We start from the raw sequence: 57,267 nt of genomic DNA on the forward strand, positions 1-57,267 counted from the left end.
GATGTAGGAGCGGCCTTGTGCCGCGATGCGCCGCGCGGGCGGCGCTCGATCTCATAGGCGCCAGAGAATCTTCGGCGGACACCTCTGAAACACAACACAACCCCAAGGCAGGCACCTCCCAGCCCTCACACCACCCACCAACCCTATCCCAACCTTGCCAACCCACCCTCCCGTTGCGCACTATATTGCGCACCCTAGCGCGCACAATAATCGGAAACCCCCATGAACACCCCAAACCGCAGCCTGACCGCCACGCTGTTCCCCATCGGTCTGCTGCTGATCGCCATGGCCTCCATCCAGTCCGGGGCATCACTGGCCAAGAGCATGTTCCCCATCGTCGGCGCCCAGGGCACCACTGCCCTGCGCCTTATCTTCGCCAGCGTCATCATGCTTCTGCTACTACGCCCCTGGCGCGCACGCCTGGACGCCAGCACCCTGCGCAGTGTGATCATCTACGGCATGGCCCTGGGCGGCATGAACTTCCTCTTCTATATGTCTTTGCGCAGTGTGCCACTGGGTATCGCCGTCGCCCTCGAGTTCACTGGCCCACTGGCCGTGGCGCTATGGGCCTCGCGACGGGCGCTGGACTTCCTGTGGATCGCCCTGGCGGTCGCCGGCCTGCTGCTGCTGATTCCTGTCGGCCAGACCGGTGGCGGGCTGGACCCGGTCGGTGCCGCCTATGCCCTGGGGGCAGGCGTGTGCTGGGCGCTGTACATCCTCTATGGACAGAAAGCCGGTGCCGAGAACGGCATCCAGACCGCAGCCCTGGGCGTTGTGATCGCCGCGCTGTTCGTCGCCCCCATCGGTATCGTCCACGCCGGCAGTGCCCTGCTGACACCCGCGCTCCTGCCAGTGGCCCTGGGCGTGGCCATTCTGTCGACAGCCCTCCCCTACAGCCTGGAAATGGTCGCCCTGACCCGCATGCCCGCCCGTACCTTCGGCACGCTGATGAGCATCGAACCGGCCTTTGGCGCGTTGTCCGGCCTACTCTTCCTGGGTGAGAAACTCACCCTTTGGCAATGGCTGGCGATTCTTGCCATCATCACCGCGTCGGTGGGGGCGACACTTTCCATGAAACGGGACACAGCACCGCCCGTTGCCGCCGACTGATTTGAGAAATATTTGCATTTAGCTGACCTGCAACCTTGTACCACCCGGCCTGGCTGATTAAGCTGTCACCCAATCATCATCTTGACGCTATCTACTGGGCGGCACATGGACGCCGGGGATCATCAGGGAAGAGGCAAAGCGCAAACGACAGGTCCGTTAAAGCAGTCGGGCCGATAAGGACAGGAATGAAACGTATTTTGCTCATTCTGGGCATCCTGGCCATCGCGGGATGCGCCGCGACAGCCAACACCGAGGTGAAACGGGGGAAGAAGGGCCTGCACATCAACTGCTCGGGGCTCTCCTCGTCGTGGGACAAGTGTTATAGCAAAGCCGCCAGCGCCTGCAGCAGCAAGGGCTACAAGGTCATCGCCCGCTCCGGCGACACCGACGAAGAGCCTGGCGACTATGTATTCGGTATCAACCCCGCCGGTTACACCAGCCGCAGCATGATCGTGATCTGCAAATAACGAAAAGGGCAGCCAAGGGCTGCCCTTTCGCTTTCAGGCCCGCCTGTTTCAGATCGGCGCAGTACGCTGCTCCAACCATGCCAACGCGTCCCCAGCCAGCAACGGGGCCAGCCGTTCGCGCACCGTCTGGTGATAGCGATTCAACCAGGCAATGTCCTCGCTACCGAGCTTCTCGACGAGCAGGCAGCGCGTATCGATCGGGCACAGGGTCAGCGTTTCGAACTCAAGGAACTCACCGAACTCGCTGCTACCCGCCTGGCGGTTGACCACCAGGTTCTCGATGCGCACGCCCCATTCGCCCGACCGGTAGGTCCCCGGCTCGATCGAACTGATCATGCCCGGCTGCATCGCTGTCTGCGGCGCCGGCGCAGCTTGGTAGGCAATCACTTGCGGGCCTTCGTGCACATTCATGAAGTAGCCGACACCATGACCGGTGCCATGACCGTAATCGACCTGATCCGCCCAGATCGGCGCTCGCGCGATGGCATCCAGCAACGGCGAAAGAATGCCTCGCGGGAATCGCGCGCGCGACAACGCGATCATGCCCTTGAGCACCCGCGAGCAGTCGGCCTTCTGTGCCTGGCTAGGCTCACCGATCGGCACCATACGGGTAATGTCCGTAGTGCCCCCCAGGTACTGTCCCCCGGAGTCGATCAACAATAGGCCATTACCCTCGATCACGGCATGGGACTCGTCCGTAGCTCGGTAATGTGGCATCGCGCCATTAGCGTTGTACGCGGCAATGGTCGAAAAGCTCAACGACACATAACCAGGACGACGGGCCCGGGCCGCGCTCAGTTGCTCGTCGATGGTCAGCTCGGTGATCCGCTCCTGCCCCTGGTTCGCCTCGAACCAGGCGAAGAACTCGCACAGCGCCGCGCCATCCTGCTCCATGGCCTGGCGAATATGGACGAGGTCCCCCTCCCCCTTGCGCGACTTGCTCAGGGTAGTCGGGTTGATGCTCTCGACCAGCCGCACCTGCTCGTGCAGGTTGTCCAGCAGGCCACGGGTGACCCGCGCCGGATCTACCAGCAGACTCGCCGCAGCCGGAATCGCGGCCAGCGCGTCATTGACCCCAACGTAGTCGCGAACCTCGATACCATCGGCCGCCAGTACCTGGCGCAGGTGGCTATCGACCTTGTCACGCCCGACAAACAGGAACGCCTTGTCCTGGCTGACCAGGGCGAAGGAAACGAACACGGGGTTGTAGGAGACATCGCTACCCCGCAGGTTGAACAGCCAGGCGATGTCGTCGAGGGTGGCGATGAAATGCCAGTCGGCGCCCTTCTCCCGCAGTGTGCTGCGCAACTCGGCGAGCTTTTGCGCACGGTTGACCGTGGCATGGGGTGGCAGGTGCTGGTACACCGGATTGCCCGGCAGCGAGGGGCGTCCCCCCCACACCTGGTCCAGCAAGTCGAGATCCGTGCGCAATGTCGCGCCACGCGCCTGCAGACGCTCGCCCAGTTGCCGCGCCGAGGCCAGGGCCATGACCGCGCCGTCCACCGCGACGGTGCCGGACACTTGCGCACCCAGCCACTCCAGCGCCCCGGGCTCCCCGGGGCGCAGTTTCATCAACTCGATGCCGCTGCCGGCCAGTTCCTTGTCCGCCTGTTCCCAGTAACGACTGTCAGCCCACAGCCCGGCAAAGTCCGCCGTCACCACCAGCGTCCCCACCGAACCAAGGAACCCGGACAGCCACTGCCGACCTTGCCAATAGCCCGGCAGGTACTCGGACAGGTGCGGGTCGGCCGAAGGCACCAGCAGGGCATCCACGCCCTCCCGGGTCATGACCTCGCGCACGCGGGCAAGACGCGCCGGGACGGATTCGTGAAGGGGGGACTGACTGTTCATGCGCACTCCTGCGGATAGGTGTCGACGGGTCCAGGGCGTTGATAATGGAACAGCCGGCTGGCGCCCGCAATCTCCACGACCGTAACAAGGCATGCATTGCCCCAACTGCCCTGACGACCGTCGATCCATCCTCCTGAACTAAACCGGCTGCGGGCCTTCACAACCCTTACATACCGTGCGTACGCGAGGCCGAGCATGCCCCACTCACGCGAACCGAAAAGCGCCGTCGTGCTGCTCGACACCCGCGAGCACACACCCGAGCATGAACGCGCAGTCCACCTGAAGATCGCCGATCACCTGGCGCGTCTGCTGGATGTCGAGCGGGTCGAGCCTTCGCCCACGCAATCCGATGCGACCGGCTACTACTATGTACCGACCCAGACCCTGGTCGATCAGGAGCGTCACGCAGCGCTGGGCATTCACGACGAACAGGATCTGTTCGGTGGCATGGTCAGCCATCCGCACATGGCCACCAAAGCCATCTCCCACCCGCTGCCGGCCGACGCCAGCTTTCCGCCCGGCTGGACCGATGCCTTTGCCCAGCATGCCAGCGACGCCCTGCTGCGCGGCTATACCGTGTTCTCCAGGGCCGACGCCCGCCGCGCCGCCGAACTGCTGCTGCGCGATGGGCCGGTAAGGATCAAGCCGGTACTGGCCTGCGCCGGCCGGGGCCAGGAGGTGATCATCGACAGGCTGGCCCTGGAGCCGCTGCTGGAGGCGATGGATGAACAACAACTGAGCTTGTGGGGATTGGTACTGGAAGAAGACCTCGACGAGGTCGAGACCTTCAGCGTAGGGCAGGTACGCGTGGCCGGGCTAACCTTGAGCTATCACGGCACCCAGCACCTCACCCGCGATCATGCGGGCACCGAGGTGTATGGTGGCTCCGACCTGGTGATCGTGCGCGGCGACTACCAGCAACTGCTGCAACTGCCGCTCGAGGACCACCTGCGCCTGGCCATCAACCAGGCCATGACCTACGAAGAGGCCGCCGAACGCTACTTCCCGGGCTTCATCGCCTCACGTCGCAACTACGACATAGCCCGCGGCCAGGACCATCACGGCCATCTGCGCAGCGGCGTGCTTGAACAGTCCTGGCGCCTGGGCGGTGCCAGCCCCGCCGAGGTCCTTGCGCTGCAGGCCTTCGCCGCCGATCCGGCGCTGCAACGGCTACGCGCCTCGACTCACGAGGTATTCGGCGACACGCAACTGCCCGCCGACGCCACCCTGTTCTATCAGGGCCATGACAGTGAACTTGGACAACTCAGCAAATATGCACGGATACGCGACCATGACAATCGAGAGTGAAACCGTGGAACTGCACGTCGAGGGTGACAGCATCGTCGGCACCCTGGTCAGCCCGGGCAGCCGCATGCCGGGGATCCTCTTCGTCCATGGCTGGGGCGGCAGCCAGCAACGCGACCTGGCCCGTGCCCGGCAGATCACCGGGCTCGGCTGCGTGTGCATGACCTTCGACCTGCGCGGACATGAAAAGACCGAGAGCCAGCGCCTGACCGTCACCCGCGAGCAGAACCTGGCCGACCTGCTGGCCGCCTACGACCGGTTGGCCAGCCACCCGTCGGTCGATCCCGGCGCCATCGCCGTGATCGGCAGCAGCTATGGCGGCTACCTGGCGACCCTGCTCACCCGTCACCGGCCAGTCAAATGGCTGGCGTTGAGGGTACCGGCCCTCTATTGGGACGATGAATGGGAGGCGCCCAAGCAGGCCCTCGACCGCCAGCGGCTCAACGCCTACCGCCTGCGTGACCTCGGGCCGGCCGACAACCGCGCCTTGGCCGCCTGCGCCGAATTCGCCGGCGACGTGCTGCTGGTGGAATCCGAACAGGACGACTATGTGCCGCACAGCACGCTGATGAGCTACCGTTCGGCCTTCGTCGGCGCCCACTCGATGACCCACCGCCTGGTCGACGGCGCCGACCACGCGCTGTCCAGCGAGGAAAGCCAGAAAGCCTACAGCGCCATACTCACGGCGTGGATCAGCGAGATGGTCATCGGCGCGCGCCTGGACCGCTACCCGCACTACGCGCCCTGGTATGCCTGAGTGCTACCCAGCTGACAATGCAGGCCGCCATCGGCGCCACGCACCAGGCTGCGCAGCGTCTGGTACGCGGCGAAGTTCACCCCGCGGGCCTGGTGCTCGCCCAGCAGGTCGAGGAACGGCTCCTCGATGAAGCAGCCGGCGGCGGCGACCCAGGCCTGGCGCGATTGCCAGCGCAGGTGCTGGAGCACCCGACGACCGTCGTCGCTGACCTGGATGCTGACGCTCAGCAGACCATCGCAGCGTTGCGCGAGGTGCTCGCTGCGCACCACCAGGGCCTCGGCCAGGGCGTCCTGGCGCAACGGTGGCACGTCGTACTCGATCATCTGGGTGAACCACAGGGAATGGGTGTTGGCCGCCATGACGCATCTCCTCGTTTCGGGCTCTTGCAGCAGATGGTCGTGGAGGGTAAAACCTCCAGCTAACTCAAGGTCAAGGATTTTATTGCCGATGAAGCCCCCTTCCGCCCAGGAGCGCCTGCTCAGCGTCGGCCAGCTGGCCGCGCGCAGCGGCGTGGCCGTGACCGCCCTGCACTTCTACGAGACCAAGGGACTGATCCACAGCACTCGCAACGCCGGCAACCAGCGCCGCTATCCACGGGCCATGCTGCGCCGGGTGGCGGTGATCAAGATGGCCCAGCGCCTGGGCATCGCCCTGGCCGACATCGCCAGCGCCCTGGAGGCCCTGCCCTGCGATCACACCCCTACCGCCGACGACTGGCAGCGCCTCTCGGCGCGCTGGCGCGACGACCTGAGCCGGCGCATCGACGAGCTGGTGATGCTGCGCGATCAGCTCGACGGCTGCATCGGCTGTGGCTGCATGTCGTTGAAGGAATGCCCGCTGCGCAACCATCACGACCGCCTCGCCGATGAAGGCCCGGGGCCGCACCCAACCACCAGCGAAACTCAGCCGCTGATGACCGCGAAACGCCGACGGTAATCGCTGGGGGTCATCCCGGTCAGGCGCTGGAACACCTTGCGAAAGGCGCTGGGGTCCTGATAGCCGACGCCCCAGGCGATCTGGTCGACGCTGCGCCGGGTGAACTCCAGCAAGCGGCAGGCCCGGCCGACCCGCACCTGCTGCGCGTATTCGGTGGGGCGCAGGCCGGTGGCGGCGCGAAAGCGACGCAGGAAGGTGCGCGGCTCGAGGCCCGCGCAACCGGCCATGTCGGCCAGGCTGGCATCCCGGGCCTCCTCTGCCTGCAACCAGTGCTGCACCTTCAGCACCGCCTCGTCACCATGGTCCAGGCGCGGCTGGAACAGGGCGCCGGGCAACGGCGCCGGCGAGGGCTCGACCGCAAGATAGCGGGCCGTCTCGCGGGCCAGGGTGTGGCCGAGGAAGCGCTCGATCAGGTGCAGGCCGAGGTCGGTCCAGGCCATCAGCCCGGCGGAGGTGACGATGTCGCCGTCGTCGAGCAGCGGCTGGCTGCCCTGTACCCGCACCCTGGGAAAGCGTTCGGTAAGGGCCTGGGCATAGTTCCAGTGGGTGCAGGCCGCCCGACCATCCAGCAGGCCGCTGCCGGCCATCAGGAACACACCGATGCACACCGAGGCCAGCACGGTGCCCTGGCCGTGCACCTGGCAGAGCGCGGCGCGATGGGCCTGCAACACCTCGGCCGAAGGGGTCGCCGCCAGGCTCGGCGGAATCATCAGCGCCCGCAGCGCATGGCCGTTCGCCGGCAGGCTGTCATGCACCACCTGCAACTGACCCGCTCCATCGAGCTGCCAATGGGTCACTCGCAGTACTGGCAGATCATGGGCGCCCAGCTGCGCGGCGACCCGGTTGGCCACCGCGAACAGGTCGGTCAAGCCGTGCACCGCCGCGCTCTGCGCGCCGGGATAGATCAGCACGCCGATTTCCAGGCTGTCAGTTTTTGCCGTCATTGTGTCGCTCGCGCCTATCCTCGATCGGGTCGCCCAAGCCTATAACTATCGGCAGTTCATCACTACTGCCGCAGGAGGCACCATGAGCAAGCGCGCCCTGATCATCATCGATATCCAGAACGACTACTTCCCCGGTGGCAAATGGACCCTGGACGGCGCCGAGGCGGCGGCCGACAACGCCGCCCGGTTGCTGGCCGCAGCCCGCGAGCGGGGCGACCTGGTGGTGCATGTGCGCCATGAGTTCGAAAGTGCCGACGCGCCCTTCTTCGTGCCAGGGTCGGTCGGCGCGCAGATCCATCCCAAGGTCGCGCCGGCGGCCGGCGAGACGGTGGTGCTCAAGCACAAGGTCAACAGCTTCCGCGACACCCAGCTGAAGGCGCTGCTCGACCAGCACGACATCAAGGCACTGACTATCGCCGGCAGCATGAGCCACATGTGCATCGATGCCGCGACCCGCGCCGCCGCCGACTTCGGCTATGAAGTCAGCGTGGCCCACGATGCCTGCGCAACATTGGCGTTGGAGTTCGACGGCAAGCGGGTGGCGGCGGCCGATGTGCACGCCTCAGCAATGGCCGCGCTGGCGTTCGCCTATGCCAGGGTCGCCAGTACCGACGAGCTGCTGGCCGGTTGAGGGCTCAGATCACCACGTTGCGCACGAAACGCACCGGCTCCTGGCCATCGTTGCGGTAGGCGTAGCGACAGTTGCTGGGGAAGACGAAGAACTCGCCCTTGCCCAGTTGCCGCTCTCCTTCTTCTATGATCAGGGTCAGGCGGCCGTCGGTCACATAGATCTGCTCGCTCCAGCCGGCGGCGTCGGCTTCACTGGCATAGCACTCGCCGGGGGCCAGGGTCCACTCCCACAACTCGACCTCGCGGCGCGCCGGGCTGCTACCGAGCAGCACGGCGCGGCTGGCAGGGTGCACACCGGCCCAGGCCAGTTCTTCGATGCGGCTGGGATCGCGCCGGTCCGGCGCCTGGATCAGGGTGCTGAACGCCACCCCCAGCGCTTCGGCGATCAGGTCCAGGGTGGTGAGGCTGACATTCTTCTCACCGGCCTCGATGGCCACCAGCATCCGCCGACTGACCCCGGAACGCTCGGCCAGGACGGCCTGGCTCAGGCCGGCGTCGCCACGCAGGCGACGAACGTTCTGGCTGACATGCTGCAGCACCGATGCGCGGTGCTCGGAATCTTTGTGCACTATATTGCTCACTGGTAGGGGATGCGCAGTATACTGCCCACTTTGCGGCGAATTGTGCGCCGCCCCTTCCGAGTGCGCAAGACCATGAGCCAGGCCCCCACCCGCAAACCCACCGTCAGCTTGCGCCTGAGCAAGGCCGAACTGGTGCTGGTGTTCATCACCATGCTCTGGGGCGGCACCTTCCTGATCGTGCACAACGTCATGACCGTCAGCGGGCCGATGTTCTTCGTCGGACTGCGCTTTGCCGCCGCCGCGCTGTTCGTCGGCCTGGTGTCGGCCCGTTCGCTGTCGGGGCTGACCTTCACCGAGCTCAAGGCCGGCGTGCTCATCGGCGTGTCGATCATGCTTGGCTACGGCTTGCAGACCATGGGCCTGCAGACCATCAGCAGCAGCCAGTCGGCGTTCATCACCGCGCTCTACGTGCCCTTCGTGCCGCTGCTGCAATGGCTGGTGCTGGGCCGCCGCCCGGGCCTGATGCCGAGCCTGGGCATCGGCCTGGCCTTCGTCGGCCTGATGCTGCTGGCCGGTCCCGAGGGCGGCGCGCTGCACTTCAGCGAAGGTGAACTGGTGACCCTGGTCAGCGCCGTGGCGATCGCCGGCGAAATCATCCTGATCAGCCGCTACGCCGGCAAGGTCGATGTGCGCCGGGTCACCGTGGTGCAACTGGCCACCGCCTCGGCGCTGTCGTTCCTGATGATCGTGCCGACCCAGGAGCAGCTGCCCGGTTTTTCCTGGCTGCTGCTGGCAAGCGCGGTAGGCCTGGGGGCCATGAGCGCGGTGATCCAGGTGGCGATGAACTGGGCGCAGCAGTCGGTTTCGCCGACCCGCGCCACCCTGATCTACGCTGGCGAGCCGGTGTGGGCCGGCATCGTCGGGCGCATCGCCGGCGAGCGCCTGCCGGGCGTGGCGCTGATCGGCGGGCTGCTGATCGTGCTGGCAGTGGTGGTGAGCGAGCTGAAGATCCGTCGCCAGGATGAGGCCAGCGCCTTGCAGGATGATGAGGCGCGCGAGCGCGAGGCGGGGTTGTAGGCAAGGCAACCACCCTGTGTAGGAGCGGCCTTGCGCCGCAAAAAGGGCTGCAAAGCAGCCCCGGCGATTGAACACTGAATCCCCGGGGCCGCCATGCGGCCCTTTCGCGGCACAAGGCCGCTCCTACACAGGGAACGCACAACCCCACGGGCACACGATCAGCCGCTATGCTCTGAAAGAAACTGTTATAAAAAAACAGCTTGTCACAGCACATTTGTAGGATCCTGCAAACCCTTGCGTGTTGGTGATCAACCGTCCGGCACGTATGATCCTTGGCAAACTTCTCAGAACAGAACGCTATGTCATTGATTGTGCTATTGCTTCTGCCCTTCCTGGGCAGTTGCCTGGCGGCTGTACTGCCGCACAACGCACGCAACGCCGAGTCCATTCTTGCCGGGCTCGTGGCCCTGGTCGGCACCGTCCAGGTGGCGTTGCTGTACCCCCAGATTGCCGATGGCGGGGTGATCCGCGAAGAGTTCCTCTGGTTACCGAGCCTGGGCCTGAACCTGGTCCTGCGCATGGACGGCTTCGCCTGGCTGTTCAGCCTGCTGGTGCTGGGCATCGGTACCCTGGTGTCGCTGTACGCCCGCTACTACATGTCGCCCCAGGACCCGGTGCCGCGCTTCTTCGCCTTCTTCCTGGCGTTCATGGGTGCCATGCTCGGCCTGGTGATCTCCGGCAACCTGATCCAGCTGGTGTTCTTCTGGGAGCTGACCAGCCTGTTCTCCTTCCTGCTGATCGGCTACTGGCACCACCGCGCCGACGCCCGCCGCGGCGCCTACATGGCGTTGATGGTCACGGGGGCCGGCGGCTTGTGCCTGCTGGTCGGGGCCCTGCTGCTCGGCCATGTGGTCGGCAGCTATGACCTGGACAAGGTCCTGGCTGCCGGCGACACCATCCGCCAGCATGCGCTGTACCCGGTGCTGCTGCCCCTTATCCTGATCGGCGCCCTGAGCAAGAGCGCGCAATTCCCCTTCCAGTTCTGGCTGCCCCATGCCATGGCGGCCCCAACCCCCGTCTCGGCTTACCTGCACTCGGCGACCATGGTCAAGGCCGGGGTGTTCCTGCTGGCCCGCCTGTGGCCGGCGCTGTCGGGCAGCGAGGAATGGTTCTGGATCGTCGGCGGCGCCGGCGCCGCCACCCTGCTGCTCGGCGCCTTCGCCGCGATGTTCCAGAACGACCTCAAGGGCCTGCTGGCCTATTCGACCATCAGCCACCTGGGCCTGATCACCCTGCTGCTGGGCCTGAACAGCCCGCTGGCGGCGGTCGCCGCGGTGTTCCACATCCTCAACCACGCCACCTTCAAGGCCTCGCTGTTCATGGCGGCGGGGATCATCGACCACGAGAGCGGCACCCGTGACATCCGCCGCCTGAGCGGCCTGTTCCGCCTGGTGCCGTTCACCGCGACCCTGGCGATGGTCGCCAGCGCCTCGATGGCCGGCGTGCCGTTGATGAACGGTTTCCTGTCCAAGGAGATGTTCTTCGCCGAGACCGTATTCATCACCTCCACGGCCTGGGTCGAAGCGGCCCTGCCGGTGATCGCCACCCTCGCCGGGACCTTCAGCGTGGCCTACGCGCTGCGCTTCACCGTCGACGTGTTCTTCGGCCCACCGGCCCAGGACCTGCCGCACACGCCCCACGAGCCGCCGCGCTGGATGCGCGCGCCGGTCGAGCTGCTGGTGCTCACCTGCCTGGTGGTGGGCATCTTCCCGGCGCAATCGGTCGGTCCGCTGCTGGCCGCTGCCGCCACACCGGTGGTGGGCGGCGTCCTGCCGGAATACAGCCTGGCCATCTGGCACGGCTGGAACGCGCCACTGATGATGAGCCTGATCGCCATGACCGGCGGCATTGTCCTCTACCTGCTATTGCGCAAGCAGCTGCAGCGCGGCCGTTTCCCCTACCCGCCGCTAATCGAGCGCTTCAACGGCAAGCGCCTGTTCGAGCACGGCCTGGTGCGCCTGATGCTGCTGGCCCGGCATGCCGAGCGCCTGCTGACCACCAAGCGCCTGCAGACGCAACTGTTCATGCTGGTGCTGGCGGCCTTCGTCGCCGGCCTGGTGCCGCTGCTGTACAGCGGCCTGAGCTGGGGCGACCGGCCGAAGATCCCGGGCTCCGGGGTGTTCGTCGCCCTCTGGCTGATCGCCATCGCCTGCGCCATCGGCGCCGCCTACCAGGCCAAGTACCATCGACTGGCGGCCTTGATCATGGTCGGTGTCTGCGGCCTGATGACCTGCATCACCTTCGTCTGGTTCTCCGCGCCGGACCTGGCGCTGACCCAGCTGGCGGTCGAGGTGGTCACCACCGTGCTGATCCTGCTCGGCCTGCGCTGGCTGCCACGGCGTATCGAAGGCGTGTCGCCGCTGCCCGGCAGCCAGGACCGCGCACGCCTGCGACGCCTGCGCGACCTGGTGCTGGCGGTGCTGGTCGGCGGCGGCATGGCGCTGCTGTCCTACGCCATGCTGACCCGCCCGACACCCAACGACATCTCGTCGTTCTACCTCAGCCGCGCCCTGCCCCAGGGCGGCGGCAGCAATGTGGTCAACGTGATGCTGGTGGACTTCCGCGGCTTCGACACCCTCGGCGAGGTCACCGTGCTGGTGGCCGTGGCGCTGACCGTGTTCGCCCTGCTGCGCCGCTTCCGCCCGCCGAAGGAGAGCATGCAGTTGCCGGCCCAGCAGCGTCAGCTGGCGCCGGACGTGGTCACCGACCTGGTCAACCCGCGCCAGGCCACCGACACCGCGCTCGGCTTCATGATGGTGCCGGCCGCCCTGGTGCGCCTGCTGCTGCCAATCGCCCTGCTGGTGTCGATGTACCTGTTCATGCGCGGCCACAACCAGCCGGGCGGCGGTTTCGTCGCCGGCCTGGTGATGTCGGTGGCGTTCATCCTGCAGTACATGGTCGCCGGCACCCAGTGGGTGGAGGCGCAGATGAGCCTGCGTCCGCTGCGCTGGATGGGCACCGGCCTGCTCTGCGCCACCCTCACCGGTGCCGGGGCGATGCTGCTGGGCTACCCGTTCCTGACCACTCACACCGCCCACCTGCACCTGCCACTGCTGGGTGACGTGCACGTGGCCAGCGCGCTGTTCTTCGACATCGGCGTGTACACCGTGGTGGTCGGCTCGACCCTGCTGATCCTCACCGCCCTGGCCCACCAGTCGGTGCGTGCCTACCGCCCCGCCAAGTCCAGCCAAGCAGGAGCCGCCTGATGGAAGAAGTCATTGCAGTCGCCATCGGTGTCCTGGCCGCCTCCGGGGTCTGGCTGGTCCTGCGCCCGCGGACCTACCAGGTGATCATGGGCCTGTGCCTGCTGTCCTACGGGGTCAACCTGTTCATCTTCAGCATGGGCAGCCTGTTCATCGGCAAGGAGCCGATCATCAAGGACGGCGTGCCCCACGACCTGCTGCACTACACCGACCCGCTGCCCCAGGCGCTGGTGCTCACCGCGATCGTCATCAGCTTCGCCATGACCGCGCTGTTCCTGGTGGTGCTGCTGGCCTCCCGCGGCCTGACCGGGACCGACCACGTCGATGGCCGGGAGCGTGAGGAATGAGCGGGATGAACCAACTGATCATCGCGCCGATCCTGCTGCCGTTGATTACCGCATCGTTGATGCTGTTGATCGGCGAGAAGCACCGCTGGCTGAAGGCGCGCCTGAACCTGCTGTCCACCGCCCTCGGCCTGGGCATCGCCGTCACCTTGCTGATGTGGGTGCGCACCCAGGGCCAGGCCGAGTCCATCGGCGTCTACCTGCCGGGCAACTGGCCGGCGCCGTTTGGTATCGCTCTGGTGGTCGATCACCTGTCGGCGCTGCTGCTGACCCTGACCGGCATCGTCGGCCTGAGCGCCCTGCTGTTCGCCCGGGCACGCTGGGACGGCGCCGGGGCCAGCTTCCACGCACTGTTCCAGATCCAGCTGATGGGCTTGTACGGCGCCTTCCTCACCGCCGACCTGTTCAACCTGTTCGTGTTCTTCGAGGTGCTGCTGGCGGCCTCCTACGGCCTGCTGCTGCATGGCTCGGGGCGGGCGCGGGTCAAGGCCGGGCTGCACTACATCGCCATCAACCTGTTCGCTTCGTCGCTGTTCCTGGTTGGTGCGGCCATGCTCTATGGCGTGACCGGCACCCTGAACATGGCCGACCTGGCGCTGAAGGTGGCGCTGGTGCCGGAAGCCGACCGCGGCCTGCTGCATGCCGGCGCGGCGATCCTGGCCATCGCCTTCCTGGCCAAGGCCGGGATGTGGCCGTTGAACTTCTGGCTGGTGCCGGCCTATTCATCGGCCAGCGCGCCGGTGGCCGCGCTGTTCGCAATCATGACCAAGGTCGGGCTGTACGCCATCCTGCGCATGTGGACGCTGCTGTTCTCCGGCCAGGCCGGCGCCTCAGCGTTCTTCGGCGGCGACTGGCTGGTGTACGGCGGCCTGGCGACCCTGGCCGTGGCGGCCATGTCGATCCTCGCCGCCCAGCGCCTGGAGCGCCTGGCGGCCCTGAGCATCCTGATGTCCGCCGGTACACTGCTGGCCGCCGTCGGCTTCGGCCAGTCGATCCTGACCGGCGCCGCGCTGTTCTACCTGGCAAGCTCCACGCTGGCCCTGTGCGCGCTGTTCCTGCTGGCCGAGTTGGTGGAGCGTTCGCGCTCGGCCAACGAGGCGCCACTGGACGAGGAAGAGGATGCGATGCCTTCGCCGCTGGAGTCGCTGCATCCGCCCAAGGGCATCAACCTGGACGACGAGCAGCAGGTGGTGATCGGCCAGATCATTCCCTGGACCATGGCCTTCCTGGGCCTGAGCTTCATCGCCTGCGCCCTGCTGATCATCGGCATGCCGCCGCTGTCGGGCTTCATCGGCAAGCTCAACCTGATCAGTGCGCTGTTCAACCCGCAGGGGCTGGGGGTTGCCCCGGAGCAACCGCTGGGCGCCGCTGGCTGGACCTTGGTCACCCTGCTGGTGCTGTCCGGCATGGCCTCGCTGATCGCCTTCGGCCGTGTCGGCATCCAGCGCTTCTGGAAGCCCGAGGAGCGCCCCTCCCCGGTGTTGCGTCGCTATGAATGCGTGCCCATCGTCATCCTCCTGGGCCTGTGCATCTTCCTCAGCCTCAAGGCCGAGCCGCTGCTGCGCTACACCCAGGACACCGCCGCCAGCCTGCGCACGCCGGAAGCCTACATCAATGCCGTGATGTCGACGCGGCCAGTACCTGGCCCGACCACCGCCGGCCTGGAGGTGCAGCCATGAACCGACTGTTCCCCGCGCCATTGCTGTCCGTTGCGCTGTTCGTGCTGTGGCTGCTGCTCAATCTGTCGGTCAGCCCCGGCAACCTGCTGCTGGGCGCCCTGCTGGGTATCCTCGCGCCGATCCTGATGGCGCCGCTGCGCCCGCAGCATGCCCACGTGCGCCGGCCCTGGGTGATCGCCAAGCTGATTGGCCGGGTCGGCCTCGACGTGATCCATTCCAACCTGCAGGTCGCCCGTGGTGTCCTGCGCGCCGGCAGCACGCCACCGCGCTCGGCGTTCGTGCATATCCCGCTGGACCTGCGCGACGCCCACGGCCTGGCGGCCCTGTCGATGATCACCACCGTGGTGCCGGGCACCATCTGGTCGGAGCTGGCCCTGGACCGCAGCGTACTGCTGCTGCACGTGTTCGACCTGGACGACGAACCAGCATTCATCGAGCACTTCAAACACACCTATGAACGCCCGCTGATGGAGATCTTCGAATGAGCGGCCTGCTTGCCAATGCCGTCCTCGCCAGCCTGTTCATCTTCGCCCTGGCCATGGGCCTGACGCTGATCCGCCTGTTCCGCGGCCCGTCCGCCCAGGACCGGGTACTGGCCCTGGACTACCTGTACATCCTCGGCATGCTGATGATGCTGGTGCTGGGCATCCGCTACGCCAGCGATACCTACTTCGAAGGCGCCCTGCTGATCGCCCTGTTCGGCTTCGTCGGCTCTTTCGCCCTGGCCAAGTTCCTCCTGCGTGGCGAGGTGATCGAATGAACGAATCCGTGGTATTGCCGTTCTGGCTTGAGCTGATCACGGCAGCCCTGCTGCTCATCGGCAGCCTGTTCGCGCTGATCGGCGCCATCGGCCTGGTGCGCCTGAAGGAGTACTTCCAGCGCATGCACCCGCCCGCGCTGGCCTCGACCATCGGCGCCTGGTGCGTGGCGCTGGCCTCGATCCTGTACTTCTCGGTGCTCAAGCAAAGCCCGGTGCTGCACGCCTGGCTGATCCCGATCCTGCTGTCGATCACCGTGCCGGTGACCACCCTGCTGCTGGCCAGGGCCGCGCTGTTTCGCAAGCGCACCTCGGGCGAGGACGTACCGGAGGAAGTCAGCAGCGGGCGTGATCGCGGGAACTGAAGTGGCCTCAAGCCACGCACGCCCGTTGTAGGAGCGGCCTTGCGCCGCGAATGGGCCGGAAAGCGGCCCCAGGGTTTCAGCGTTGACGCATAAATTGCCGGGGCTGCTTTGCAGCCCTTTCGCGGCGCAAGGCCGCTCCTACAGGGGAATGCGCAACCCCAACCGTCAGGCCTGGCTCAAGCGCTGCAGCTCGCGTCGCACCATGGCGACGAAGGGCGGTGGGCTCATCTGGTAGAGCTCGCCGGCCACCCAGCCCAGCCACGCCCCCTGCAGTTCATCCCGGCGCGCCAGCAGGCGCTCGGCCTGCTCGAGGGCCCGGGCCTGATGCTCACGGTGGAAGTCGGCCCGCGAGGCGGGTGTGTCCTCGTCGCTCACTCGCTGGCCTTGAAGGTGGTCAGCTCGCCCTTGCGCCACTTGGCGACCTTGCCGGTCACCGCCTTGAGCAGCTTGCCCAGGCCTTCCTGGACCTGCTGCTGGGCCGCGAACACCAGCATCACGCCCTGCCCTTCACGGAACACGATGGCCTCGCCTTCCGGCACCGAAACGAAGGCGTAGTCGCCCTGCCCGTACACATTGAACTTGATCTCGCGAAAACGCAGTTCGAGCTTGCCGCCTTCGCGGCTGGGCAGCACCGCGGCGCGGAAGTGGTCACCCACTTTCAGCTCAAGGCGCTGTTTGTCATCGACCACCATGGCGTCATCGGTATCGATCTCGGCCATGTACAGGCCGTCGGGGTTCTGCTCGGTGACATACACGAAGCGCCCCTGGAACAACTTGACCAGCTTGGCGCGCAAATCGCCCAGGGCAAACAACGCATGGGTATCCAGAGTACTGACTGCCAATGAAAAGCTCCTCACATCAATTACAGCAAGCCGCACCGCACACGCCGCTGGGCGTTGGGGTGGCAGCCACACAAAGTCGAAGTCCAAAGGACCATGGATTCAATAAGCGAAGATCCACGCACACGAACGATACGCCAAGCAGGGAACACTTCCCCGCTGGAACATCCGGCGTGCTTCGGCAAACTATCCGCAAATAGGAAACGTATAACCTGACGGCAAAGGGGTCAGGAAGATGCGACTACTGAGGGCGACACTTCAGCATGAGTGTGCCCCAACCCTTCGTCGCGCATTACAGGTACAGGAATATGCACGAAAACACCGAATTCCGTCGAGAGGCAAGTAACATTTCTTGGCGTACGGCTATGCCAGGCACATCCCGATACAGCGTTGTGGCCGCCGGTATCGGCTTCTTTCACATCACTGAAATCACCTCTGGCAAGGTCCGCGGATTCCGCCAGCGCTACCAGGACGCCTGGGAGCTTGCACGCTACCTGGAGCGCTGAAGCTTCACGCCGCCTGGCTCCTGCCCAGTTGCTGTTGCCATGCAGCCTGGCACTCCAGGGCCTCATCACGGCTGGCGAAGGCCGTGCCACGACGTTCGCCGTCAACCAGTACCACCCAGCACGCCCTTTTGCCCAGGGCCTGCAAGGACCGTGGCACACCACTGCCGATCATCACGGCCACATCGACTCGGCTAGTCATCATCCCCTCCGGAATTTAATTAGCAACCTAACGATGTGCGCATGATACGACCTGGGTACCCCACGAATAAAGCGCAAGGCGGTACAGCAGTGTTGCACTCCAGGCAACAAATCGCCTCAATCGAGCCCGGGTTCAGGCCGGTACCCCAGGCGCAGGCCACCCCAGTGTCGTCCCGCGACGAAGATCGGCACCGACAGGTCGTGCATCAGCTCACCGGTGTCTCGCGTGTAGGTTTGCAGCAGCACCCGCTGCTGGTGACTGCCGCAGCGAGCGCCGGTACGATCATCGAACATGCGCTTGCTGCGGTTGTGCGCCGTGTCATGGGCGGCATCGCCGGTCAGCGGCTGGTTGAACGCATTATTGTGGGTCGGCACGTAGCCCTGCTGGGTACAGGCAATGGCGTAGACCATACCGTCGTGCTGCAGCAACGGTTCCTGGAGCTGCGGCAACACCGTGTCGGTGTAGTGGTCGAAGCGCGTACTGAAACGTGGTGGCTGCATGCCGGCAATCGGCCGGTACTGGCGATCGAACAGATCGTCCAGGCCGATGCGCCCCTGTTCGATATCCGTCTCGAAACATTCGCCGATCTGCCGCGCGCCCGCCTGCGCCAGTTCGAATACCCGCTGGTGGTAGGCGTCCAGGCCGACCTCGGCCAGCCGTTCGCTCAGGCTTTCCACCTGGCCCTCCATCTGCACCGCCGCCTTGGCCAGGCGCCGGGTCTGCTGGTCGCTGACCTCCAGGTCGCCGCGCACCTGGGCCACGGCCTGGAACAGGGTGTCGAGCTGGGCCTGGTTGACCTGCGTGCCCCCGGCGATCTCGCTCACCTGCCCCTCGACACTGGCCGCCAGGCTGGCAATCTGCGCCAGTTGCCCGCCAGCCTGCTCGACCTGGCCGACCCCCTTGCCCAGGTCCTCGGCCAGCGTGCGGATCTGCGCCACCACCTGGGCGGTGCGCGCCTGGATGTCCGCAACCATCTGGCCGACCTCCTCGGTGGCACTGGCGGTACGCCCGGCAAGGCCGCGCACCTCGTCGGCCACCACCGCGAAGCCACGGCCATGCTCGCCGGCCCGCGCCGCCTCGATGGCGGCGTTGAGCGCCAGCAGGTTGGTCTGGCTGGCAATGCCCTGGATCACCAGGGTGACCCGGGCGATATCCTCGCTGCGCTGATGCAGGGCCTCGATCAGCTCGCGACTGGCCGAAGCGCGCACACTGAGCTCGCGCATGCACTGGATGGACTCGGCCAGCACCTCGCTGCCGACCACGCTGCTGCCGTGGGCGGAACGAGCGGCTTGCAGCGCCTGCTGGCTGAGCTGGGCAGTCTGCTCCTCGGTGGTGATCATGATCTCGGCACTGCCGACGATCTCCTGGGCAGCCCCCAGTTGCGACTGCACCCGGGCCGCCAGTTGCTGCACCGAATGCGCCACTGCGGCGGCCGACAAAGCATTGTGGCTGGTGCCGCGGGCCAGTTCCTGGAGCAGCGTGCCGTCCTGGGCCGGCGTCGATACCGGCTGCACGGCGGCCACCTTGCGCCCACGCGGCAGCCACAGCACCGCCAGCGCCATCGGCAAGGCCAGGTACAAGGGCAGCCCGGTGAACGCCATGGCCGCCAACACCGCGCACAGCGCGACGCCCTGCAACAGGGCGACGGCGGCCCCCGCACGGGTCGGGGTGGCCTGCGGCGCTGCGCCGGCCGGCAGAGATCCTTCTCGCATCATTGTCGTGGTCCATCCGCATGTCGTTATTGTGACGTCATTAAACGCCACTATAACGCCATTATCCACGCTCACTTGGATGCAGCCGGCCACCCGTTGATACAGGGCAAGAAAACACGAAGGCCCCAGGGATCGCTCCGTGGGGCCTTGCGCAAGGCGTTGGATCAGATCTGCCGCTGGTGGCGGTCGAGCTGCTCGTGACGCTCCTGGGCTTCGATGCAGTACTTGGTGGTCGGGCTGATCAGCAGGCGCTTCAGGCCGATCGGCTCACCGCTGTCGTCGCACCAGCCGAAGCTTTCGTCGGCGATGCGGTCCAGGGCCATCTCCAGCTGCGGCAGCAGGCGCTGGTCGCGGTCGATGGCGTTGACCAGCCAGGTGCGTTCTTCCTCGACCGACGCCACGTCAGCCGGATCCGAGGGGCTGTCCAGGCTTTCGATGGAGGTGCGGCTGAGTTCGATGCGCTCGTGCGTTTCGACTTTCATCGCTTGCAGCAGCTTGGTGAAGAACGCGAGCTGTTCGGCGTTCATGTAGTCATCGGCCGACATGGCCAGCAACTGTTCCTTGGTCATCGATTTCTCTATGAAAAAATGTGCATTGGGCGATTCGGGTGCCGCCGACGAAGCTTCGTCGGCCGCGGAATTCTTCAAGCGCCAACCGGCACTCTTTTACAGGGGGCGGCAGTCTAAGGTGCCGCGCCCGAGTGGGCAACAGAAATGACGGCGGATTTGGCCGAAACAGGTTGGGAATCCGCTGACTGGCACCGTGGAATAGTACGGATTGCGCGCCTGCAAGACGCCATTGGGTAATATGCCGAAATAATAATGGTTCTCTCGGGTAGTAGCCAGCTAGCGCACGAAACAGCAGGAAAACGCGCTTGATAGCGGCCCTCACAACGACCCGAAGCCCCATCATGAACGACAACCTGCACCAACGCCTGGCCAGCTTCAGCAACCTGGACTGCAAGGTCGCCAAACGCTTCAACGACCGCCCCACCCTGCTCGACGCCGCCGACGATATCCTGCGTGATCAATGGCGGCAGCGACAACTGGGCAATGCCCATGACCCGCTAGGCCTGTACCTTGTCAGTGCCCGAGCGCAATCCACCACACCCTGGATCCGACCGCTCTCCCAGGTCCTGGTGGAGCGCTACTGCCAGCGCGCCACCCTCAACCTGACCGTCGGCGAGGACTTTCTCAGCACCCGTCAGGACAGCGATCCGGCCTGGCAGGTGGACCTCGACCTGCATGCCGTCGAGTTGCTGATCGACGAAGCAGGCCCGCTGCTCGTGGATGGCTACCGGCAGGCACTGGTGGCTTACTGGGGCCGCCACGACAGCAGCGGACAGACCCCCTGGAGCTGGTATTCCAGCTACCTCAAGGACCAGTTCCTGCAGGCCAGAACCCAGACCCTGCCCGGCTTCGCACAGGCCATCGTGCGCCTGGTGCATGACTATCCGACACCGGCCCAGCGCAGCGACTGGTCCAATACCAAGGGCCTGCAAGTACTCAACCTGGGCGTGGACCTGAGCGCCGACAACAAGCTCGATGCCGACATGTCCAGCGCCGTGCTGATCGAGCATGACGACGGCGATCCACAACGCGCGCTGACCCTGCTCTTTACCCTGACCGGCAAGCTGCTGCGCTTCAACTCCCGCCAGGTCATGCTTGAAGACATCGACCACGCCCTGGCCAAGGTCGTGCGATCCGGTCAACGCCAGATCGAAATAGCGGCCTCCACCGACCCGGTGTTCCAGGTCCAGGCCCTGGGCCTGCTCGAGCAGCAGTTGCGATTGGTGGAACACCTCGCCGGACGCTACCACGGCGAGTTCGATGCCATGGCCATGAACCGTGACCTGGATCGCCTGACCTCGCTGATCGACCTGTGCGACGAGGTCGAGACTGCCCAGCGCAAGACACTCAGTGAACAGCTACCCGACTGGTTGCGCAATGCCGACAGCCGTTCACTGATGCACTACAGCGAACTGCTGATCGATGTCGCCCAGCAATATCGAGACACCCAGGGGCAGTTCTGGCTCGACGGCATCGACGATGCCGAAGCATTCGCCAATCGCCGCCTCGCCGCCCGCATGGCCAGCGATCATCCCGCCGACGCGCCCGCGCCCGAAACCATTCGCCTCACCAACTACCAGACCATCGCCGCCGCCGCTGCGGGCCAGGACATGATCATCACCTCGGGCGAGGTCACGCCGGTGGTGCTGACCCTCGCCCAACTGGCCATCGGCAACCTCGGGCTGCTCAGGCCCGGACGCGTGGTGCTGAGCAGCACGAGCGGGGATGCCCTGCCGCAATGGCTGGACGAACCCTACCTGCGTCGCCTGGTCAGCGAACTGGACATCGCCAGCGCCTACCCGGCCATGCTGCGCGGCAAACTGCTGGATGATCCGCCCCGCCGGCAGCAGCGCCAGCACCTGCTGTACCAGCAACTGCGGGCCCAGCTCCCGGCCCTGGCCATGGAGCTTTACCTGCGCGGCAGCCTGCAGGACCCGACGATTCCAGGACATGTCGCCCAGGTGTTCGCCTCCGGCCCCGATGGGCTGCTACCACGCTGGATCCTGCGGCCATTGGGGTTCATCAAGACACCCGGTTCGGCGCCGGACCATCCCCTCAACACCTGGTTGATCGAGCCTGACGATCCGGGCAGCGCAGGCTGCCTGTTGTACCGCCCGCTGCATCAGGAGCCACTGGTGCACTTCGCCGATCGCATGGCGCTGTTCGTCGCGATCAGCGCAACGGGGCCGCTGCAGGACGACCTGCTGCAACGCCTGCCGGCCGAGGACCGTCGCTTCTATGCCCACGGCGGCTTCCTCGAACCGCATCTGTTCGTGCCGCTGGACGACACCAGCGCCGTGCCATTCAGCACGCCTGCGCCTGTCAGCCTGTCCATCGAGGATGCTGTCGCCCATGTCGACCAGGCCCTGTACGACGGCTGTGTGACCGAGTCGATCCAGCGCTTCGAGGCCCAGGCCAGCACCAGCGCGCAGACCCGCTGGAACAGCTGGAAAGAACTGGGCTGGCTGCTGTTCAACACCTTGCTGCCGCTGGCCGGCGGCACCCTGGGCAAAGTAGCCTGGCTGGTCCAGATGGAAGTGGCCCTGGCCGAGTTCGTCGAATCCGATGCCGAACGCAACCCCACCGGGCACGAACTGGCCCTGGTCAACCTGTTGCTGAACATCGCCCTGCTGCTGTTCTCCCACTCGCTCATACGGCTGCAACTGGAGCAGGGCATGACACCTCGGTCGCCCGTCGGGCTGACACCACCCCACGCCTCCGAAACCGGCCCCCTTCTGCCTGTCGCGGCAGCAGTGCCCTTCACCCAGCTGGATTTCACCTGGGCCCGCCCTGATCGGCGACTCAACGACACCCAACGCGACGCGCTCGAGGCGTTGCAGGCAACGGTCAAGGCCAGCGCGCTGGGAGCGCCGATACCCAACGGCAGGCTGCGTGGGCTCTATCTGCAGGACACCCGCTTCTTCACCCTGCAGGACGGCAATGTCTACGAGGTGGAACTGGTGGTGCCGCAGCGGCTGCGCATCATCGGCCCGGACCTCACCCAGGGCCCATGGCTGCACCGCGACGAGATCGGCCGCTGGCAACTGGACCTGCGCCTGGGGCTCAAGGGCGGCATGCCGTTGTCCGAGCAGATCCGCCGGATGCGCCTGGACAAGGAGACGGCCATGCAGGCGGCCAATGAGGCGATCATGGCGGACAAGGCACTGATGACGGACAGGATCCGGGAGTTGAGCACCATCGACAAGCTGGCCGCCACTGCCCTCGATGATGCGACCCTGGAGCGTTGCCAGGGCAAGGTGCAGGCCTTGTCGGCATTCTGGACCACCCATATAGAACACCTCAGGACCCGCAACGCCATGCAACCGGTGAAAGACTTTCGCAAGGTACATGCATTCGCGCTGTACCAGGACTGCTCCTGCCAGCAGCTCCTGCGTACCCTGCTGCAAAAACGCTACCAGCCCATCCGCGAGCAACTGGCGCAGATCGCCCGGCAACAGGACCAGGACGGCGAGGAGCTCAGCCGCGCCGACATCCGCATCGCGACCCAGCGCCTGGACACCATGCAACCGCTGCTCGAGCAGATGATCCACAACAACACCCTGCTACGCCAACGCCAGGAAGAACTGACCCGGCTGGCCGGCCAGCGACACCCCGATATCGTCCACTGGCGCGATCTGATGGCCGTCCCCTCCGCCACCGCGAACAAGGACCTGTTCCTGCGCTTCCTGCACCTCGAAAGCCTGCTCAACCGCCTGACCCTGGTCCATGGTCTGAGCAACGATACCGCCTACTGGCGCGACCGCTTCTGGCGCAGCTTCCAGCTCGGCATCATCCAGCGCAGCGAACTGTACAAGCTGGCCGATGCCGATCAGGAAGTGTCGGTGCGCTTGCTGCGCAGCATCCAGGGGCATTTCCAGGCCGCCGCGCGCCAGTTGGGCAACCTCGCGGAGCGCGTGCCCGGCGAGGCCGCGCAACAGACCCTGCAACGCCTGCGCGACGAGCTGGAGCACATCCAGGGCCTGATTGCCCAGGACCTGGGCAATTTGCCCGACTACCCACCGGTCAGCTCCCTCAAGCAGTTGCGCAGCAAGGTTCCCGGCCTGATCGAAACCACCGAACATGGCCTGCTGCTGGCCGAGCCCCGCACGAACGACGCCAGCACCGTGGACATTCCGGGCCCCGACAGCAAGACCCCGGGCCAGACCTACCATCTCAAGCACGGTGAATGGGTCGAGGTCGCACCGGCGATTGTGGTCAACCGTGCGTCAGGCCTGAGCCTCAAGCGCCTGCTCAAGGGCAGCGACGGGCTTATCGCCGAAACCGCGCAGGAAGTGGCCCGCCTGCAACGGGCCTCGGACAGCTACCTGCCAGTGGAGATCGAGGAGTCCGTGCTGCACCAGCGTGACCGCCTGCTGGAACGGGTCGAGGACATCGAGGCGCGTCTGACAGCGGACAATGAAACCGACGAGGCGAGCCAGGGCAAGGATGCCGAAAGGGTGGCCAGGCACCTGCGCGATCTGGCCGCAGAGATGGCTCGCCAGGCGACCCGGATGCGTATGGACGCCGCCGTGGCGCGTCAACCGAGGATGGGCGAGGTGCAGTTCCTGTTGGAGCAAGGCGAAGTGCGGATCGCCCTGGTCGGTGGCCGCACCCGCCTGGCCAAGGTCAAGGGCCGCCCCGTCGACTACCTGGACGAATACAGCATCAGCCGGGGTGGCCAGGCGCTGTGGTACGCCCACTTCCACTACCCGGCAGCGGACACGGCCAAGGCCGACTTCACCGCCGGCCACCTGAAGACTGCTGCCCAGCGCCATGCCGCCGGCGGGCGCCATACCGACGCCAGCGGCAAGGAGGTTGAGGTCTACCGGGCACCCATCACCAGCGCCGCAGCCGAGCGCTACTTCTTCAACCTGTAGTGACATGGGGCGCCGTACAAACGGCGCCCGCGTGACATCAACGGTCCTTGAACTGCGCCTCGCGCTTGGCGATGAACGCGGCCATGCCTTCCTTCTGGTCTTCGGTAGCGAATGCAGCGTGGAATACCCGGCGCTCGAAGCGCACGCCCTCGCTCAGGGTGACTTCGAAGGCGCGGTTGACGCTTTCCTTGACCATCATGCTCACCGGGATCGACTTGCTGGCGATGGTCGCGGCCACTTTAAGCGCCTCTTCCACCAGCTCCGCCTGCGGCACGATACGCGCCACCAGGCCGGCGCGCTCGGCTTCCTCGGCGCCCATCAGGCGGCCGGTCAGGCACAGTTCCATGGCCTTGGCCTTGCCCACGGCGCGGGTCAGGCGCTGGGTGCCACCCATGCCCGGCAGCACGCCGAGATTGATTTCCGGCTGGCCGAACTTGGCGTTGTCGGCGGCCAGGATGAAATCGCACATCATCGCCAGCTCGCAGCCACCGCCCAGGGCGAAGCCCGACACCGCGGCGATGATCGGTTTGCGCCGGTTGGCGATGCGATCGGAATCGCTGAACAGGTCCTCGACGTAGATCTGCGGGTATTGCAGCTCGGCCATTTCCTTGATGTCGGCGCCGGCGGCAAAGGCCTTGGCGGAACCAGTCAGTACCACGCAGCCGATGTTCGGGTCACGCTCCAGCTGGTCCAGGGCCTGGTTGATCTCGCCGACGATCTGCGCGTTCAGCGCGTTGAGCGCCTGCGGGCGGTTGAGGGTGATCAGGCCGACCTTGCCGTGGATGTCCAACAGGATGGTTTCGAATGCCATGCAGTCTGCTCCTTCAAAGATTGCGCGCAATGACCATGCGCTGAATGTCGCTGGTGCCTTCGTAGATCTGGCAGACCCGCACGTCGCGGTAGATCCGCTCCAGCGGGAAGTCGCTCAGATAGCCATAACCGCCGAGGGTCTGCAAGGCGTCCGAACAGACCTTTTCGGCCATTTCCGAGGCGAAAAGCTTGGCCATCGACGCTTCCACCAGTGCCGGACGCCCGGCATCGCGCAGGGCGGCGGCGTGCAGCACCATCTGCCGGGCCACGGCAATCTTCGTTGCCATGTCGGCCAGGCGGAAGGCCACGGCCTGGTGCTCGATCAGTGGCTTGCCGAAGGTCTGCCGCTCGTTGGCGTAGTCGCGTGCTGCCTCAAAGGCGGCGCGGGCCATGCCCACCGACTGCGAGGCGATGCCGATGCGGCCGCCTTCAAGGTTGGCCAAGGCGATCTTGTAGCCCTGCCCTTCCTCACCCAGGCGATTGGCTACCGGCACCCGCACATTGTCGAAGACGATCTGGCAGGTGTCGGAGGCGTGCTGACCGAGCTTGTCCTCGACCCGTGCCACCTGGTAACCCGGTGAGTCGGTGGGCACGATGAAGGCGGTGATGCCGCGCTTGCCGGCGTCCGGGTCGGTCACGGCGAAGACAATCACCACCCCGGCGTTCTGCCCGGAGGTGATGAACTGCTTGCTGCCGTTGAGCACGTAGTGGTCGCCGTCCAGGCGGGCGCGGGTCTTCAGGCTGCTGGCGTCGGAGCCGGCCTGGGGCTCGGTCAGGGCGAAGGCGCCGAGCATCGAGCCGCTGGCCAATGGCGCGAGGAACTGCTGTTTCTGCGCCTCGCTGCCGAACTTGAGGATCGGCACGCAGCCCACCGAATTGTGCACGCTCATGATGGTCGAGCAGGCGCCGTCACCGGCGGCGATCTCTTCCAGGGCCATGGCATAGGCCACGTAGCCAGTGTCGCTGCCGCCGTATTGCTCCGGTACCAGCATGCCGAACAGGCCCAGGCCGGCCATCTCCTCGATGGCCTCCCTGGGGAAACGGTGTTCCTTGTCCCATTGCTCGGCAAACGGCTTCAGGCGCTCCTGGGCGAAGTCGCGCACGGCGTCGGCGATCTGTTGTTGCTCTTCAGTTACCAGCATGATTCACCTCAGTACAGGCACTCGACCGCCATGGCCGTCGCTTCGCCACCGCCGATGCAGATGGCCGCCACGCCACGGCGCAGGTTGTTCTGGCGCAGGGCCGACAGCAGGGTCACCAGAATGCGCGCGCCCGAGGCGCCGATCGGGTGGCCCAGGGCGCAGGCGCCGCCGTGGATATTGACTTTGTCGTGGGGCAGGTCGAGGTGTTTCATGGCCGCCAGGGTGACCACGGCGAAGGCCTCGTTGATCTCGAACAGGTCCACCTCGGCCAGGTTCCAGCCGGTACGCTTGAGCAGCTTGTCGATGGCACCGATGGGCGCGGTGGGGAACAGTGCCGGGGTGTCGGCGAAGGCCGCGTGGCCATGGATCACCGCCAGCGGCTTGAGGCCGCGTTTCTCGGCCTCGGAGCGACGCATCAGCACCAGCGCGGCGGCGCCGTCGGAAATCGAGCTGGAGTTGGCCGCGGTGACGGTGCCGCCCTCGCGGAAAGCCGGCTTGAGCTGCGGGATCTTGTCCAGACGCGCCTTGGGCGGCTGCTCGTCGTCCTTGATGATGCGCTTTTCCTTGCCCTCGGTGACTTCCACCGGAACGATCTCGGCGGCGAAGCGGCCGCTCTTGATCGCGTCCTGGGCGCGGGTCAGCGAAGCGATGGCAAAGGCGTCCTGGGCCTCGCGGCTGAAGTCGCCCTTCTGCGCGCAGTCCTCGGCGAAGGTGCCCATCAGACGGCCCTTGTCGTAAGCGTCTTCCAGGCCGTCCATGAACATGTGGTCGATGATCTTGCCGTGCCCCATGCGGTAGCCGCCACGGGCCTTGTCCAGCAGGTAGGGGGCGTTGGTCATGCTTTCCATGCCACCGGCGACGATCACGTCGGCGCTGCCGGCCAGGAGCTGGTCATGTGCCATGATGGCGGCCTGCATGCCCGAGCCGCACATCTTGTTCAGGGTGGTACAGGTGGTGTGCTTGTCCAGGCCGGCACCCAGCGCCGCCTGGCGTGCCGGTGCCTGGCCCTGCCCGGCCGGCAGCACGCAACCAAACAGCACCTGCTCGACACTGGCGGCATCGATACCGGCGCGCTCGACGGCGGCACGAATCGCCGCGCTGCCCAGCTGCGCCGCGGTCAGGCTCTTGAGGTCACCCTGCAGGCCGCCCATGGGCGTGCGCACGGCGCTGACGATGACAATCGGATCATTGGCGAGGGTCATGTTCGGTTCTCCTTACTTGGCAGCCATGCGCAGCGCGCCGTCGAGGCGGATCACCTCGCCGTTGAGCATGCTGTTCTCGATGATATGACGGGCCAGTGCTGCGTATTCCTGCGGGCGGCCCAGGCGTGGCGGGAACGGCACGCCGGCGGACAGCGAGGCACGGACTTCGTCGGTCATGCCGGCCATCATCGGGGTTTCGAAAATGCCGGGAGCGATGGTCATCACGCGGATGCCGAAGCGCGCCAGCTCACGGGCCGCCGGCAGGGTGAGGCTGGCGATGGCGCCCTTGGAGGCGGCATAGGCGGCCTGGCCGATCTGGCCGTCATAGGCGGCGATGGAGGCGGTATTGATGATCACGCCCCGCTCGCCACCCTCGTCCGCCGGTCCTTCGGCCATGGCCGCGGCGGCCAGGCGCAACAGGTTGAAACTGCCGATCAGGTTGACGTTGATGACCTTGGCGAAGCTGCCCAGGGCGTGCGGGCCGTTCTTGCCCAGGACCTTCTCGGCACCGACGATGCCGGCGCAGTTGACCAGCCCGTGCAGGCTGCCGAAGGCGCCGACCGCGGCATCGACCGCTGCCTTGGCGGCCTCCTCGTCGCTGATATCGGCCACCGCGAAGCGGGCATTGGCGCCCAGTTCGGCGGCCTTGGCTTCGACTGCCGCGGCGTTCAGATCGACCAGCATGACCTTGGCGCCGGCCTCGATGAGCATTTGCGCGGTGGCGGCGCCCAGGCCCGAGGCCGCGCCGCTGACGATGAAATTCTTTTGAGTGATGTGCATGTCGGTCTTCCTTCAGGCGCCCGCAGCGATCGGCTGCGCGGCTTGTTGTCGGGCGATTTCCTGGTTGCGCAGGATGAAGCGTTGCAGCTTGCCGCTCGGGGTCTTGGGCAGCTCGCCGACGAATTCGATTTCACGCGGGTAGGCGTGGGCGTAGAGGCGCTGGCGTACATGCTGGCGCAGGGTTTCCTCAAGTTCGGCGCTGCCCTGGTAACCCTGGGCCAGCACCACGAAGGCCTTGATCAGTTCGGTGCGTTCCGGGTCGGGCTTGCCGATCACCGCCGCCTCGACCACTGCCGGGTGCTCGATCAGGGCGCTTTCCACATCGAATGGGCCGACCCGGTAGCCGGAGGTGGTGATCACATCGTCGCTGCGACCGACGAAGCTGATGCTGCCATCCTGGTTGAGCTCGACGGTGTCGCCGGACAGGTAGTACTTACCGCAAAAGGCCTTGGTCGGCAGCCCGTGGTAGCCGGCGAACCAGCACAGCGGCGACTGCTCGCGATCCACCGCGAGGATGCCAGGCTGGCCGACAGGCAGTTCGTTGCCCTGCTCGTCCACCACCACGATGCGGTGGCCGGGAATGGCGAAGCCGGCCGAACCCAGGTGCACCGGGTGCGCCAGCGCATGGTGGTTGCACAGCACCATGCCCAGCTCGGTCTGGCCATAGTGGTCGTGGATGGTCACCCCGAGCTCGTCGGCGAACCAGCGGATCACTTCCGGGTTGAGCGGTTCGCCGGCACTGCTGACCACCCGCAGGCGCCCTTTGATCGGCGCCGAGAATGCGCTGCCCGCCGCGATCAGCAACCTGTAGGCCGTGGGCGAGCCTGCCAGGTTGGTGATGCCCAGCTTGTCGATGACCCGCGCGCAGCTTTCAACGCTGAACGGGCCGTCGTAGAAAGTGGTGGCGTGGCCCAGCGACAGCGGTCCGGTAACCGCGTAGTACAAGCCGTAGGCCCAGCCGGGGTCGGCCAGGTTCCAGAAGTTGTCTTCCGGGCGCAGGCCGATGGCGTCACGCATGTAGCCCTGGAACGCGACGATGGCGCGCAGCGGCACTTCCAGCGGCTTGGCCGGGCCGGTGGTGCCCGAGGTGAACATCAACAGGAAAGGATCGTCGCCGGTACGCATCACCGGCGCGCAATCGCCGGCGGCGGCCTCGAGACTGCGATGGAAGTCCAGTTCGCCCTCGACGGCGGCGACCGTGACGATGGTCGGGCAGTCCGCCACCTCATCGAGCTTGGGCCGGTTGTTGCGATCGGTGATCACCACCTTGGCGTGGGACTGCTCGAGGCGGTGCTCGATGGCCTTCGGGCCGAATGCGGTAAACAGGGGTTGGTAGACCGCGCCCAGGCGCCAGGTGGCAAGGATGGTCATCAGCAATTCGGGGGTACGCGGCATGAGCCCGGCGACCCGGTCGCCGGCCTCGACGCCCTGGGCCTTGAGCACGTTGGCAAAGCGCGCGGCCAGGGCCTGCAGTTGATCGAAGGTGTAGCGCCCGCTGTTGCCATCCCGGTCTTCCCAGACCAGGGCGGGTTTGTTGCTGCCGGTGTGGCGGTCGCAGCACTCGACACAGGCGTTGAGGGCCTCGAGGTTGCCATGCAGCGCCGCGGCGGCGGCCCGGGCATGGTCGAACGAACGGGCGGCCTCGGCGTAATCGCGCATCGTCAGACTCCTGGTTTCTTATTGTTGGAGTGCACCATCGGTCTGACGATGTTCGCGCCGAGAGGCGCAGCCGGCAATGGCCAAAGCTGTCAATCCGGCTGAGCGGATTCGCCATCCTCCGGGCCGAGCTTAACGCCCACGGCCTCAAGGTCCAGCACTTCCTGGGTCAGCGTGACCATCATCGCGCGCTCACTGGCCTCGCGCTCCGCCGCCACGGCATTGCAGGCCTTCAGGTACGCATCGCTGCTCAAGGCCTGCTCATCCAACGCGGCAAGCTTTTCAGCGAACTCTTCGTCATGCTGGGCAAAGAGCTCGCCATGCCGCACTTTCAGGTAATCACGCCAGAATTCACGATTGGCCAGGCTCTGCACCAGGTGCCCATCTGTCTCGTCCGCCAGCACCGCATCGACCGCCCGCTCTTTCAACGCAGGAGTGATGTCCGCCAACGCACCATACAGCATCGACCTGGGCTGCCCGATCAGACCCAGCGTATCGGCCAACTCAACCCGCAAGCCAAGCACGACCTCCAGCTCGTCGACCTCCTGCCCCGCTGCCTCCCGCAACATCACCTCCTGCCTGGCGAACTCATCGAGACGGTCCAGGCGAAACAGGGCCCGCCCCAACTTCAACAGTTCGTCACCATTGCTGCCCACCTTGCCCTCCACTTCGGCATGGTGAACCAGTGCCCGCATCCACAACCTGCTGAAGCGTTCCGCGACACTGTCATGGCAGGTGAGCTGGATACCGGCATGGGTGAAGAGGTCGTCGCGCAATACGCTGTCGGAGTCGACATCCTCGATCAACTGCCAGACCTGCTCGCCCAGGTATTCGGGGGCCTGGAGGAAATCCTGGGTCCTGGTGAGGGTGGCCAACAGCAGGAACAATTGTGCGCTGCCTTCGAGTTGTTGCACGCGCTGCCACATGGCACGTCGTTCAGCACGCCCCTGCGGCTCACCCGTCTCGAGCCAGCGTTGCAAGGGGTCGATAACCTCCGGCAACTGCGCGTCGACCGGTTCGTCAGCGTCCCCGGCCATGAATGCGGTCAACGTTGGCAGTGGCACCGGGTTGCCGTCCAGGTTCACGCGACGCCTGAAGGTCCGCGAAGTTGCCATCAGGCCATTGGGAACCGTGGAAATCAGGTTGAAGCGCAGATCGGCCAGGATCAGTTGAGTGCATCGCTCGATACCTGTCGGCACACTTCTCAGGGAGCATCGGTTCGCCCTGAGGAATTGCAGCTCGGTAAGACGGGAGAAGTCCAGCTCCAGCGAACGCAGCGGATTGAAGTCGAGCACCAGGGTCTCCAGGCCTTCAAGGCTGGACAAGGTGGCGACGCCCGAGGCATTCATCTGGATGCGATTCGACCTCATCTCCAGCCGCCTGAGCCTGGGCAACTGGGCAATCTGCTCAGGCACCGTAGTCAGCAGGTTATTGTTCAGGCTCAAGGTTTCCAGGGAATCGAAGCAGCCCAGGAACATCGGCGACATGCTCATCAGGTCCATGCCGGACATGCGCAACTCGTAGATGTGCCCCATGTCGATTTCCGCGGGCAGGTCTGGTAACGAGCCGATGCGCCAGCCCTCGATGCTCAGGATACGCCCGACACGGTCCTGGCTGTAGCTGCGAATGGTTTCACCCTCATGACGCCAGGCGCTGCGCAGGCGATTGGAGAACTGCCGGCGCCGATTGCGCAGTGCACGGCTGCGCGGCTCACGTTCCCAGACGCTTAGCGTATCTTCCAGGTAGGTGAAGTTGGTTTCCTGGGACAACAGCTCCTCGATGGCATCCCCCGTGCGCAACTGCCACTCCTGGATCATCCTTTCCACTTCGACAATGCTCAGCGAGGGGTAAAGCGCCCTGACACGCAGCCTCAGGGTGTCCATGGTCCCCGAGCGCCTGGAGAGCGAACCGCCAAGGGTGTAGCCGACTCGCCCATCGGGCAAGCGCTTGCCAGGGTTGAACCTGGGGGCCACTGCCCGCCAGCCTAACCGATTGATGATTGCGTCTCGTGATTTTGGCAGTTCGCCGATGATCGCTTGGCGCAGTTGCTCGGCTGGTGACTGCCCAGTGAGCTTGAGGGCCTGCTTTCCCTCCTGTCCGAGCAAGCCCACCAGGGCCTGGAACAACCCGCCCGGCGCGTCGATGTCCTGCTCCAGCGCCAGCCCCTGGTGGTCATAAAGGTGGAACTGGCCCGACCGCCAGACCAGCACAGTGCGTTTCTCGCGCAGACCTTGAGGGTCCAGCACACTGATCAGTCGGCCAAACGCCGAACCCTCGCGCAGCTCCAGGTTCAGCGACGCAGGCCAGTTGGCGAGTCTGGGCAGCAAGGCCAGCACCAGCTCGCCAGTCCCATCGGTGTAGCTGGTATCCAGCAGAAGACCTTCCAGTGCCCGTGTCAGTCGTGCTTGCCCGAGCAGCGAGCGAACCTGTTTGAGGATCGCCATCGGCAACCGAGACTCGCTGATGGCCACCCGTCGCAGCATCGCGTCGGCGCTCTGCACCGCTTCGGTGGCGTAGGCCAGGGGCAAGCCGGGAAACTCGCTTTGCAACTGCTGCAGCAGCGCGTCCGCTGCAGGTTCATCGTCCGGCAATGCCTCCAGCGGATCCTCGGCGAGCAAAAGGTCTTCCGCCAGGTGGTTGTGCAGCGCCTCACGCAGCTCATACCGTCGCGTCAGCAACTGCCTGCCGATGGCTTGGTCATCCAGCGTATGCATGTCCGCACAGGCTCTGCACCATGCCAGCACCTGGGTGTCCTCGAGGAGCGCACCGGGCTTTTCCAGTGCGCTGAACAGCGCCGAAACCCGACTCGCCGCCATATAGCGCCTCAAGGTATCCCGCAGGGCGATCGGCGCCTGGCGGTTCTCCACCAGCACCCCACGCAATGCCTCCTTGTCGACGCCGGCAGCTTGCAGTATTCGTCCGGCCGTTTCGGCGCAAAGCGGCGGGTCCAGCGGCCACAGACGGTTGAGCATCCGCGTGCTGTCGTCCCACTCCAGAGGTCGCTCCAGGCGAATGCGCCAGCAACGCTCGCCATTGAAATCGACCGGCGGCCCGTAAGCGTCGGCGCGCTCGGCATGGCGCAAACTCCAGGGTTTGCCTGGCGCCTCCCGTTGCAGTTCGTAGTACTTGTCGTCGACACGCAACCAGCGCCGGGAGCCCTCGCCGTACAAGCCGTTGTCCAACAGCCGCGCCGCCCCCGGGTCAGATTCGTACACCTGCAGGTCCGCCTGCCACAGGCGCGAGCCCTGGCTTGTCCTGACCGGATCGAGCAGGTCAACGAACGAACTGCGCTTGAGCACGCTTGCCACCGCCGTGGCACCTGCAGCGGTGGCCGCTGTGATCGCCACGGTCTCGGCGACGCTGAACAGATGCTCCAGCGCTTCATGCTGGTGCCCCTCGCTCCAGTCGACAGCGCCTTCATACACATGCGCGAGGGTATCCATTACCAGGGTCGCGAACAGTGCCACACCGACGATAGGAATACCCAGCCCCGCCAGTCCGAGCACGGTGAAACCGATCCCTGACCAGGTGGCCAGGCGCTCGTTGGCGGCCTGCTGATCGGCGTCCGCGTTCGAGACCAGCAGCAGCTTGCCGTCATCCCTGAACCGCTCTACCTGGGTAGTGGCCAGTGTGGTGAAGATGTCCTGCCCGGAAGCGGCACCTTTCATTTGCAGATCTGGCACCTCATCACTCAGGCGCACGTCCAGCAACTGACTGAAGGCAGCGCGGTCACGCAGCCGAATCCGTTCGCGAAAGTCCCGACGGATATCCGCGTTTTCCAGCTCACTTGCCAGCGCCTGCTCCATGCACTGGGCTGAATCGAAACGGCGCAGGGAGTTCTGCCCATCATCGGGCACGTAGAGGATCACGCCCTTGTCCGTACCCTGCGCGTCACGCAACTGGATCTTCAAGGCGTTCTCGACGGTGAACCCCAGCATGCGCAGTTCACCCGCGCCGGCGAAGCACTGTTGACCTGGCTGATCTGCCTTGCCGCTCGAAAGCTGGTCAAGGGCCATGTACTCCTCGACGCTGATCTGCGCACGACACAGGGCAAGCTCGCACATCAGGACAAATGCGGCTCGTTTATGCTCAGCAAGCAAAGTTCGATTGGCCGGGCTGAACACCTGAGCGATCAATACCTGGTACTGCTTGCCCAGATCCAGCTTGCGGCAGGCATCGGCAACACCCTCTGGACTGGACATGACAGCCGAAGCGCCGCTGTTCACCAATCCTGTGGCAACAAAGAACGAGGCGGATGTAGGGAAGTTCTGCATCAGCCGCAGCCGTGCCGGAGAACGCAACTCGCGTGGCTCGACACTAGGCGTGGACAGGATCGGCGTCACCCCGTACCAGGCGTCGACCCACTCCAGCGCATCCAGCGCGGGCCCGTCGGGCAACAGGGTCTTGAGCATCGGTTGGAAATGCTGCTCGGCGAACTGTTGCGCCGATACCAAAGCAGTTGTAGCCCGCGCCAGTTGCTTACGACTCTTTTCATGGACCTGGAACGCCTTGTGCAGTGCTCTCAGGCGCTCCACGGAAGCCTGTGTGAACCAGTCCGGCAGTCTTGCACCAATGAATTTGTCCAGAAGTACGCGAAGTTGCGCATTCCTGCCTGCTTCGGTTGGCGAGAGGGTATTAGAAGTCATGCTGTAAGGACCTTGTGCTTTAAGGTACCTCACAGTGCACAAGCCGCCAGCGCCGCTTCAGCGGGAAGACTCACCCACCCGCTACGCCACCTTCATGCATGACCAGCGAACGATAATGGCCCGGGTTACAACCGAACCACTTGCGAAACGCCTTGTAGAACGAGCTGCTGTCGGCAAAACCCAGGCGCTCGGCGATATCACCCAATCCCAGTTGCGCCTCGGCCAGCCAGGCGATGGCCAGTTCCCGACGCACGCCGTCCTTGATGCCCTGGTAGCTCTGGCCCTCTTCCGACAGGCGTCGACGCAACGTCGACACCGACATGTGCAGGGTGGCGGCCACCTGCTCGGCGTCCGGCCAGGTGCCCGGCGGCATCTCCAGCAAGCGGTGGCGGATCTGCCGGGCCAGGCTGGCCGGGTCGCGGAACTTGACCAGGATGTTGCCCGGGGCCTCGGCCAGGAAGCGCTGCAACTCCTCGTCACTGCGTCTGACCGGCAGTTCAAGGCATTCGGCGGCGATGATCATCCGCGTGCGCGGGCGCTCGAACTGCAGGTTCTCGGAGAACATCACCCGGTAGTCGTCGCAAAACGGCGGCTCGGCGCAGCGCAGGTCGATGGCCAGGATCGGGATGCGCCGCCCGGCCAGCCAACAGGCCAGGCCGTGCACGATCATCCAGAAGGTGAAGTAGGTGAACGCCCGGCGCGGCGTATCGCCGGGTTCGTTGATGACGATCTCGGCCAGGCTCTGCTGGCGCACCAGGCCCGGCTGCAGGTCTTCGAGCATCAGCGACAGGAACGCCAGCAGGTTGTCCAGGGCCGCGCCCAGGGTCGGCTGGGCCATGGCGCTGCGGGCCATGAAGGCCAGGCTGCCGCTGCGCAGGCCGCGCCGGTCCATGGCGAAGAACTCGTCGTTGCAGCGCCGCGCCAACAGGCGCCAGAGCCGGGCGTAGGACTCCGCCGTGACCCGCGCCTCGGGCAGGTCCAACTGCTCGGCCGCGATCCCGGCACGCGCCAGCAGCCCGGCGTCGGGCTCGCCGGCCGGGCAGGTCTGCAACAGGGCTTCGCGCACCAGTTGCATGGAAATGGTGTCCTTCTCGCTCATCGACAATCCAGTCTGCGCTGTGGCCGCCATCTTAGGCCGCCATGGGGAAAACGTCAGCCGCCAATCACTGACCGGCGGCCAGGCTCAGGAACGCCTGGATCAGGCGCAACTCACGGCGGCGCTCCAGGCAACCGACCATGTGCTGGTTGACCAGACCCTGGCCGCCCAGGGGGCGGGCCACCACCCGCGGGTCATGGGCCACTTCGGTGGAGGACACCACGCCGATGCCCAGCTCCGCCGCCACCGCCTCGGTGACCGCTTCGCGGCTGTCCAGTTCCAGCAGCACCCGGGGTTGCACGCCAGCGTCGGCGCAGGCCTTGTCGAAGGTGCGCCGGGTGGTCGAGCTGGGCTCGCGCAGCACCATGATCTGCCTGTCCAGCTCGGCCAGCGGCAAGTCACCCCCGGCACCCGCCCAGGCATGCCCCACCGGCAACAGTGCACACAACCGCGATTCGCATAACGCCTGCAGGTGCAGGCCCTTGCGCGGCTCGATCTCGGTCAGCACGGCCACATCGGCATGTTCCGACAGCAACGCGGCCAGGGTTTCCTGGGCATTGCCCAGGCGCAGGTTGACGGTGATGCCGGGGTAGCGCTCGCGCAGTTGCGCCAGCATCGGCATCACCCGGTGCGGGCCGTCCGCCGCCACCTCCAGGCGCCCGGTCAGCAACTGCCGGTTGGCCTCGAGCATGGCCTGGGCTTCCTCGGCCAGGCCGAACATGGCCCGGGTGATGGCCGCCAGGCGCGTGCCCTCCTCGGTCAGCTCGACCCGCCGGGCGGTACGGCGCAGCAAGGTGATCTGGTAGTGCTCCTCCAACGCCTTCACATGCCCGGTCACCGCCGGCTGGCTGATGAACAGGCGCTCGGCGGCGCGGGTGAAGCTGCCCTCGCGGGCGACGGCGTCGAAGGCGCGGAGCTGGAACAGGTTCATATCTATCGGCCTGACTTATGGCTGGCATATCTACAAACAATTTGATTGATGACACGGCGAATTGCAACCTAGCCCCACTAAGTTTCCAGCCCACCGCAAGTGAGGAACCCCGGAATGAGCAACGCCCCGATCCTGCTGACCCCCGGTCCCCTGACCACCTCGATCCGCACCCGCCAGGCCATGCTCGTGGACTGGGGCTCGTGGGATCGCGACTTCAACCAGCTGACCGCCAGCGTGTGCGAACAACTGCTGGCCATCATCGACGGCAGCGCCAGCCACCACTGCGTGCCCCTGCAAGGCAGCGGCACCTTCGCCGTCGAGGCCGCCATCGGCACCCTGGTACCCCGTGACGGCAAGGTGCTGGTGCTGATCAACGGCGCCTACGGCCAGCGCCTGGCGAAGATCTGCAAGGTGCTGGGCCGCGCCTACAGCACCTTCGAGACCGCCGAGGACCAGCCGACCACCGCCGCCGACGTCGACCGCCTGCTGGCCGCCGACCCCGCCGTGACCCATGTGGCGCTGATCCACTGCGAGACCAGCACCGGCATCCTCAACCCGCTGCCCGAGATCGCCCAGGTGATCCAGCGCCACGGCAAGCGCCTGATCATCGACGCCATGAGCTCGTTCGGTGCGCTGCCGATCGATGCTCGTGAAATTCCCTTCGAAGCGCTGATCGCCGCCTCCGGCAAGTGCCTGGAAGGCGTGCCGGGCATGGGCTTCGTCTTCGCCGAAAAAACCGCCCTGGCCGCCGCCGAGGGCAACGCCCACTCCCTGGCCATGGACCTGCACGACCAGCACGCCTACATGGCCAAGACCGGCCAGTGGCGCTTCACCCCGCCGACCCACGTGGTCGCCGCCCTGCACGAAGCGCTGCAGCAATACAACGAAGAAGGTGGACTGCCCGCTCGCCACCAACGCTACGCCGACAATTGCAAGACCTTGCTCGACGGCATGGCGAAGATCGGTCTGAAGAGCTTCCTGCCCGCCGACATCCAGGCACCGATCATCGTCACCTTCCACGCGCCGAAGGATCCGCGCTACCAGTTCAAGGACTTCTATGAGCGGGTCAAGGCCAAGGGCTTCATCCTCTACCCGGGCAAGCTGACCCAGGTCGAGACCTTCCGCGTCGGCTGCATCGGCGTGGTTGGCGCCGATGGCATGCAGGCCGCCGTGAACGCCGTGGCCGAGGTGCTGCGGGAAATGGAAGTGCTGGACATCTGACCCTCTGCCCACCCAATTCAAGGAAAACGCGCACATGAACTACAGCAACCCCACCCAGCTGCAAGCCGCCATCCTCGACTGGGCCGGCACCGTGGTCGACTTCGGCTCCTTCGCCCCGACCCAGATCTTCGTCGAAGCCTTCGCCGAGTTCGACGTGCAGGTGTCCATCGAAGAAGCCCGTGGCCCGATGGGCATGGGCAAGTGGGACCATATCCGCACCCTGTGCGACGTGCCGGAAATCGCCGAGCGCTACCGCAAGGTGTTCGGCCGCACGCCCACCGACGACGATGTCACCGCCATCTACGAGCGCTTCATGCCGCTGCAGATCGAGAAGATCGCCGTGCACTCGGCACTGATCCCAGGCGCTCTGGACACCCTGACCGGGCTGCGCAAGGACGGCCTGAAAATCGGCTCCTGCTCCGGCTACCCGAAGGTGGTGATGGACAAGGTGGTCGAACTGGCCGCGCAGAACGGCTACGTGGCCGACCATGTGGTGGCCACCGACGAGACGCCGAACGGTCGCCCGTGGCCGGCCCAGGCGCTGGCCAACGTGATTGCCCTGGGCATCGACGATGTGGCCGCCTGCGTGAAAGTCGACGATACCGTGCCGGGGATCCTCGAAGGCCGCCGCGCCGGGATGTGGACCGTGGCGCTGGTGTGCTCGGGCAATGCCCTGGGGCTGACCTGGGAAGGCTACCGGGCGTTGAGCGCGGAGAAGCTGGAGAGCGAGCGCAAGCGGATCCACGCGATGTTTGCCGGGTCGCGCCCGCACTACCTGATCGACACCATCAATGAACTGCCCGAGGTGATCGCCGATATCAACCGGCGGTTGGCCAAGGGGGAGATGCCGCAGAGCGCATGATGTCGAAAAGCATCGCGGGGCAAGCCCGCTCCCACGCCCAGCATACATGCATGCCTGGCGTGGGAGCGGGCTTGCCCCGCGATGCTTTTGGGGGGATCAGACTGCCCGGTTCAACTTCACCCACGACGCGAACCTGTCGATAAAGCCCTGCAGGAAGGGCCGGGTCTTGTCATTGAGCTTGCCGCTGTCATCGAACAACGTCGCCGCCCCACCGATATAAGCCTCGGGCATCTGCATGCACGGCATGTCGAGGAACACCAGCGACTGGCGCACCGCGTGATTGGCGCCAAACCCGCCGATCGCCCCCGGCGACACGCTGGCCACCGCCGCCGGCTTTCCGCTCCATACGCTCTGCCCATAGGGCCGCGAACCCACGTCGATGGCGTTCTTCAACCCGCCCGGCACCGAACGGTTGTACTCCGGGGTGACGAACAACACCGCGTCGCTGCGGCGGATTTCGTCGCGAAAATGCTTCCACGCCTCGGGTGCGCCCTCGGCCTCGACATCCTCGTTGTACAACGGCAGGTCGCCGATCTCGACGATCCGCAGGGCAAGGCTGGACGGCGCCAGCTCAGACAGCGCGCGGGCCACCTTGCGGTTGTAGGACTCCTTGCGCAAGCTGCCGACGACGACCGCAACCGAATAGACCTGGCTCATGGCGTTTTGCAACCTCTGCTCTGGGAATGGGACCTGTTAGTTATAGATGACCGTTCCTCGGCTTCCCGGTTTTTTTCCATTCGGCTGAAAACTTCCCGGGCGTTTCACTGGTCTATGCCTACAGACATTTCCTACACGATTCAGAGGTTTCCACCTAAATGGCAGCAGTAATGGTTGGCCAGTTCCACGCCCGCGACGCCGAAGGCCGTATCTACCCCGTCCACGAATTCCAGGAATCCACCCTGCAGGCCGACGGCAGCACCCTCGGCGCGCCGGTCACCAGCTATCGGCTGGCCATCGGCGACCGCGTCAACCACCTGGGCGACGACCGCTTCGAGCTGGCCCAGACCGGCGTCGAGATCATCCGCATTCCTTGACGCAATCGACGGTGTACAGCGTCCCCTCGCGTTGCAGGCCATGCACGTCGGCGACGAAACCCGGGAAGCCCTGGTCGAAGGCCCGGGCGCACTCCAGGTAGACCAGGATCGAGCGGGTCGCCTCGGTGAAGCGCTCGCCCGGCATGATCAAGGGGATCCCCGGCGGATACGGCACCAGCATCACCGCCGCGACCCGGCCCAGCAGCTGCTCGATCGGCACCGCCTCCACCTCCCCGCGCACCATCCGGTCATAGGCCTCGGCCGGGGTCATCGCCACTTCGGGCAAACGGGTGAACAGCAACTTGAGCTGCCTGGACGTGGCATTGCTGCGGTAGAAGGCATGCAGTTGCTGGCACAGGTCGCGCAGCCCCAGCCCCAGGTAGCGTGACGGCTGCGGCGTCAGCGCGCTGGGCAGGCAGTCGGCCAGCGCGGTATTGGCGTCGTAGTGGCGCTTGAACTCCAGCAGTTCGGTCAGCAGCGTGCTCCACTTGCCCTTGGTGATGCCCATCGAGAACAGCACCAGGAAGCTGTACAGACCGGTCTTCTCCACCACCAGCCCCCGTTCCCAGAGGAACTTGCCGACCACCGCGGCCGGAATGCCGTGCTCGCCCGCCCCACCACCGGCTCCCGGCATCACCAGGGTGACCTTGAGCGGATCGAGCAGCACATAGTCGTCGCTCAGCTCGGCAAAGCCATGCCACTCGGCCCCCGGCTGCAACAGCCAGTCCGCCGCCTCCAGGCGCTCGCCGCCCTGCGCCAGCGGGGGCTGCCAGATGCTGAACCACCAGTCGTCGGCGGCGATGTGCTCGCGCAGGTTGGCCAGCGCCCGGCGAAAGCTCAGGGCCTCGTCGAACATCTCCTGCAGCAGCGAGCGCCCGGCCGGGCCTTCCATCATCGCCGAGGCCACATCCAGCGAGGCGAGGATGCTGTACTGCGGCGAGGTGGAGATATGCATCATGAACGCTTCGTTGAAGCGGTCGCGGTCCAGCTGGCGGGCGGCGCCGTCCTGCACATGGATCATCGACGCCTGGCTGAAGGCGGCCAGCAGCTTGTGGGTGGAATGGGTGCTGAACAGCAGCGGCCCCTCATAGCCGCGCGGCGTGCCCATGGCATAGCGGCCGGTGAAGAACTCGTGGAAGGCGGCGTAGGCGAACCAGGCCTCGTCGAAGTGCAGCACCTCGGCACTGGCGCCGAGGGTCTGCTTGATGAGCCCGGCGTGGTAGCACAGCCCGTCGTAGGTGGAGTTGGTGACCACCGCCAGCTTGATCTTCGCCGGCCGCCCCTGGGCCAGCGGGTGGGCCTGGATCTTTGCCTGTATGGACGCCGGGGTGAATTCGCTGAGCGGGATCGGCCCGATGATGCCCAGCTCGTTGCGCTCCGGGCACAGGTAGAGGGGGATGGCGCCGGTCATGATGATCGCATGCACCACCGACTTGTGGCAGTTGCGGTCCACCAGCACCAGGTCACCGCGCCCGACCATGGCGTGCCAGACGATCTTGTTGGCGGTGGAGGTGCCGTTGATGACGAAGAAGGTATGGTCGGCGCCGAAGTTGCGCGCCGCCCGCGCCTCGGCGGCGGCCAGGGGGCCGGTATGGTCGAGCAGCGAGCCCAGCTCGGGCACCGACACGGACAGGTCCGAGCGCAGGGTGTTTTCGCCGAAGAACTGGTGAAAGGCCTGCCCCACCGGGCTCTTGTGATAGGCCACGCCGCCGCCGTGGCCTGGGGTGTGCCAGGAGTAGTTCGACTGCGCGGTGTGTTGCACCAGGGCCTTGAAGAACGGTGGCAGCAAACCGTCGAGGTAAGTGTGCGCGGCCCGCGCCACCTGGCGGGCGAGAAAGGGCACGGTGTCTTCGAACAGGTAGAGAATGCCGCGCAACTGGTTGAGCTCACCCATGGCCTCGGCCGGGGCGTTCTCCAGGGTGACCTGCTCGCCCAAGGCGAAGATCGGCAGGTTGGGTGCGCGCAGCCGGGCCAGGCGGATCAGCTCGGCCATGTTCTGCAGCAGGCGGCTATTGTCGCCGACACCCTCGGCGGCGATCAGCATGCAGGCCAGGCCGTGGTGGGTAGCGGCCACCAGGCGCGCCTCGGCCTGGTCGGCGGCGGCGAGGATGGCGAAGCCGTCCCTGGCCAGTTCGTCGGCAATGCCACGCACCCGTTCACCGGCGACACTGTCGGCCTTGATCGCCCGGTGGACGATGAGGATGGGGAACTGGAGGTCCTTGTACATCGGGCGGCTACCTCTGCGGGGGCTTCCCCCTCAGGGTAGTTGAGGCTGGTGTCGTCAGTGCCGGCCTCTTCGCGGGTAAACCCGCTCCCACAGGTTCGGGGGGGTTGCCTGTGGGAGCGGGTTTACCCGCGAAAGGGCCAGTACTGCTGGTAGATCAGCTGGCAGGTGCCTCTGTCAGCACCTGCCACATCGCCGGCCCACCCGCCGACTTGGCGACGGCCGCCAAACGCTCGACATGGGCCTCGAGCTCTTCCTCGCTAGCCATGATCACCTTACCCGCCGCACGACCGGTAATCCGACGGATCTCACTGCCGGTGCTGCCCTGCCCATCCTCGCCCTGCGCGCCATCCCCCGCCAGCGACAGGCTGGTCTGGCCGCCGGTCATCGCCAGGTAGACGTCGGCCAGCAGTTCCGAGTCGAGCAGTGCGCCGTGCAGTTCACGGCCGGAGTTGTCGATGCCGTAGCGTTTGCACAGCGCATCGAGGCTGTTGCGCTGCCCCGGATGACGCGAGCGCGCCATCATCAGGGTGTCGAGGATCGGGCAGTGCTGCGAGATGTCGGCGCGGTCCTGCTGACCGATCAGCGCGAACTCGTTGTTGATGAAGCCGACGTCGAACGCCGCGTTGTGGATGACCAGGGTGGCGCCCTGGATGAAGTCGAAGAACTCCTCGGCCACATCGCCGAAGCGCGGTTTGCCGACCAGGAAGGCGTCGGTGATGCCGTGGACGTTGATCGCACCCTCGTCACTCTCGCGGTCGGGCTGCAGGTAGACATGGAAGTGCCGCCCGGTCAGGCGCCGGCCCACGACCTCGACGCAACCGATCTCGATGATGCGGTGGCCTTCGGCCACCGGCATGCCGGTGGTCTCGGTGTCGAGGATGACGAACCGTTTGTCTTGCTGCTGCTCCACGGGTGACTCCAACTTGCGGGGCTTGAATTCGGGGCGGGAGTATACCGGAATCGGGGCCGCTTTGCGGCCCATCGCGGCACAAGACCGCTCCTACTGGGACCGTGTAAATCCTGTAGGAGCGGCCTTGTGCCGCGAAAGGGCTGCGCAGCAGCCCCAGTTGGCTCAACGCTGAGCCCGCACCTCATCGACCCCACGATTGGCCAACTGGTCGGCCCGCTCGTTGCCCGGGTGGCCGATATGCCCGCGCACCCACTTCCAGGTCACCTTGTGCCGGTTGACCTGTTCATCGAGGGCCATCCACAGGTCGGCGTTCTTCACCGGCTCCTTGGCGGCGGTCTTCCAGCCGCGCTTCTTCCAGTTGGTCATCCACTCGTTGATGCCCTTCATCACGTACTGGGAGTCGGTGGTCAGCACCACCTCGCACTCGCGCTTGAGCGCCTTCAGGCCCTCGATCGCGGCCATCAGCTCCATGCGGTTGTTGGTGGTCTCGCGCTCGCCGCCCCACAGTTCCTTCTCGACGCCCTTGAAAACCATCAGGACGCCCCAGCCGCCCGGGCCGGGATTGCCCTTGCAGGCACCATCGGTGTAGATCTCGACGCTATCGCTCATGTACCACTCGTGTTCAGTGCTTTTCGGAATCGGGGTGGGTGGCGCTGCGATTGACCTTGGCCAACGGCAGCGGCAGCAGCTTGCCCATCGGCTCGCGGCGCTCAAGGCGCAGCGGCCGCAGGCCGACCACCATCTTGCGCGCCACCAGCAGGTAGACACCGCCACCGGCGCCCTGCCAGCCCCCGGCCACCCGCTCCCAACCGGCCAGGCGCTGTTGCCAGGCCGGCGAGGCAAGCGGCGGACGATAGCACCCGAAGCGGCGTTTCTCCAGCGCGAAGCCCAGCAGGTTGAGCCAGTCGCCGACCCGCGACGCCGGGATGCAGCGGGCCTTGCGCAAGGCGCCCTGGCTGAAGAAATGCCGCAGCCCCCAACTGCTCCACGGATTGATGCCGACAATAAGCAGGTGACCGCCCGGGCGCACCGCGCTGGCCGCCTCCCGGAGCAATCCGTGGGGAGAGAGGCTGAAGTCCAGGCCGTGTTGCAGCACCACCACGTCGGCGGCATGTTCCGACAGCGGCCAGGCCTGCTCCTCGCAGACGATCTCCACCCCCGGCAACGGCGCGCCCAGGCGCACGTTGCGCTGCACCTGCGGGGCGTTGGGCGGCGGTTCGGCGCAGGGGCCGTAGTGCACCAGGTAGCCACCGAAGAAGCGCCGCAGCTCTTCTTCGAGCAACTTTTCCTCTTCCTTGAGCATCAACTGCCCAAGGGGGCCATTGAACCAGTCGCGGGCCAGGCTGATGAGCTCGACCCAGTCGGGGTCGGCCTGGGCGAAGGCTTGGTCGGTCATTGCATTCTCCCTCGAAGGTTCTCCGGCCGCGCCATCGCGGCTAAGATGCCCTCAATGTCCAGGCTTGGCGATACGGATCCGCAGATGATACAGATCGATGCCCTACCCGCTTTCAACGACAACTACATCTGGTTGTTACAGGATACTGCCAATCGCCGCTGCGCAGTGGTCGATCCCGGCGATGCCGGGCCGGTGCTCGCCTGGCTCGGCCAACATCCAGACTGGGCGCTGGAGGCGATCCTGGTCACCCACCACCACCATGACCATGTCGGCGGCGTCGAAGTCCTGAAGCAGGCCACCAGCGCCACTGTCTACGGCCCGGCCAGCGAACGCATCCCGGCCCGCGACGTTGCCCTGGAGGACGGCGCGCAGGTCAAGGCACTGGGCCTGAGGTTCGAGGTCATGGCCATGCCCGGCCACACCTTGGGGCACATCGCCTATTACACTGCGCAATCGCCCACGCCGCTACTGTTCAGTGGCGACACCCTGTTCGCCGCCGGATGCGGGCGCCTGTTCGAAGGCACGCCCGAGCAGATGCACCATTCGCTGCAGCGCCTGGCCGCCCTGCCGGCCGAGACCGAAGTGTACTGCGCCCACGAATACACCCTGAGCAACCTGCGCTTCGCCCGTGCCGTGGAACCGGAAAACCCGCACGTTCTGCAACGGTTCGAAGACGTTACCCGCCTGCGCGCCGACAATCGCATCAGCCTGCCCTCCACCATAGGTCTGGAGCGCCTGACCAACCCGTTTTTGCGCACCGCTGAAACATTCGTTAAACAAAAAGCAGACGAATGGAAGGGACATTCCAACCCCACCCAAGCCACTGTTTTTGCTGCCTTGAGGTCTTGGAAGGACGTGTTCTGATAACCTCAAGATATATCGTGACATAAGCCCAAAGGTTGACCCGGCCGGGGCCGGTTTCTAGAATCGCCCAACTTTTTTGCCCGGATAACCGTTCCAGCCGATGTCTTCCCCTAGCCGCAGAACCGCTCATTCGGTCGCCCTGACGCGACTGGCACAGATCAGTGCACTGGCGCTGGCCGCCACCCTGGTCGGTTGCCAGAGCACCCGTCAGCTCGACGAATCCGACAGCGTTCGCGCGCACAACTACCAGGCGCGGATCAAGCACAAGCCCGCGCCACTGGTGGTCAAGCCCAAGGAAGCGCCGCCCCAGGACGTCTGGGAGCGCATGCGCCAGGGCTTCGCCCTGCAGGATGGCATGGACGTCAACCCGCGCATCGAACAGCAGCGCCTATGGTTCGCCAGCAACCCGTCGTTCCTCGAGAACGCCGGCGAGCGCGGCAGCCTCTACCTGCACTACATCGTCGAGCGCCTCGAAGAACGCGACATGCCGCTGGAGCTGGCCCTGCTGCCGGCCATCGAGAGCGCCTACAACCCGATGGCCTACTCCCGCGCGCACGCCGCCGGCATGTGGCAGTTCATCCCGTCCACCGGGCGCCACTTCAAGCTGCGCCAGACCAACTTCTACGATGGCCGTCGCGACGTCACCGCCTCGACCAATGCGGCGCTGGACTACCTGAACCGCCTGCACGACATGTTCAACGGCGACTGGCTGCTGGCCCTGGCGGCCTACAATGCCGGCGAAGGCACCGTCAGCCGCGCCATCGAGCGCAACGAGCGCCTGGGCCTGCCGACCGACTACTGGAACCTGCCGCTGCCGCAGGAAACCCGCGACTACGTGCCCAAGCTGCTGGCCCTGTCGCAGGTGGTCAACACCCCGGCCGCCTACGGGATCAACCTGAACCCGATCGCCAACGAACCCTATTTCGAAGCCGTCGCCATCAACGACCGCCTCGACCTGTCGCGCGTCGCGGCCTTCGCCGACATCGACGAAGACGAGCTGATCCAGCTCAACCCCGCCTTCAAGAAGCGCATGACCGTGGACGGCCCGCAGCAGTTGCTGGTGCCTACCGCCAAGGCACAGTTGCTGAGCGACCGCATGTCCAACCTCAAGCCCGAGGAACTGGTCGCCCTGCAGCCGAACAAGGCCGTGTTCCAGGCCGCCCTGGCCGATGCCAAGGCGCCGGCGGCGCGCAGCTACCGGGTCAAGCGCGGCGACAACCTGGGCAGCATCGCCAAGGCCAACCGCGTCGCGGTCAAGGACATCCAGCGCTGGAACAGCCTGCGCGGCAACAGCCTCAAGGTCGGCCAGGTGCTGGCCCTGCGTGGCGGCAACGCGCCGAGCGCGGCGGCCAACCGCGTGGCCGATGCCAAGCAGCGTTCCACCCAGTACAAGGTGCGCAAGGGCGACTCGTACTACCTGGTGGCCAAGCGTTTCAACGTCGAGATGAAACACCTCAAGCGCTGGAACCCGCGCAGCGGGCATGCGCTCAAGCCGGGGCAGACGCTGACCGTTTACCTGTCGCGTTGATGTGAATCCCGGGGGCGCTTCGCGCCCCTTTCGCGGCACAAGGCCGCTCCTACAGGGATTACGCGGACTCTGTAGGAGCGGCCTTGTGCCGCGAAAGGGCTGCGAAGCAGCCCCAATCAGCCACATCCATCTGACCGGCTCGCACCCTTTTTCCATTCCAGACAAGCTGTTACTGTACCCCGAACCAAGCCCAACGCCTTCTGGATCGGATGCCGACTTGATACGTCCCCTCCTGCTGTCTCTCAGCCTGGCCTTGAGCTTCCCCGCCGTCGCGATGGTGAGCGAAAGCCACGGATACGCGCAGTTCGGCACGCTCAAGTACCCGGCCAGCTTCACCCACTTCGACTGGGTCAATCCGCAAGCCCCCAAAGGCGGCACCTTGCGGGCCATGGCCTTCGGCACCTTCGACACGCTCAACCCCTACACCTTCAAGGGCTCGAGCCCGGTCACCACGCCCAACTTCCTGCAGTACGGCATCAACGAGCTCAACGAGCCGCTGATGGTCGGCACCGGCATGTACGACCCCTCCGGCGACGAGCCCACCTCCAGCTACGGCCTGATCGCCCGCTCGGTCGAGTACAGCGAGGACCGCAGCTGGGTGGTGTTCAACCTGCGCCCCGAGGCGCACTTCCACGACGGCGTGCCGATCACCGCCGCCGACGTCGCCTTCAGCTACCGCACCCTGCTCAAGGATGGCCACCCGATCTACCGCACCAACCTGCAGGAAGTGGCCCGGGTCGACATCCTCGGCCCGCTGCGCATCCGCTTCGTGTTCAAGCGCGCCGGCAACCCGCTGCTGATCCTGCGCCTGGGCGAGATGCCGGTACTGCCCAGGCACTACTGGGAAAAGCGCGACTTCAAGGCCACCACCTTCGAGCCGCCTTTGGGCAGCGGCCCCTACCGCATCACCGAGGTGCAACCCGGCCGCCGGCTGGTGTTCGAGCGGGTGAGGGACTACTGGGGCAAGGACCTGGCCGTGAACCGCGGCAAGTACAACTTCAAGCGCGTCGAATACGAGTTCTACCGGGACGCCACCGTGGCCTTCGAGGCCTTCAAGGCCGGCGAGTTCGACCTCTACATCGAGCACCAGGCGAAGAACTGGGCCAACGGCTACAACTTCCCCGCCGTGCGCCGCGGTGAGGTGATCAAGGCGCAGATCCCGCACAAGATCCCGACACAGACCCAAGGCCTGTTCATGAACAGCCGCCGCGCCACCTTCAGCGATCCGCGGGTACGCCAGGCGCTGGGCCTGATGCTCGATTTCGAGTGGACCAACCGCGCGCTGTTCAACGGCGCCTACCGGCGCGCCACCAGCTACTACCCCAACAGTGATTTCACCGCCACAGGCCTGCCCACCGGCAAGGAGTGGCTGCTGCTCAAGCCGTTCCGCGACCAACTGCCGGAAAAGCTGTTCACCCAGCCCTACCAGGTCAGCCACACCGACGGCAGCGGCATCAGCCGCCCGGCCCTGCGCCAGGCCCTGGCGCTGTTCGCCCAGGCCGGCTGGAAGCTCAACGGCCAGCGCCTGGTGGACGGCAAGGGCCAGCAGTTGCGCATGGAACTGCTGCTGGTGAACCCGAACCTCGAACGCATCCTGCAACCTTATGTCGAAAATCTGGCCAGCATCGGCATCGATGCGCGCTTGCGCACTGTCGACCGCGCCCAGTACAAACAACGGCTCGACCAGTTCGATTTCGACATGATCCTGATGACCCTGAACCAGACCCTGAGCCCGGGCCTCGAACAGTGGCTGTATTTCCACTCGAGCCAAGCCGCCACCAAGGGCAGCAAGAACTATGCTGGGGTCAAGGACCCGGTGGTCGACCACCTGCTCGACACCCTGCTCGCCGCCCGCACGCGTGATGACCAGATCGCCGCGGCGCGTGCCCTGGACCGCGTGCTCTCATGGCAGTACTACATGATCCCCAACTGGTACCTCGACAATCACCGCCTGGCCTACCGCAACCGGTTCGCCTTCGTCACCACGCCGCCCTACACCCTCGGGCTGAACAGCTGGTGGATCAAGAAGACTTCGGAGAAAGCCAAATGACGCCCACCTTGCGCCGCCTGGCCGGCAGCCTGTTGCTGGCCTGCCTCACGCTCCCGGCCGTGGCCGCCCCGCAGCACGCCCTGACCCTGTACGACGAGCCGCCAAAATACCCGGCCAACTTCAAGCACTTCGAATACGTCAATCCTGACGCGCCCAAGGGCGGCACCTTCCGCCAGTCCAGCTTCGGCGGCTTCGACAGCCTCAACCCGTTCATCAACAAGGGCGTGCCCGCCGACAACGTCGGCAGCATCTACGACACCCTGATGCGCCAGAGCCTGGACGAGCCCTTCACCGAATACGGCCTGGTGGCCGGCAAGATCGAAAAGGCCCCCGACAACAGCTGGGTGCGCTTCTACCTGCGCCCCGAAGCACGCTTCCACGACGGCCAGCCGATGCGCGCCGAGGACGTGGTGTTCACTTTCAACGCCCTGATCAAGGACGGCGCGCCGCTGTACCGCCAGTACTACGCCGACGTCGCCGAGGTGGTCGCCGAAGCCCCGCTCAAGGTGCTGTTCAAGTTCAAGCACACCAACAACCGCGAGTTGCCGCTGATCCTCGGCCAGCTGCCGGTGCTGCCCAAGCACTGGTACGAGGGCCGTGACTTCAACCGCGGCAACCTGGAGATCCCACTGGGCAGCGGCCCGTACAAGGTCGTCGAGGTGAAGGCCGGCCGCTCGATCCGCTACGAGCGGGTCAAGGACTACTGGGCCAAGGACCTGCCGATCAACCGCGGCTTCTACAACTTCGACGTGATGACCTTCGACTCGTACCGCGACAACACCGTCGCCCTCGAAGCCCTCAAGGCCGGCCAGTTCGACTACGCCCTGGAAGTCAGCGCGAAGAACTGGGCCACCGCCTACGACGTGCCCGCCGTGCGCGGCGGCCGCCTGATCAAGGAAGAGATCCCCAACGGCAACCCGGTGGGCATGCAGGGCTTCATCTTCAACCTGCGCAAACCCGTGTTCCAGGACATCCGCGTGCGCCACGCCATCAGCCTGCTGATGGACTTCGAATGGACCAACAAGCAGCTGTTCAACGGCGCCTACACCCGCACCGGCAGCTACTTCGAGAACTCCGAGATGGCCGCCAGCGGCCTGCCCTCGCCCGCCGAGCTGAAGATCCTCGAACCACTGCGCGCCAAGGTGCCCGACGAGGTGTTCAACGGCGCCTTCCGCAACCCCGTCACCGACGGCAGCGGCATGATCCGCGACCAGCAGCGCCAGGCCTACAAGCTGCTGCAGGACGCCGGCTGGAAGATCGTCGACGACAAGATGGTCGACAAGGACGGCAAGCCGGTGAGCATCGAGTTCCTGCTGGCCCAGACCCAGTTCGAGCGCGTACTGCTGCCGTTCAAGCGCAACCTCGCGGACCTGGGCATCAACCTCGAGATCCGCCGGGTAGATGTATCGCAGTACATCAACCGCCTGCGCTCGCGGGACTACGACATGATCGTCGGCGGTTTCGCGCAATCGAACTCGCCCGGCAACGAACAGCGCGAATACTGGAACAGCGCCGCCGCCGACAACCCCGGCAGCCGCAACTTCATCGGCCTGCGTGACCCGGCCATCGACCAGTTGGTGGAGCAGTTGATCAACGCTGACTCCCGGCAGAGCCTGATCGACCATTGCCGTGCCCTGGACCGGGTACTGCTGTGGGGCTACTACGTGATCCCCAACTGGCACATCAAGACTTCCCGCGTGGCCTACTGGAACCACATCGGCCACCCCGCCGTGTCGCCCAAGTACGACATCGGCATCGACACCTGGTGGATCAAGCCCGACGTCACGCCTGCCGTGAGCGAAGCCCCCGCCGCGGAAGAGGCCAACTGACATGCTGGCCTATATCCTGCGGCGCCTGCTGCTGATCATCCCGACCCTGTTCGGCATCCTCATCATCAACTTCATCATCGTCCAGGCCGCCCCCGGCGGCCCGGTCGAGCAGATGATCGCCAAGCTCGAAGGCTTCGAAGGCGCCACCAGCCGCATCGCCGGCGGCGGCGCCGAGGTCTCGGTGGCCGGCTCCAACTACCGCGGCGCGCAAGGCCTGGACCCGGCGCTGATCGCCGAAATCGAGCGCATGTACGGCTTCGACAAGTCGGCGCCCGAGCGGCTGTGGATCATGGTCAAGAACTACGCCCAGCTGGACTTTGGCAACAGCTTCTTCCGCGACGCCAAGGTCATCGACCTGATCGCCGAGAAGATGCCCGTGTCCATTTCGCTGGGGCTATGGAGCACGCTGATCATGTACCTGGTGTCGATCCCCCTGGGGATCGCCAAGGCCGTGCGCCACGGCAGCCATTTCGACGTGTGGACCAGCTCGGCGATCATCGTCGGCTACGCCATCCCCGCGTTCCTGTTCGCCATCCTGCTGATCGTGCTGTTCGCCGGTGGCAGCTACTTCGACTGGTTCCCGCTGCGCGGGCTGACCTCCAACAACTTCGACGAGCTCTCCACCACCGGCAAGGTGCTCGACTACTTCTGGCACCTGGTGCTGCCGATCACCGCGCTGGTGATCGGCAACTTCGCCACCATGACCCTGCTGACCAAGAACAGCTTCCTCGACGAGATCAACAAGCAATACGTGGTCACCGCCAAGGCCAAGGGCCTGAGCCGCACCCGCGTGCTCTACGGCCATGTGTTCCGCAACGCCATGCTGCTGGTGATCGCCGGCTTCCCCTCGGCGTTCATCGGCATCTTCTTCACCGGCTCCTTGCTGATCGAGGTGATCTTCAGCCTCGACGGCCTGGGCCTGATGAGTTTCGAGGCGGCGATCAACCGCGACTACCCGGTGGTGTTCGGCACCTTGTTCATCTTCACCCTGCTTGGTCTGGTGGTGAAGCTGATCGGCGACCTCACCTACACCCTGGTCGATCCACGTATCGACTTCGCCAGCCGGGAGCACTGACATGGCCCTGTCCCCCCTCAATCGCCGGCGCTTCGAGCGCTTCAAGGCCAACCGCCGCGGCTGGTGGTCGCTGTGGATCTTCCTGGTGCTGTTCGTGCTGAGCCTGGGCGCGGAGTTCATCGCCAACGACAAGCCGATAGCCGTGCGCTACGACGGCGAATGGTACTTCCCCGCCTTCAAGCGCTACCCGGAGACGACCTTTGGCGGCGAGTTCCCGCTGGAGGCCAACTACAAGAGCCCGTACATCCGCGAGCTGATGGAGAAGAAGGACGCCTTCGTGCTGTGGGCGCCGATCCCCTACAGCTACCAGAGCATCAACTATGACCTGAAAGTACCGGCCCCCGCACCGCCCTCCACCGACAACCTGCTCGGCACCGACGACCAGGGCCGCGACGTGCTGGCCCGGGTGATCTACGGCTTTCGCATCTCGGTGCTGTTCGCCCTGACGCTGACCATCGCCAGCTCCATCATCGGCGTGATCGCCGGCGCCTTGCAGGGCTTCTACGGTGGCTGGGTGGACCTCGCCGGCCAGCGCTTTTTGGAGATCTGGTCCGGCCTGCCGGTGCTGTACCTGCTGATCATCCTCGCCAGCTTCGTGCAGCCCAACTTCTGGTGGTTGCTGGGCATCATGCTGCTGTTCTCGTGGATGAGCCTGGTGGACGTAGTTCGCGCCGAGTTCCTGCGCGGGCGCAACCTCGAATACGTACGCGCCGCCCGTGCCTTGGGGATGAGCAACGGCCCGATCATGTACCGCCACATCCTGCCTAACGCCATGATCTCGACCATGACCTTCATGCCGTTCATCCTCACCGGCGCCATCGGTACCCTCACCGCCCTGGACTTCCTCGGCTTCGGCCTGCCCGCCGGCTCGCCGTCGCTGGGCGAGCTGGTGGCCCAGGGCAAGTCCAACCTGCAAGCCCCCTGGCTGGGCATCAGCGCCTTCGCCGTGCTGGCGGTGATGCTGAGCCTGCTGGTATTCATCGGCGAATCCGCCCGCGACGCCTTCGACCCGAGGAAATGACATGAGCCAAGACACCCTGATCGAAGTCCGCGACCTGGCGGTGGAGTTCGTCACTGGCGAGCAGGTCAACCGCGTGGTCGACGGCATCAGCTTCGACATCCGCAAGGGCGAAACCCTGGCCCTGGTCGGCGAAAGCGGCTCGGGCAAGTCGGTGACCGCCCATTCGATTTTGCGCCTGCTGCCCTACCCGCTGGCCCGGCATCCCTCCGGCACCATCCATTACGAAGGCAAAGACCTGCTGCACCTGGGCGAGAAGCCCATGCAGCGGATTCGCGGCAACCGCATTGCGATGATCTTCCAGGAGCCGATGACCTCGCTGAACCCGCTGCACAGCATCGAGAAGCAGATCAACGAGATCCTGTTGCTGCACAAGGGACTCACCGGCAAGGCCGCCACCGCCCGCACACTTGAGCTGCTGGAACTGGTCGGCATTCCCGAGCCGCACAAGCGCCTGAAAGCCCTGCCCCATGAGCTGTCCGGTGGCCAGCGCCAGCGGGTGATGATCGCCATGGCCCTGGCCAACGAACCCGAACTGCTGATCGCTGACGAGCCCACCACGGCGCTCGACGTGACCGTGCAGTTGAAGATTCTCGACCTGCTCAAGGAGCTGCAGGCGCGCCTCGGCATGGCCCTGCTGCTGATCAGCCACGACCTCAACCTGGTTCGCCGCATCGCCCACCGCGTGTGCGTGATGCAGTGCGGCAAGATCGTCGAGCAGGCCGACTGCGCCACGCTGTTCAGCAAGCCGCAGCATCCGTATACACAGATGCTGATCAATGCCGAGCCCAGCGGCGCACCTGCCGCGAATGCCGAAGGGGCGCCGTTGCTGGAGGTGAAGGACCTGAAGGTGTGGTTCCCGATCAAAAAGGGGCTGCTGCGCCGGACCGTGGACCATGTGAAGGCGGTGGATGGGGTGAACTTCAGCCTGCCCCGGGGGCAGACGCTGGGGATCGTTGGCGAGAGTGGGTCGGGCAAGTCCACCTTGGGGTTGGCCATCTTGCGGTTGATTTCCAGCCAAGGCGGGATTCGCTTCCATGGACAGAATCTTGAAGGGCTGAATCAGAAGGAAGTGCGGCCGCTGCGGCGGGAGATGCAGGTGGTGTTTCAGGATCCCTTTGGCAGCCTGAGCCCGCGCATGTGCGTGGCGGATATCGTCGGCGAGGGTTTACGGATTCACAAGATCGGCACGCCGGCTGAGCAGGAAGCGGCGATTATTGCGGCGTTGGAGGAAGTGGGGCTGGATCCACGGACGCGGCATCGGTATCCCCATGAGTTTTCTGGGGGGCAACGGCAGCGGATTGCGATTGCTCGGGCGTTGGTGCTGAAGCCCGCGCTGATATTGCTGGATGAGCCGACCTCGGCGCTGGATCGGACGGTGCAGCGGCAGGTGGTTGAGCTTTTGCGGAATTTGCAGGTCAAGTACAACCTGACGTATCTGTTTATCAGTCATGACCTGGCGGTGGTCAAGGCGTTGAGTCATCAGTTGATGGTGATCAAGCATGGGCAGGTGGTGGAACAGGGGGATGCGGGGGCTATATTTCATGAGCCGCGGCATGGGTATACGAGGCAGTTGTTGGAAGCTGCGTTTTTGGGGACGACGTCGACCGCCTGAAGCATCGTAGCCAACTCAAATGTCATCGGACGCGCAACCGCTGTCCGCCTTGTTGGTATTACGCTGTATCGCGGTGGGTCGTCCAGAAAAATCAGATTAAAACCCTATGCTGTAGTCCATTTCCCAAACATACTTCTGCCGCCTTTTTTCCGTTGCGGTCTCCCTGGCGGGGCTCTAGTCTCGGCCTATCGTTGCACATCAACGATACAGCTTTGACAGGCTGTGACGGCAAATTGCACGCAGCTCAACCTTTATGGCAGCTGTACGTGCGGGCACGCTTGCGTGCGCCGGAACTTTGCAATTTCCGCCGGTCTGTCAACCCACGTACATCTGCCACCCTACTGTTTGACAGCAGGCAGGTGGCCGCACCACCAAAGGGAAGTTGCTATGTTAAAGATCGTCCCCGACCCACCCCACAACCACCACTCCCTCGAAGACACCATCATCCAGGCCACGGAGTACGCCCTGTGCGCGCAGACCGTGGCGCATCAGGCTGTTCTGCTGCATCCCAAGTCGCCCGTGTCGATTCTGGTCTTGGCCGCGATGCATGAAATGGAGGCGCTGCGGGTGCTGCTCGAATCGGCGTTGATTCAGGTGCAGATGCCGCAGGTGGAGCCTCGGACTTTGCACTAGGGCTTAAGTCATTTGTTGGCTGGGCTGACGCAATCGCGGGGCAAGCCCGCTCCCACGCTGTAATCCAAACACGCTGTGATCCATCGCTGCGATCCAAGCGCAGCACCCCACATGCGGCGTGATACATGTACCCGTGGGAGCGGGCTTGTCCCGCGATTGCGCAAGCCCAGGCACCGATCATTTCAGGGAGATTGAGCAATGAGCACAGACGACACCACGCCCCACACCACGGTGGGCAAGACCAAGTTCTATCAGGGTGAAGGGCATACCGACCCGCTGTTCTGTATCGAACCCGGCATCCCGTGCCAACACGCACGGGAACAGGCTTCGGAGTTGATGGGCTGCGTGTGCGACCTGACCATCACCGGGATCATGGAGGAGAAGCCTCAGCTGATCTGGGCATCGTATTACCTGAGCGCGCTGGCCAAGGCGCTGATGGATGATGCGGAGTTGGGGATGAAGCACTGACGCCACAGGCAAACGCGGACCCTGTAGGAGCGGCCTTGTGTCGCGAAAGGGCCGCAAAGCGGCCCCAGGTTCCTGATGTGTTGCGAAGATTGCTGGGGCTGCTACGCAGCCCTTTCCGACCGGTCCGACGCCTCGGCAAGGCCGCTCCTACACCGGCTAAGCTTTGGGCATAAATTCGGGATGTCTCCATGGAATGTCATATCCGCCGCGCTCAGCGCGAAGACGCAGAAGCCATCAGCCGCATCGTGATCACGGCATTGCGCGAATCCAACTCGCAGGATTACCCGGCAGAGGTGATCGCCCAGGTAGAACAGAACTTTTCACCTGCGGCGGTCAGTGCATTGCTCGATAGCCGAATGGTATTCGTAGCCGTCAACCAAAACGAATTGCTGGGGACGGCAAGCCTGGATGGCGAGGTTGTCAGGACAGTGTTCGTCGCTCCAATCCATCATCGGACAGGTGTCGGCAAACGGTTGATGGAGGCCGTTCATGCTGCAGCGATCAGGGCAGGTGTCATGGCACTGCGCGTTCCTTCATCCATCACCGCCCAAGGGTTCTACGCGCGGTTGGGGTATCGGAAGCTTCGTGATGAATTCCATGGCGTGGAGCGCACCATTGTCATGGAAAAGTCCACGCTGACCATGACGGAGGCGGCCCTCGCGATTAACGTTTCTTGCGAGCATCTGGCAAAGCTGCTGGATGAGGGAGCAATCCCCCATTCCAGCGCTGAAGGTGAACGGGCTATCACGTTCTCCGAGCTGATTGCCTACAAGGACAAGCGAGACGAAGCCAGTCGTGGAGCGATGGATGAATTGGCAACCCAAGCCCAAAACCTGAAAATGGGTTATGAGTGAGTCCGTTCACATGCGCTCGGCTAACCTTGCAGGGTGTTCATTCGAGCGTCGCAGTGTTTGGCACCGGCATTGCCGGTGATCGCGGGGCAAGCCCGCTCCCACGCTGCATTCCATTCTTCGCAACACATCAGAAACCGGGGGCCGCTTTGCGGCCCTTTCGCGACACAAGGCCGCTCCTACAGGTTGCGCGTAGGTTTGAATGGGTTGTCAGGGCAAAACGGCCTGCAGACGCTGGTCGATTGCCTGCCTCAACTCATGAACATACCGCTCGAAACATTCGATGGCCTGCTCCAGCGTCACTTCGGGACCTGACTCGCAAACCACCCAACAGGACCATAGTGAGAAGACCGATCTGGCGCGGCAGTAGCGCAGCGCGAGGATCGGCTCCTCTTCTTCGTCCATCGAGGCGTAGTAAAAATCCTGAGCCCCATGGGTGGCGACGGCTTTCAACCATTGCGTCACCACGTTCGCCAATTCGAGCAGCAAGCAGTACTCCACCTGCAAGAAAACCTGCCCTTGCACTTCAATGCTCAGGCGGCCCTCGGTAAAGGCCGCCGCGTTGTAGCCCGACATGTCGTCCGGCAATGTGAGCAATTCAAAGTCGATCTTCATCGGTGTTCGCCTGCCCTGAACGTCTATCAGCGCTTGCCCAGCATCGCCTGGCGCTCCCGCCAGATTTCCTGCACGAACGGATCAGTCACGCCATACAGGCCATGCCCCCGGCGAATGATCAGGTTCGCCGCCAGCAACTCATTGGCCACCGGCTGGATCT

The 57,267-nt window shown here is 65.2% G+C and carries 51 protein-coding genes and 1 pseudogene (1 of these 52 only partly in view); 28 read left to right on the forward strand and 24 right to left on the reverse strand.

From position 1 onward, the window contains the following. The first annotated feature begins 222 nt into the window (after positions 1–222). Both rhtA and LU671_RS17005 read left to right on the forward strand, forming a co-directional pair. Entirely contained in the window at positions 223–1,110 is an 888-nt protein-coding gene (gene rhtA, locus LU671_RS17000; protein WP_203651943.1) for a threonine/homoserine exporter RhtA, read from the forward strand. Positions 1,111–1,295: 185 nt separating this feature from the next. Continuing rightward, positions 1,296–1,577, forward strand: coding sequence for a hypothetical protein (locus LU671_RS17005; protein WP_186714886.1), 282 nt, complete (start codon positions 1,296–1,298; stop codon positions 1,575–1,577). A 48-nt stretch (positions 1,578–1,625) separates the two neighbouring features. On the opposite strand, the gene LU671_RS17010 is transcribed toward LU671_RS17005, so the two are convergent. Beyond that, a complete protein-coding gene (locus LU671_RS17010; protein ID WP_232856323.1) occupies positions 1,626–3,428 on the reverse strand; it encodes an aminopeptidase P family protein in 1,803 nt (600 codons plus the stop codon). Positions 3,429–3,623: 195 nt separating this feature from the next. On the opposite strand from LU671_RS17010, the gene LU671_RS17015 reads away from it, so the two are divergent. Together LU671_RS17015 and LU671_RS17020 are read left to right on the forward strand one after the other, a co-directional pair. After that, positions 3,624–4,736 carry a DUF3182 family protein gene (locus LU671_RS17015; RefSeq protein WP_232856324.1) on the forward strand — a complete coding sequence of 371 codons (1,113 nt, stop codon included), beginning with the start codon at positions 3,624–3,626 and terminating at the stop codon, positions 4,734–4,736. Continuing rightward, on the forward strand, positions 4,720–5,490 hold the full coding sequence (locus tag LU671_RS17020; RefSeq protein WP_203651938.1) for an alpha/beta hydrolase family protein: 771 nt from the start codon (positions 4,720–4,722) through the stop codon (positions 5,488–5,490). Before LU671_RS17015 ends, LU671_RS17020 begins: the two co-directional genes overlap by 17 nt. Here LU671_RS17020 and LU671_RS17025 read toward each other — a convergent pair. Next, positions 5,469–5,849: an antibiotic biosynthesis monooxygenase gene (locus LU671_RS17025; RefSeq protein ID WP_203651937.1), complete on the reverse strand. Its 381-nt coding sequence runs from the start codon at positions 5,847–5,849 to the stop codon at positions 5,469–5,471. The genes LU671_RS17020 and LU671_RS17025 overlap by 22 nt on opposite strands. Before the next feature lie 88 nt (positions 5,850–5,937). Between LU671_RS17025 and soxR the strand changes: the two genes are divergently transcribed. Beyond that, positions 5,938–6,426, forward strand: a complete 489-nt coding sequence (gene soxR / locus LU671_RS17030; protein ID WP_232856325.1) for a redox-sensitive transcriptional activator SoxR — start codon at positions 5,938–5,940, stop codon at positions 6,424–6,426. On the opposite strand, the gene LU671_RS17035 is transcribed toward soxR, so the two are convergent. Then, positions 6,393–7,370, reverse strand: coding sequence for a GlxA family transcriptional regulator (locus LU671_RS17035; RefSeq protein ID WP_232856326.1), 978 nt, complete (start codon positions 7,368–7,370; stop codon positions 6,393–6,395). The two genes, soxR and LU671_RS17035, sit on opposite strands and share 34 nt — an antisense overlap. Before the next feature lie 82 nt (positions 7,371–7,452). On the opposite strand from LU671_RS17035, the gene LU671_RS17040 reads away from it, so the two are divergent. Then, the gene (locus LU671_RS17040) at positions 7,453–8,001 is read left to right on the forward strand and encodes a cysteine hydrolase family protein (RefSeq protein ID WP_232856327.1); all 549 of its coding nucleotides are present in this window, start codon (positions 7,453–7,455) and stop codon (positions 7,999–8,001) included. A 4-nt stretch (positions 8,002–8,005) separates the two neighbouring features. On the opposite strand, the gene LU671_RS17045 is transcribed toward LU671_RS17040, so the two are convergent. Further along, positions 8,006–8,569, reverse strand: coding sequence for a helix-turn-helix domain-containing protein (locus LU671_RS17045; protein ID WP_203651933.1), 564 nt, complete (start codon positions 8,567–8,569; stop codon positions 8,006–8,008). Positions 8,570–8,653: 84 nt separating this feature from the next. On the opposite strand from LU671_RS17045, the gene LU671_RS17050 reads away from it, so the two are divergent. The 7 genes from LU671_RS17050 (at position 8,654) to LU671_RS17080 (ending at position 15,946) form a co-directional block, all read left to right on the forward strand. Continuing rightward, on the forward strand, positions 8,654–9,598 hold the full coding sequence (locus tag LU671_RS17050) for a DMT family transporter (RefSeq protein ID WP_203651932.1): 945 nt from the start codon (positions 8,654–8,656) through the stop codon (positions 9,596–9,598). A 299-nt stretch (positions 9,599–9,897) separates the two neighbouring features. Then, positions 9,898–12,804: a monovalent cation/H+ antiporter subunit A gene (locus LU671_RS17055; protein WP_203651931.1), complete on the forward strand. Its 2,907-nt coding sequence runs from the start codon at positions 9,898–9,900 to the stop codon at positions 12,802–12,804. After that, positions 12,804–13,148, forward strand: coding sequence for a Na+/H+ antiporter subunit C (locus LU671_RS17060; protein WP_028690551.1), 345 nt, complete (start codon positions 12,804–12,806; stop codon positions 13,146–13,148). The genes LU671_RS17055 and LU671_RS17060 overlap by 1 nt, the downstream gene beginning before the upstream one ends. Beyond that, positions 13,145–14,824, forward strand: coding sequence for a monovalent cation/H+ antiporter subunit D (locus LU671_RS17065; protein ID WP_232856328.1), 1,680 nt, complete (start codon positions 13,145–13,147; stop codon positions 14,822–14,824). Before LU671_RS17060 ends, LU671_RS17065 begins: the two co-directional genes overlap by 4 nt. Beyond that, positions 14,821–15,309, forward strand: coding sequence for a Na+/H+ antiporter subunit E (locus LU671_RS17070; RefSeq protein WP_203651929.1), 489 nt, complete (start codon positions 14,821–14,823; stop codon positions 15,307–15,309). Before LU671_RS17065 ends, LU671_RS17070 begins: the two co-directional genes overlap by 4 nt. Next, positions 15,306–15,584, forward strand: a complete 279-nt coding sequence (locus LU671_RS17075; RefSeq protein WP_011534656.1) for a K+/H+ antiporter subunit F — start codon at positions 15,306–15,308, stop codon at positions 15,582–15,584. The genes LU671_RS17070 and LU671_RS17075 overlap by 4 nt, the downstream gene beginning before the upstream one ends. Then, on the forward strand, positions 15,581–15,946 hold the full coding sequence (locus LU671_RS17080) for a Na+/H+ antiporter subunit G (protein WP_203651928.1): 366 nt from the start codon (positions 15,581–15,583) through the stop codon (positions 15,944–15,946). The genes LU671_RS17075 and LU671_RS17080 overlap by 4 nt, the downstream gene beginning before the upstream one ends. Before the next feature lie 165 nt (positions 15,947–16,111). Here the strand turns inward: LU671_RS17080 and LU671_RS17085 are convergent, their stop codons facing one another. Both LU671_RS17085 and LU671_RS17090 read right to left on the reverse strand, forming a co-directional pair. Further along, positions 16,112–16,321 (reverse strand): hypothetical protein, encoded by a 210-nt coding sequence (locus LU671_RS17085; RefSeq protein WP_203651927.1) that lies wholly within the window; start codon positions 16,319–16,321, stop codon positions 16,112–16,114. Further along, a complete protein-coding gene (locus LU671_RS17090) occupies positions 16,318–16,788 on the reverse strand; it encodes a hypothetical protein (RefSeq protein ID WP_028690546.1) in 471 nt (156 codons plus the stop codon). Before LU671_RS17090 ends, LU671_RS17085 begins: the two co-directional genes overlap by 4 nt. A 305-nt stretch (positions 16,789–17,093) precedes the next feature. Between LU671_RS17090 and LU671_RS17095 the strand changes: the two genes are divergently transcribed. Beyond that, a complete protein-coding gene (locus tag LU671_RS17095) occupies positions 17,094–17,291 on the forward strand; it encodes a hypothetical protein (protein WP_232856329.1) in 198 nt (65 codons plus the stop codon). 4 nt (positions 17,292–17,295) lie between these two features. Here LU671_RS17095 and LU671_RS17100 read toward each other — a convergent pair whose 3' ends face one another. From LU671_RS17100 to LU671_RS17110, 3 genes are all read right to left on the reverse strand, one after another. Continuing rightward, positions 17,296–17,490: a hypothetical protein gene (locus LU671_RS17100; RefSeq protein ID WP_203651925.1), complete on the reverse strand. Its 195-nt coding sequence runs from the start codon at positions 17,488–17,490 to the stop codon at positions 17,296–17,298. A 116-nt stretch (positions 17,491–17,606) separates the two neighbouring features. Then, the gene (locus LU671_RS17105) at positions 17,607–19,205 is read right to left on the reverse strand and encodes a methyl-accepting chemotaxis protein (RefSeq protein ID WP_203651924.1); all 1,599 of its coding nucleotides are present in this window, start codon (positions 19,203–19,205) and stop codon (positions 17,607–17,609) included. A gap of 161 nt (positions 19,206–19,366) precedes the next feature. Further along, positions 19,367–19,771, reverse strand: a complete 405-nt coding sequence (locus LU671_RS17110) for a TraR/DksA family transcriptional regulator (RefSeq protein ID WP_050704989.1) — start codon at positions 19,769–19,771, stop codon at positions 19,367–19,369. A gap of 341 nt (positions 19,772–20,112) precedes the next feature. On the opposite strand from LU671_RS17110, the gene LU671_RS17115 reads away from it, so the two are divergent. Continuing rightward, positions 20,113–24,648 (forward strand): hypothetical protein, encoded by a 4,536-nt coding sequence (locus LU671_RS17115; protein WP_232856330.1) that lies wholly within the window; start codon positions 20,113–20,115, stop codon positions 24,646–24,648. A gap of 37 nt (positions 24,649–24,685) precedes the next feature. Here LU671_RS17115 and LU671_RS17120 read toward each other — a convergent pair whose 3' ends face one another. The 8 genes from LU671_RS17120 to LU671_RS17155 form a co-directional block, all read right to left on the reverse strand. Further along, a complete protein-coding gene (locus LU671_RS17120; RefSeq protein ID WP_198743228.1) occupies positions 24,686–25,459 on the reverse strand; it encodes an enoyl-CoA hydratase in 774 nt (257 codons plus the stop codon). A gap of 13 nt (positions 25,460–25,472) precedes the next feature. Further along, complete coding sequence (locus LU671_RS17125) at positions 25,473–26,600, reverse strand: acyl-CoA dehydrogenase (RefSeq protein WP_203651921.1); 1,128 nt, start codon at positions 26,598–26,600, stop codon at positions 25,473–25,475. Positions 26,601–26,608: 8 nt separating this feature from the next. After that, the gene (locus LU671_RS17130) at positions 26,609–27,802 is read right to left on the reverse strand and encodes an acetyl-CoA C-acyltransferase (RefSeq protein ID WP_232856331.1); all 1,194 of its coding nucleotides are present in this window, start codon (positions 27,800–27,802) and stop codon (positions 26,609–26,611) included. Positions 27,803–27,814: 12 nt separating this feature from the next. Next, on the reverse strand, positions 27,815–28,582 hold the full coding sequence (locus tag LU671_RS17135; protein WP_232856332.1) for an SDR family NAD(P)-dependent oxidoreductase: 768 nt from the start codon (positions 28,580–28,582) through the stop codon (positions 27,815–27,817). A 12-nt stretch (positions 28,583–28,594) separates the two neighbouring features. Next, positions 28,595–30,241 (reverse strand): AMP-binding protein, encoded by a 1,647-nt coding sequence (locus LU671_RS17140; protein WP_232856333.1) that lies wholly within the window; start codon positions 30,239–30,241, stop codon positions 28,595–28,597. A gap of 89 nt (positions 30,242–30,330) precedes the next feature. Further along, positions 30,331–34,773: an NEL-type E3 ubiquitin ligase domain-containing protein gene (locus LU671_RS17145; RefSeq protein ID WP_232856334.1), complete on the reverse strand. Its 4,443-nt coding sequence runs from the start codon at positions 34,771–34,773 to the stop codon at positions 30,331–30,333. A 181-nt stretch (positions 34,774–34,954) separates the two neighbouring features. Further along, positions 34,955–35,983 (reverse strand): AraC family transcriptional regulator, encoded by a 1,029-nt coding sequence (locus LU671_RS17150; protein ID WP_232856335.1) that lies wholly within the window; start codon positions 35,981–35,983, stop codon positions 34,955–34,957. Between the two features lie 64 nt (positions 35,984–36,047). Next, complete coding sequence (locus LU671_RS17155; RefSeq protein ID WP_203651913.1) at positions 36,048–36,911, reverse strand: LysR substrate-binding domain-containing protein; 864 nt, start codon at positions 36,909–36,911, stop codon at positions 36,048–36,050. A gap of 114 nt (positions 36,912–37,025) precedes the next feature. Here LU671_RS17155 and LU671_RS17160 point away from each other — a divergent pair, with 114 nt between their 5' ends. Both LU671_RS17160 and phnX read left to right on the forward strand, forming a co-directional pair. Further along, positions 37,026–38,132, forward strand: coding sequence for a 2-aminoethylphosphonate--pyruvate transaminase (locus LU671_RS17160; RefSeq protein ID WP_203651911.1), 1,107 nt, complete (start codon positions 37,026–37,028; stop codon positions 38,130–38,132). A 34-nt stretch (positions 38,133–38,166) separates the two neighbouring features. Next, positions 38,167–38,994 carry a phosphonoacetaldehyde hydrolase gene (gene phnX, locus LU671_RS17165; protein WP_232856336.1) on the forward strand — a complete coding sequence of 276 codons (828 nt, stop codon included), beginning with the start codon at positions 38,167–38,169 and terminating at the stop codon, positions 38,992–38,994. Positions 38,995–39,090: 96 nt separating this feature from the next. Here the strand turns inward: phnX and LU671_RS17170 are convergent, their stop codons facing one another. Further along, positions 39,091–39,651 (reverse strand): NADPH-dependent FMN reductase, encoded by a 561-nt coding sequence (locus LU671_RS17170; RefSeq protein WP_232856337.1) that lies wholly within the window; start codon positions 39,649–39,651, stop codon positions 39,091–39,093. Positions 39,652–39,809: 158 nt separating this feature from the next. On the opposite strand from LU671_RS17170, the gene LU671_RS17175 reads away from it, so the two are divergent. Then, positions 39,810–40,028: a hypothetical protein gene (locus tag LU671_RS17175; RefSeq protein ID WP_028690532.1), complete on the forward strand. Its 219-nt coding sequence runs from the start codon at positions 39,810–39,812 to the stop codon at positions 40,026–40,028. Here the strand turns inward: LU671_RS17175 and LU671_RS17180 are convergent. From LU671_RS17180 to LU671_RS17195, 4 genes are all read right to left on the reverse strand, one after another. Next, on the reverse strand, positions 40,012–42,255 hold the full coding sequence (locus LU671_RS17180) for an Orn/Lys/Arg decarboxylase N-terminal domain-containing protein (RefSeq protein WP_232856338.1): 2,244 nt from the start codon (positions 42,253–42,255) through the stop codon (positions 40,012–40,014). The genes LU671_RS17175 and LU671_RS17180 overlap by 17 nt on opposite strands. Before the next feature lie 154 nt (positions 42,256–42,409). Next, a complete protein-coding gene (gene dnaQ / locus LU671_RS17185) occupies positions 42,410–43,165 on the reverse strand; it encodes a DNA polymerase III subunit epsilon (protein ID WP_203651902.1) in 756 nt (251 codons plus the stop codon). Between the two features lie 162 nt (positions 43,166–43,327). After that, entirely contained in the window at positions 43,328–43,774 is a 447-nt protein-coding gene (gene rnhA / locus LU671_RS17190) for a ribonuclease HI (protein WP_028690529.1), read from the reverse strand. A gap of 13 nt (positions 43,775–43,787) precedes the next feature. After that, on the reverse strand, positions 43,788–44,561 hold the full coding sequence (locus LU671_RS17195; RefSeq protein WP_232856339.1) for a class I SAM-dependent methyltransferase: 774 nt from the start codon (positions 44,559–44,561) through the stop codon (positions 43,788–43,790). A gap of 84 nt (positions 44,562–44,645) precedes the next feature. On the opposite strand from LU671_RS17195, the gene gloB reads away from it, so the two are divergent. The 10 genes and pseudogenes from gloB to LU671_RS17245 all read left to right on the forward strand — a co-directional run. Then, the gene (gene gloB / locus LU671_RS17200; protein WP_232856340.1) at positions 44,646–45,425 is read left to right on the forward strand and encodes a hydroxyacylglutathione hydrolase; all 780 of its coding nucleotides are present in this window, start codon (positions 44,646–44,648) and stop codon (positions 45,423–45,425) included. Positions 45,426–45,525: 100 nt separating this feature from the next. Continuing rightward, entirely contained in the window at positions 45,526–46,953 is a 1,428-nt protein-coding gene (locus LU671_RS17205) for a lytic transglycosylase domain-containing protein (protein WP_203651896.1), read from the forward strand. 217 nt (positions 46,954–47,170) lie between these two features. Then, positions 47,171–49,003, forward strand: coding sequence for an extracellular solute-binding protein (locus LU671_RS17210; RefSeq protein ID WP_232856341.1), 1,833 nt, complete (start codon positions 47,171–47,173; stop codon positions 49,001–49,003). Further along, positions 49,000–50,832 carry an extracellular solute-binding protein gene (locus tag LU671_RS17215; RefSeq protein ID WP_232856342.1) on the forward strand — a complete coding sequence of 611 codons (1,833 nt, stop codon included), beginning with the start codon at positions 49,000–49,002 and terminating at the stop codon, positions 50,830–50,832. Before LU671_RS17210 ends, LU671_RS17215 begins: the two co-directional genes overlap by 4 nt. A gap of 1 nt (position 50,833) precedes the next feature. Continuing rightward, positions 50,834–51,907, forward strand: coding sequence for a microcin C ABC transporter permease YejB (locus LU671_RS17220; protein WP_046854817.1), 1,074 nt, complete (start codon positions 50,834–50,836; stop codon positions 51,905–51,907). 1 nt (position 51,908) lies between these two features. Next, on the forward strand, positions 51,909–52,928 hold the full coding sequence (locus tag LU671_RS17225) for an ABC transporter permease (protein WP_232856343.1): 1,020 nt from the start codon (positions 51,909–51,911) through the stop codon (positions 52,926–52,928). Between the two features lies 1 nt (position 52,929). Then, entirely contained in the window at positions 52,930–54,540 is a 1,611-nt protein-coding gene (locus tag LU671_RS17230; RefSeq protein ID WP_232856344.1) for an ABC transporter ATP-binding protein, read from the forward strand. 387 nt (positions 54,541–54,927) lie between these two features. Beyond that, positions 54,928–55,173 carry a hypothetical protein gene (locus LU671_RS17235; protein ID WP_102683700.1) on the forward strand — a complete coding sequence of 82 codons (246 nt, stop codon included), beginning with the start codon at positions 54,928–54,930 and terminating at the stop codon, positions 55,171–55,173. 198 nt (positions 55,174–55,371) lie between these two features. After that, a complete protein-coding gene (locus LU671_RS17240; protein ID WP_062363628.1) occupies positions 55,372–55,641 on the forward strand; it encodes a DUF3077 domain-containing protein in 270 nt (89 codons plus the stop codon). 188 nt (positions 55,642–55,829) lie between these two features. Continuing rightward, positions 55,830–56,270, forward strand: a pseudogene (locus LU671_RS17245) (GNAT family N-acetyltransferase); the annotation flags it as partial. Positions 56,271–56,702: 432 nt separating this feature from the next. Here LU671_RS17245 and LU671_RS17250 read toward each other — a convergent pair. After that, positions 56,703–57,107 carry a DUF7878 domain-containing protein gene (locus LU671_RS17250; protein WP_232856345.1) on the reverse strand — a complete coding sequence of 135 codons (405 nt, stop codon included), beginning with the start codon at positions 57,105–57,107 and terminating at the stop codon, positions 56,703–56,705. 26 nt (positions 57,108–57,133) lie between these two features. Beyond that, a protein-coding gene (locus LU671_RS17255; protein WP_232856346.1) for an AAA family ATPase crosses the window boundary here: on the reverse strand, positions 57,134–57,267 show its end. The gene runs 1,030 nt beyond the window's last position; the window shows 134 of its 1,164 coding nt (coding positions 1,031–1,164); the start codon falls outside the window, past its right edge — the gene reads right to left on this strand; it ends in the stop codon at positions 57,134–57,136.

The sequence above is a fragment of the Pseudomonas sp. NMI760_13 genome (assembly GCF_021283245.1).
In the GTDB taxonomy this organism is placed as follows: Bacteria; Pseudomonadota; Gammaproteobacteria; order Pseudomonadales; family Pseudomonadaceae; genus Aquipseudomonas; species Aquipseudomonas peradeniyensis.

Coding starts and splice junctions, on each gene's coding strand:
- gloB (WP_232856340.1), top strand. CDS start 44,646: ATGATACAGATCGATGCCCTACCCGCTTTCAACGACAACTACATCTGG.
- LU671_RS17250 (WP_232856345.1), bottom strand. CDS start 57,107: ATGAAGATCGACTTTGAATTGCTCACATTGCCGGACGACATGTCGGGC.
- LU671_RS17140 (WP_232856333.1), bottom strand. CDS start 30,241: ATGCGCGATTACGCCGAGGCCGCCCGTTCGTTCGACCATGCCCGGGCC.
- LU671_RS17050 (WP_203651932.1), top strand. CDS start 8,654: ATGAGCCAGGCCCCCACCCGCAAACCCACCGTCAGCTTGCGCCTGAGC.
- phnX (WP_232856336.1), top strand. CDS start 38,167: ATGAACTACAGCAACCCCACCCAGCTGCAAGCCGCCATCCTCGACTGG.
- LU671_RS17180 (WP_232856338.1), bottom strand. CDS start 42,255: ATGTACAAGGACCTCCAGTTCCCCATCCTCATCGTCCACCGGGCGATC.
- LU671_RS17125 (WP_203651921.1), bottom strand. CDS start 26,600: ATGCTGGTAACTGAAGAGCAACAACAGATCGCCGACGCCGTGCGCGAC.
- LU671_RS17080 (WP_203651928.1), top strand. CDS start 15,581: ATGAACGAATCCGTGGTATTGCCGTTCTGGCTTGAGCTGATCACGGCA.
- LU671_RS17135 (WP_232856332.1), bottom strand. CDS start 28,582: ATGCACATCACTCAAAAGAATTTCATCGTCAGCGGCGCGGCCTCGGGC.
- LU671_RS17075 (WP_011534656.1), top strand. CDS start 15,306: ATGAGCGGCCTGCTTGCCAATGCCGTCCTCGCCAGCCTGTTCATCTTC.
- LU671_RS17175 (WP_028690532.1), top strand. CDS start 39,810: ATGGCAGCAGTAATGGTTGGCCAGTTCCACGCCCGCGACGCCGAAGGC.
- LU671_RS17005 (WP_186714886.1), top strand. CDS start 1,296: ATGAAACGTATTTTGCTCATTCTGGGCATCCTGGCCATCGCGGGATGC.
- soxR (WP_232856325.1), top strand. CDS start 5,938: ATGAAGCCCCCTTCCGCCCAGGAGCGCCTGCTCAGCGTCGGCCAGCTG.
- LU671_RS17035 (WP_232856326.1), bottom strand. CDS start 7,370: ATGACGGCAAAAACTGACAGCCTGGAAATCGGCGTGCTGATCTATCCC.
- LU671_RS17195 (WP_232856339.1), bottom strand. CDS start 44,561: ATGACCGACCAAGCCTTCGCCCAGGCCGACCCCGACTGGGTCGAGCTC.
- LU671_RS17100 (WP_203651925.1), bottom strand. CDS start 17,490: ATGACTAGCCGAGTCGATGTGGCCGTGATGATCGGCAGTGGTGTGCCA.
- LU671_RS17105 (WP_203651924.1), bottom strand. CDS start 19,205: ATGATGCGAGAAGGATCTCTGCCGGCCGGCGCAGCGCCGCAGGCCACC.
- LU671_RS17240 (WP_062363628.1), top strand. CDS start 55,372: ATGAGCACAGACGACACCACGCCCCACACCACGGTGGGCAAGACCAAG.
- LU671_RS17160 (WP_203651911.1), top strand. CDS start 37,026: ATGAGCAACGCCCCGATCCTGCTGACCCCCGGTCCCCTGACCACCTCG.
- LU671_RS17055 (WP_203651931.1), top strand. CDS start 9,898: ATGTCATTGATTGTGCTATTGCTTCTGCCCTTCCTGGGCAGTTGCCTG.
- LU671_RS17070 (WP_203651929.1), top strand. CDS start 14,821: ATGAACCGACTGTTCCCCGCGCCATTGCTGTCCGTTGCGCTGTTCGTG.
- LU671_RS17065 (WP_232856328.1), top strand. CDS start 13,145: ATGAGCGGGATGAACCAACTGATCATCGCGCCGATCCTGCTGCCGTTG.
- LU671_RS17220 (WP_046854817.1), top strand. CDS start 50,834: ATGCTGGCCTATATCCTGCGGCGCCTGCTGCTGATCATCCCGACCCTG.
- LU671_RS17060 (WP_028690551.1), top strand. CDS start 12,804: ATGGAAGAAGTCATTGCAGTCGCCATCGGTGTCCTGGCCGCCTCCGGG.
- LU671_RS17115 (WP_232856330.1), top strand. CDS start 20,113: ATGAACGACAACCTGCACCAACGCCTGGCCAGCTTCAGCAACCTGGAC.
- LU671_RS17130 (WP_232856331.1), bottom strand. CDS start 27,802: ATGACCCTCGCCAATGATCCGATTGTCATCGTCAGCGCCGTGCGCACG.
- LU671_RS17235 (WP_102683700.1), top strand. CDS start 54,928: ATGTTAAAGATCGTCCCCGACCCACCCCACAACCACCACTCCCTCGAA.
- LU671_RS17225 (WP_232856343.1), top strand. CDS start 51,909: ATGGCCCTGTCCCCCCTCAATCGCCGGCGCTTCGAGCGCTTCAAGGCC.
- LU671_RS17015 (WP_232856324.1), top strand. CDS start 3,624: ATGCCCCACTCACGCGAACCGAAAAGCGCCGTCGTGCTGCTCGACACC.
- rhtA (WP_203651943.1), top strand. CDS start 223: ATGAACACCCCAAACCGCAGCCTGACCGCCACGCTGTTCCCCATCGGT.
- LU671_RS17040 (WP_232856327.1), top strand. CDS start 7,453: ATGAGCAAGCGCGCCCTGATCATCATCGATATCCAGAACGACTACTTC.
- LU671_RS17205 (WP_203651896.1), top strand. CDS start 45,526: ATGTCTTCCCCTAGCCGCAGAACCGCTCATTCGGTCGCCCTGACGCGA.
- LU671_RS17150 (WP_232856335.1), bottom strand. CDS start 35,983: ATGAGCGAGAAGGACACCATTTCCATGCAACTGGTGCGCGAAGCCCTG.
- LU671_RS17170 (WP_232856337.1), bottom strand. CDS start 39,651: ATGAGCCAGGTCTATTCGGTTGCGGTCGTCGTCGGCAGCTTGCGCAAG.
- LU671_RS17010 (WP_232856323.1), bottom strand. CDS start 3,428: ATGAACAGTCAGTCCCCCCTTCACGAATCCGTCCCGGCGCGTCTTGCC.
- LU671_RS17215 (WP_232856342.1), top strand. CDS start 49,000: ATGACGCCCACCTTGCGCCGCCTGGCCGGCAGCCTGTTGCTGGCCTGC.
- LU671_RS17120 (WP_198743228.1), bottom strand. CDS start 25,459: ATGGCATTCGAAACCATCCTGTTGGACATCCACGGCAAGGTCGGCCTG.
- LU671_RS17095 (WP_232856329.1), top strand. CDS start 17,094: ATGCACGAAAACACCGAATTCCGTCGAGAGGCAAGTAACATTTCTTGG.
- LU671_RS17020 (WP_203651938.1), top strand. CDS start 4,720: ATGACAATCGAGAGTGAAACCGTGGAACTGCACGTCGAGGGTGACAGC.
- LU671_RS17155 (WP_203651913.1), bottom strand. CDS start 36,911: ATGAACCTGTTCCAGCTCCGCGCCTTCGACGCCGTCGCCCGCGAGGGC.
- LU671_RS17110 (WP_050704989.1), bottom strand. CDS start 19,771: ATGACCAAGGAACAGTTGCTGGCCATGTCGGCCGATGACTACATGAAC.
- rnhA (WP_028690529.1), bottom strand. CDS start 43,774: ATGAGCGATAGCGTCGAGATCTACACCGATGGTGCCTGCAAGGGCAAT.
- LU671_RS17025 (WP_203651937.1), bottom strand. CDS start 5,849: ATGGCGGCCAACACCCATTCCCTGTGGTTCACCCAGATGATCGAGTAC.
- LU671_RS17230 (WP_232856344.1), top strand. CDS start 52,930: ATGAGCCAAGACACCCTGATCGAAGTCCGCGACCTGGCGGTGGAGTTC.